The 57,671-nt window shown below is 68.8% G+C and carries 46 protein-coding genes (2 of these 46 cut by a window edge); 26 read left to right on the plus strand and 20 right to left on the minus strand.

The annotated features are described in order from the left end of the window. A protein-coding gene (locus tag ACFVS8_RS13795) for a carbohydrate ABC transporter permease (protein ID WP_387063172.1) crosses the window boundary here: on the plus strand, positions 1-213 show its 3' end. It extends 630 nt beyond the left edge of the window; the window shows 213 of its 843 coding nt (coding positions 631-843); the start codon falls outside the window, past its left edge; the stop codon is at positions 211-213. 145 nt (positions 214-358) lie between these two features. On the opposite strand, the gene ACFVS8_RS13800 is transcribed toward ACFVS8_RS13795, so the two are convergent. Next, positions 359-1,063, minus strand: coding sequence for an alpha/beta fold hydrolase (locus tag ACFVS8_RS13800; protein WP_387063174.1), 705 nt, complete (start codon positions 1,061-1,063; stop codon positions 359-361). Between the two features lie 132 nt (positions 1,064-1,195). Here ACFVS8_RS13800 and ACFVS8_RS13805 point away from each other — a divergent pair, with 132 nt between their 5' ends. From ACFVS8_RS13805 to ACFVS8_RS13815, 3 genes are all read left to right on the plus strand, one after another. Further along, positions 1,196-2,083 carry a hypothetical protein gene (locus ACFVS8_RS13805; RefSeq protein WP_387063177.1) on the plus strand — a complete coding sequence of 296 codons (888 nt, stop codon included), beginning with the start codon at positions 1,196-1,198 and terminating at the stop codon, positions 2,081-2,083. Between the two features lie 205 nt (positions 2,084-2,288). Further along, positions 2,289-2,723 (plus strand): DUF1761 domain-containing protein, encoded by a 435-nt coding sequence (locus tag ACFVS8_RS13810; RefSeq protein WP_387063180.1) that lies wholly within the window; start codon positions 2,289-2,291, stop codon positions 2,721-2,723. Between the two features lie 134 nt (positions 2,724-2,857). Continuing rightward, positions 2,858-5,494: a DEAD/DEAH box helicase gene (locus ACFVS8_RS13815; protein ID WP_387063182.1), complete on the plus strand. Its 2,637-nt coding sequence runs from the start codon at positions 2,858-2,860 to the stop codon at positions 5,492-5,494. Positions 5,495-5,521: 27 nt separating this feature from the next. Here the strand turns inward: ACFVS8_RS13815 and ACFVS8_RS13820 are convergent, their stop codons facing one another. From ACFVS8_RS13820 to ACFVS8_RS13865, 10 genes are read right to left on the minus strand one after another with little or no spacing between them, the layout of a single operon-like run. Beyond that, entirely contained in the window at positions 5,522-8,497 is a 2,976-nt protein-coding gene (locus tag ACFVS8_RS13820; RefSeq protein ID WP_387063185.1) for a DEAD/DEAH box helicase, read from the minus strand. Between the two features lie 25 nt (positions 8,498-8,522). Then, on the minus strand, positions 8,523-8,972 hold the full coding sequence (locus tag ACFVS8_RS13825; RefSeq protein ID WP_387063187.1) for a hypothetical protein: 450 nt from the start codon (positions 8,970-8,972) through the stop codon (positions 8,523-8,525). Positions 8,973-8,990: 18 nt separating this feature from the next. Continuing rightward, on the minus strand, positions 8,991-9,881 hold the full coding sequence (locus ACFVS8_RS13830) for an HNH endonuclease (RefSeq protein ID WP_387063190.1): 891 nt from the start codon (positions 9,879-9,881) through the stop codon (positions 8,991-8,993). Beyond that, positions 9,878-10,297, minus strand: a complete 420-nt coding sequence (locus ACFVS8_RS13835) for a very short patch repair endonuclease (protein WP_387063193.1) — start codon at positions 10,295-10,297, stop codon at positions 9,878-9,880. Before ACFVS8_RS13835 ends, ACFVS8_RS13830 begins: the two co-directional genes overlap by 4 nt. Then, complete coding sequence (drmC, locus tag ACFVS8_RS13840) at positions 10,290-11,009, minus strand: DISARM system phospholipase D-like protein DrmC (protein ID WP_387063196.1); 720 nt, start codon at positions 11,007-11,009, stop codon at positions 10,290-10,292. Before drmC ends, ACFVS8_RS13835 begins: the two co-directional genes overlap by 8 nt. Position 11,010: 1 nt before the next feature. Further along, positions 11,011-13,137 (minus strand): DrmB family protein, encoded by a 2,127-nt coding sequence (gene drmB, locus ACFVS8_RS13845; protein ID WP_387063199.1) that lies wholly within the window; start codon positions 13,135-13,137, stop codon positions 11,011-11,013. Continuing rightward, positions 13,134-16,832 carry a DISARM system helicase DrmA gene (gene drmA / locus ACFVS8_RS13850; RefSeq protein WP_387063202.1) on the minus strand — a complete coding sequence of 1,233 codons (3,699 nt, stop codon included), beginning with the start codon at positions 16,830-16,832 and terminating at the stop codon, positions 13,134-13,136. Before drmA ends, drmB begins: the two co-directional genes overlap by 4 nt. Then, entirely contained in the window at positions 16,832-20,863 is a 4,032-nt protein-coding gene (locus ACFVS8_RS13855) for an Eco57I restriction-modification methylase domain-containing protein (protein ID WP_387063205.1), read from the minus strand. The genes drmA and ACFVS8_RS13855 overlap by 1 nt, the downstream gene beginning before the upstream one ends. Then, positions 20,853-24,074: a DISARM system SNF2-like helicase DrmD gene (drmD, locus tag ACFVS8_RS13860; RefSeq protein WP_387063208.1), complete on the minus strand. Its 3,222-nt coding sequence runs from the start codon at positions 24,072-24,074 to the stop codon at positions 20,853-20,855. The genes ACFVS8_RS13855 and drmD overlap by 11 nt, the downstream gene beginning before the upstream one ends. A 47-nt stretch (positions 24,075-24,121) precedes the next feature. Beyond that, positions 24,122-25,315 carry a DNA cytosine methyltransferase gene (locus ACFVS8_RS13865; RefSeq protein ID WP_387063210.1) on the minus strand — a complete coding sequence of 398 codons (1,194 nt, stop codon included), beginning with the start codon at positions 25,313-25,315 and terminating at the stop codon, positions 24,122-24,124. Between ACFVS8_RS13865 and ACFVS8_RS13870 the strand changes: the two genes are divergently transcribed. After that, a complete protein-coding gene (locus ACFVS8_RS13870) occupies positions 25,302-27,632 on the plus strand; it encodes a 3'-5' exonuclease (protein WP_387063213.1) in 2,331 nt (776 codons plus the stop codon). The two genes, ACFVS8_RS13865 and ACFVS8_RS13870, sit on opposite strands and share 14 nt — an antisense overlap. 128 nt (positions 27,633-27,760) lie before the next feature. Then, a complete protein-coding gene (locus ACFVS8_RS13875; protein WP_387063216.1) occupies positions 27,761-28,255 on the plus strand; it encodes a hypothetical protein in 495 nt (164 codons plus the stop codon). Positions 28,256-28,320: 65 nt separating this feature from the next. On the opposite strand, the gene ACFVS8_RS13880 is transcribed toward ACFVS8_RS13875, so the two are convergent. Both ACFVS8_RS13880 and ACFVS8_RS13885 read right to left on the minus strand, forming a co-directional pair. Beyond that, positions 28,321-30,891 carry a DUF262 domain-containing protein gene (locus tag ACFVS8_RS13880; protein WP_387063219.1) on the minus strand — a complete coding sequence of 857 codons (2,571 nt, stop codon included), beginning with the start codon at positions 30,889-30,891 and terminating at the stop codon, positions 28,321-28,323. Positions 30,892-30,993: 102 nt separating this feature from the next. Further along, positions 30,994-32,220: an NINE protein gene (locus ACFVS8_RS13885; RefSeq protein ID WP_387063222.1), complete on the minus strand. Its 1,227-nt coding sequence runs from the start codon at positions 32,218-32,220 to the stop codon at positions 30,994-30,996. A 186-nt stretch (positions 32,221-32,406) separates the two neighbouring features. On the opposite strand from ACFVS8_RS13885, the gene ACFVS8_RS13890 reads away from it, so the two are divergent. Then, on the plus strand, positions 32,407-32,997 hold the full coding sequence (locus ACFVS8_RS13890) for a hypothetical protein (RefSeq protein WP_387063225.1): 591 nt from the start codon (positions 32,407-32,409) through the stop codon (positions 32,995-32,997). A 128-nt stretch (positions 32,998-33,125) separates the two neighbouring features. Here ACFVS8_RS13890 and ACFVS8_RS13895 read toward each other — a convergent pair whose 3' ends face one another. Together ACFVS8_RS13895 and ACFVS8_RS13900 are read right to left on the minus strand one after the other, a co-directional pair. After that, positions 33,126-33,464 carry a DUF86 domain-containing protein gene (locus ACFVS8_RS13895; RefSeq protein ID WP_387063228.1) on the minus strand — a complete coding sequence of 113 codons (339 nt, stop codon included), beginning with the start codon at positions 33,462-33,464 and terminating at the stop codon, positions 33,126-33,128. Continuing rightward, entirely contained in the window at positions 33,461-33,976 is a 516-nt protein-coding gene (locus ACFVS8_RS13900) for a nucleotidyltransferase domain-containing protein (RefSeq protein WP_387063231.1), read from the minus strand. Before ACFVS8_RS13900 ends, ACFVS8_RS13895 begins: the two co-directional genes overlap by 4 nt. 177 nt (positions 33,977-34,153) lie before the next feature. On the opposite strand from ACFVS8_RS13900, the gene ACFVS8_RS13905 reads away from it, so the two are divergent. The 10 genes from ACFVS8_RS13905 (at position 34,154) to ACFVS8_RS13950 (ending at position 44,926) form a co-directional block, all read left to right on the plus strand. Next, positions 34,154-35,188, plus strand: coding sequence for a C-terminal binding protein (locus ACFVS8_RS13905; protein WP_387063234.1), 1,035 nt, complete (start codon positions 34,154-34,156; stop codon positions 35,186-35,188). After that, positions 35,185-35,655 (plus strand): cupin domain-containing protein, encoded by a 471-nt coding sequence (locus tag ACFVS8_RS13910; protein ID WP_387063236.1) that lies wholly within the window; start codon positions 35,185-35,187, stop codon positions 35,653-35,655. The genes ACFVS8_RS13905 and ACFVS8_RS13910 overlap by 4 nt, the downstream gene beginning before the upstream one ends. A 119-nt stretch (positions 35,656-35,774) precedes the next feature. Then, the gene (locus tag ACFVS8_RS13915) at positions 35,775-37,550 is read left to right on the plus strand and encodes an ABC transporter permease (RefSeq protein WP_387063239.1); all 1,776 of its coding nucleotides are present in this window, start codon (positions 35,775-35,777) and stop codon (positions 37,548-37,550) included. After that, positions 37,547-38,755, plus strand: coding sequence for an ABC transporter ATP-binding protein (locus ACFVS8_RS13920; protein ID WP_387063242.1), 1,209 nt, complete (start codon positions 37,547-37,549; stop codon positions 38,753-38,755). Before ACFVS8_RS13915 ends, ACFVS8_RS13920 begins: the two co-directional genes overlap by 4 nt. 158 nt (positions 38,756-38,913) lie before the next feature. Next, the gene (locus ACFVS8_RS13925) at positions 38,914-40,011 is read left to right on the plus strand and encodes an extracellular solute-binding protein (RefSeq protein ID WP_387063244.1); all 1,098 of its coding nucleotides are present in this window, start codon (positions 38,914-38,916) and stop codon (positions 40,009-40,011) included. 97 nt (positions 40,012-40,108) lie between these two features. Continuing rightward, positions 40,109-41,071: a 2-hydroxyacid dehydrogenase gene (locus ACFVS8_RS13930; protein WP_387063247.1), complete on the plus strand. Its 963-nt coding sequence runs from the start codon at positions 40,109-40,111 to the stop codon at positions 41,069-41,071. 101 nt (positions 41,072-41,172) lie between these two features. Then, entirely contained in the window at positions 41,173-42,006 is an 834-nt protein-coding gene (gene kduI / locus ACFVS8_RS13935; RefSeq protein WP_387063249.1) for a 5-dehydro-4-deoxy-D-glucuronate isomerase, read from the plus strand. Positions 42,007-42,111: 105 nt separating this feature from the next. Continuing rightward, the gene (locus ACFVS8_RS13940; RefSeq protein WP_387063252.1) at positions 42,112-42,918 is read left to right on the plus strand and encodes an IclR family transcriptional regulator; all 807 of its coding nucleotides are present in this window, start codon (positions 42,112-42,114) and stop codon (positions 42,916-42,918) included. Continuing rightward, positions 42,915-43,727 (plus strand): SDR family oxidoreductase, encoded by an 813-nt coding sequence (locus tag ACFVS8_RS13945; RefSeq protein WP_387063255.1) that lies wholly within the window; start codon positions 42,915-42,917, stop codon positions 43,725-43,727. The genes ACFVS8_RS13940 and ACFVS8_RS13945 overlap by 4 nt, the downstream gene beginning before the upstream one ends. Positions 43,728-43,849: 122 nt before the next feature. Next, positions 43,850-44,926, plus strand: a complete 1,077-nt coding sequence (locus tag ACFVS8_RS13950) for a VanZ family protein (protein ID WP_387063258.1) — start codon at positions 43,850-43,852, stop codon at positions 44,924-44,926. On the opposite strand, the gene ACFVS8_RS13955 is transcribed toward ACFVS8_RS13950, so the two are convergent. Further along, positions 44,907-45,479: a hypothetical protein gene (locus ACFVS8_RS13955; RefSeq protein ID WP_387063261.1), complete on the minus strand. Its 573-nt coding sequence runs from the start codon at positions 45,477-45,479 to the stop codon at positions 44,907-44,909. The genes ACFVS8_RS13950 and ACFVS8_RS13955 overlap by 20 nt on opposite strands. A 149-nt stretch (positions 45,480-45,628) precedes the next feature. Between ACFVS8_RS13955 and ACFVS8_RS13960 the strand changes: the two genes are divergently transcribed. Both ACFVS8_RS13960 and ACFVS8_RS13965 read left to right on the plus strand, forming a co-directional pair. Continuing rightward, entirely contained in the window at positions 45,629-46,828 is a 1,200-nt protein-coding gene (locus ACFVS8_RS13960) for a sensor histidine kinase (RefSeq protein WP_387063264.1), read from the plus strand. A 71-nt stretch (positions 46,829-46,899) separates the two neighbouring features. Further along, positions 46,900-47,499: a DNA-binding response regulator gene (locus ACFVS8_RS13965; RefSeq protein ID WP_387063890.1), complete on the plus strand. Its 600-nt coding sequence runs from the start codon at positions 46,900-46,902 to the stop codon at positions 47,497-47,499. 136 nt (positions 47,500-47,635) lie between these two features. On the opposite strand, the gene ACFVS8_RS13970 is transcribed toward ACFVS8_RS13965, so the two are convergent. After that, positions 47,636-47,974 carry a YybH family protein gene (locus tag ACFVS8_RS13970; protein WP_387063267.1) on the minus strand — a complete coding sequence of 113 codons (339 nt, stop codon included), beginning with the start codon at positions 47,972-47,974 and terminating at the stop codon, positions 47,636-47,638. Between the two features lie 147 nt (positions 47,975-48,121). Between ACFVS8_RS13970 and ACFVS8_RS13975 the strand changes: the two genes are divergently transcribed. Beyond that, positions 48,122-48,706, plus strand: coding sequence for a hypothetical protein (locus tag ACFVS8_RS13975; protein ID WP_387063270.1), 585 nt, complete (start codon positions 48,122-48,124; stop codon positions 48,704-48,706). 332 nt (positions 48,707-49,038) lie between these two features. Then, the gene (locus tag ACFVS8_RS13980) at positions 49,039-49,515 is read left to right on the plus strand and encodes a hypothetical protein (protein ID WP_387063273.1); all 477 of its coding nucleotides are present in this window, start codon (positions 49,039-49,041) and stop codon (positions 49,513-49,515) included. 37 nt (positions 49,516-49,552) lie between these two features. Here the strand turns inward: ACFVS8_RS13980 and ACFVS8_RS13985 are convergent, their stop codons facing one another. After that, positions 49,553-50,335, minus strand: a complete 783-nt coding sequence (locus ACFVS8_RS13985) for a hypothetical protein (RefSeq protein ID WP_387063276.1) — start codon at positions 50,333-50,335, stop codon at positions 49,553-49,555. Between the two features lie 178 nt (positions 50,336-50,513). Here ACFVS8_RS13985 and ACFVS8_RS13990 point away from each other — a divergent pair, with 178 nt between their 5' ends. Together ACFVS8_RS13990 and ACFVS8_RS13995 are read left to right on the plus strand one after the other, a co-directional pair. After that, positions 50,514-52,511 carry a histidine kinase gene (locus tag ACFVS8_RS13990; RefSeq protein WP_387063279.1) on the plus strand — a complete coding sequence of 666 codons (1,998 nt, stop codon included), beginning with the start codon at positions 50,514-50,516 and terminating at the stop codon, positions 52,509-52,511. Further along, a complete protein-coding gene (locus ACFVS8_RS13995) occupies positions 52,499-53,137 on the plus strand; it encodes a response regulator (RefSeq protein ID WP_387063282.1) in 639 nt (212 codons plus the stop codon). The genes ACFVS8_RS13990 and ACFVS8_RS13995 overlap by 13 nt, the downstream gene beginning before the upstream one ends. Here the strand turns inward: ACFVS8_RS13995 and ACFVS8_RS14000 are convergent. Continuing rightward, a complete protein-coding gene (locus tag ACFVS8_RS14000; protein WP_387063893.1) occupies positions 53,134-53,526 on the minus strand; it encodes a hypothetical protein in 393 nt (130 codons plus the stop codon). The genes ACFVS8_RS13995 and ACFVS8_RS14000 overlap by 4 nt on opposite strands. Positions 53,527-53,767: 241 nt before the next feature. Here ACFVS8_RS14000 and ACFVS8_RS14005 point away from each other — a divergent pair, with 241 nt between their 5' ends. Next, positions 53,768-54,109, plus strand: coding sequence for a DUF2834 domain-containing protein (locus ACFVS8_RS14005; protein ID WP_387063285.1), 342 nt, complete (start codon positions 53,768-53,770; stop codon positions 54,107-54,109). 153 nt (positions 54,110-54,262) lie between these two features. Further along, positions 54,263-55,378, plus strand: coding sequence for a saccharopine dehydrogenase NADP-binding domain-containing protein (locus tag ACFVS8_RS14010; protein WP_387063288.1), 1,116 nt, complete (start codon positions 54,263-54,265; stop codon positions 55,376-55,378). Positions 55,379-55,447: 69 nt separating this feature from the next. Here ACFVS8_RS14010 and ACFVS8_RS14015 read toward each other — a convergent pair whose 3' ends face one another. Then, positions 55,448-56,497, minus strand: a complete 1,050-nt coding sequence (locus ACFVS8_RS14015) for a LacI family DNA-binding transcriptional regulator (RefSeq protein WP_387063291.1) — start codon at positions 56,495-56,497, stop codon at positions 55,448-55,450. 174 nt (positions 56,498-56,671) lie between these two features. On the opposite strand from ACFVS8_RS14015, the gene ACFVS8_RS14020 reads away from it, so the two are divergent. Then, positions 56,672-57,671: the 5' end (the start) of a discoidin domain-containing protein gene (locus tag ACFVS8_RS14020; protein ID WP_387063294.1), read on the plus strand. The gene runs 1,007 nt beyond the window's last position; only the first 1,000 of its 2,007 coding nucleotides appear in the window; its start codon is at positions 56,672-56,674; its stop codon lies beyond the right edge, outside the window.

A 57,671-nucleotide genomic window follows, 5' to 3' on the forward strand; every position in this document is an offset into this window, starting at 1 on the left:
AACGACTTCGTGAGCCCGCAGCTCATCCTCGGGCCGGGGTCGTCGGCGAAGACCATCACGACGGGCGTGTACGCGGCGGTGTCGTCGTACTCGACGAACTACGAGATCGTGTTCCCGACCCTGCTGCTCGCGGTGCTGCCCATTCTCGTGATCTTCATCCTGACGCAGAAGTTCATCATGGGCGGCCTCGCGGCGGGCGCCGTGAAGGGCTGACCTCCAGAGCGTCGAGCCGACCGGAAGGGTTCGCGTCGAACGCGACGCAGCCTGCTCAGGGGCGGGCCGGTCGAGTGCTCGGCAGAAAACGGCGTGGGCCGGACGTGACGGATGTCGCGGGCCGGCCCTCGTCGTGCGTGGCGGGTCATGCGGGGCGCGTGACGACGTCCGTGCTGAGCCACCCCTCGACGACCTCGACGAACTCAGCGGGCCGCGCGGCGTGCACGTTGTGGCCCGCGGCGATCGTCACGAGTTCGCACTCGGGAATCAGGCCCGACATCTCGACCAGCAGCTCTTGCGGCACGTGGCTGGTCGGCCCGCCGGCGACGACCAACGTCGGAGCCGTGATGTCGGCGAGCGGCGGCCACCACCGCCGGCTCGGGTCGTTCACTCGCGGGCCGATCGCCGTCACGACCTCCCAATCGAAGCCGAGCGGTCCGTCGGGGCGCGTGGGAGTCGTGCGGTCGCGCGGATACGGCGGGCATGAGTCCTCGATCACGAGCCGCGCGATCCGCCCGGGCTCGGCCTCGGCGATCAGCAGGGCGACGGTGCCGCCCATCGAGTGGCCGATGAGCGTGATGTCGGCGAGGCCGAGGGCGTCGAGCACGCCGATGACATCGTCGCGCATGAGCTCGAACGTGTACTCGCCGGGCCAGTCGCTGCGTCCGTGCCCGCGCAGGTCGATCGCCACGACGCGGTGCGACCTCGCGAAATGCTCGGCGACCACGGCCCAGTCGTCGGCACGGTCGCCGAGCGCGTGCAGCAGCACCATCGCCGGCGCATCCGTCTCTCCTGCGATCTGCACGGCGATGCGGATGCCGCTGCTCACGTCGACGACCTGGTGCTCCATCCCCTCAGGCTACGGGTGCGCCGGTCGTGATCGACCGTGGTGCCGTCAGGCGGATTCGTTGCCTCGGGCCGAGGCCTCGGCATCCTGAACCGTCCCGTAGCGACACCGGGCCGGCGAACGTAGGATCGACGCGTGGCCGGGTTCATGGTCAGGCGTCGGCGCGACGCGCACGAACTCCAAGCCCACGATGCCGAACTGGCGAAGCGGGCTGCGTCAGCCCTGCTCGCGGTCGACGAGGGCCTCCGCATGGCATGCGACGAGATCGGCTTCGCCGAGGCCGAGCTGGGCGCCGAACCGATCGAGGCCGCTGCGTCGGTGATCGTCGTCGTGCGCCGGCACCTGAGCGACGCGTTCCGCCTGAACCGGCTCAACCACGACGCGATGCCCGGCACGCTCGACGAGGTGCGGGCGCGTTACGTGCTCATCGTGCGGGAGTGCGAGTGGGCCGAGCACGTGCTGGGTGCGCTGACTGCGACGATCGCCGACCTGGTCGCTCGGGTGCGACAGACCCCCGTCGTGACCCCGCAGAGCCGAACGGATGCCGCCGGCTCCCCGCCGACGTTCGTCATCGCCGACACGCAGGCGCACCTCATTCGGCTGCACGCGGCTCGATCGGTGCTGGATGCCGCGACGACCGCGGCTCGTCAGGCCGCCTCGGGTGCGGCGGCGGCGGGGCTGGCGCGATCGATGCGATCGATGCGCTCGCGACCGTCGGCCGTGAACCCCCTGCACCGCGTGCTCGAGCGTGCGGACCGATCACTCGACGCTGCCCGCGAAGCCGTGGCCGGCCATCGCGGCCGGATCGGCGCCGAGGCGCTCACCCGCCTCGCGGAGGCCGAGCACGTGCGCATCGACCTCCGCCATTGCCTGGGTGGCGCCCAATCGGCCGGATCGTCCGTGTCGGAGCAGCACCGAACGCTGGCCGCGGCGATGGCCGGCAGCATCGTCGCCCTCGCGGGCGAAGCGCTGCTTCTCGCACGGCGAGACATCGACGCGTCGCGCCGACTCCCTGCGGGGTGAGGCGCTGACCGCGGGCGGGCAAATGCCCGGCCGTGCTTGCGAACCGTGGTTGCGGCGACGGTTGCATGCCGTGATCGCGGGCCGCGCCGGATCGCGGCGCGCTGCTGTTCGGCGGTGACGCGGCGGGAGTACGCTCACGCGCAACATCCGATGCAATGGCGCGTCGGATCGACGAGCGCGGCCCGGCCGCGGCGAGGAGGCGGAGATGGTCCCCGAGATCAACTACTGGGCGGTGCTGCTGGCGACCCTGTCGAGCATGGTCGTCGGGTCGATCTGGTACGCCCGCGGCGTGTTCGGTGCCCGCTGGGCCAAGCTCGCCAACGTCGACATGGACCGCCCCGGCGCGAGCGCCGTCGGCCCCATAATCGTCACCGTGCTCGTCAGCTTCGTGACCGCCTGGGTGCTCGCCGGCGCCACGACCATCGCCTGGCACTTCTACGGCGGCAGCTACCTCGGCTCGGCGCTGTTCACCGCTGTCATCCTCTGGGCCGGACTCACCGCCGCCCGTTTCATCACCCACGACGCCTTCGAGGGACGACCGTCGTCGCTGACGATCATGAACATCGCGCACGAGCTCGTGACGCTCGTAGTGATGGGATTGATCATCGGGGTGTGGCCGCCGGCGGGGACTGTGTCGTGACATTGTCTCGTGCCCCGTTCGGGGGTAGTCATTCGAGAATGTGACGTGCGCCGAACTGTATAGGTTCGATGGTGCCGTTCAGTGTGCGCCTGGCGGTTCGCGATGACGCTCCGAACACTGAGGAATCGAACACCATGGATCGTGAAGAACTCGCCAGATTGCGTTCCGTCATGGGCGAGCTCTCGTCGTGGACGACGCGCACGGCGGACTTGTGGAATCACCGTCGTTCTGTCATTCACTCTGCCGAACAATCAACGGATTCGATCCGGGCCGCGGCAGTACCGGTCGACCGCGATGGGCGTCGACAGTGGACGGTCATCCCCCTCCGCGCGGGCGACGCGACGTATCTCGGTCATATTGCTCGGGCGCAGGCACTTCCCGGCATGAGCCAGGATGAGATGCGGACACTCGACCAGCTGAGGACACCCGTACTCGAGGCTCTCTCGACAGTGAAAGCACTATTCGGCGTTCGGAGGATGTTCGCCGGGCAGCAGGCCAAAGCATCTGCAGAGGCCTCGGCGAAGTACCTTTCCGAGTTTTGGGCGTGGGCCCATCAAGCAGACGTTCCGCACCTGCTCGAGCGGCTCGATGACCGCGCGGTGAAGCCTTATCCAGTGGATCCATCTTCGGCTCTCCTCGAAAGCGTTGGCCTCGCCGCTCGGATCCATGGCGACAAGCAGATGCTGCCACCGACTGTTCTGGATGGCCTCGGCGAGGCGATCCAGCTCATCGACCGTACAGTCGCCACCGAGTCGGAGGCCCGGACCCAAGCGCTTCGTGCAGGAACGGCTCTTCGACAGGACGAGGCCAATCACATGGTCGCCGAAATGTCGGTGGATCGCATCAAGGAAGCGACTCGTGAGCGGATTCGGCTCACCCCGCTGACCGACGCCGGCATTCGAACGGTGCGCGATGTGCTCGCTCACGCGGCTCAACTCTCGAACCTGCCTGGAATCGGCCCGACGACCGCGCAGCGAATCGTGGGCGCGGCGAACACCATCTGGCAGGCGACGTTCGATGAGATGCCGGTTCGCATCGACGTGATTTCCCCGAGTGCCTGGACCCGAGAACTCGTCGGGCGACTCGCAGCATGGGATGCCACTCGCCGGACGATCCGAGCGACCGATGATCTGGCTTGGGCGCAATCACTCGCGCATGTGGGTCGAATCCAACAGCACAACCTCGTGAGTCTCATGCTGATCGAGGAGAACGCGGACCGCATTGCACTCGAGCGCGCCATCGACGCGGTAAGACAACGGGCGAGGTCGATCTCAGGTTCAGGAGCACCGGGGAGTCCGCCCGACCCCTGGCAGGACTTCCTGTCCCGGCCGGCGGACTACTTCGCCATGCTGCACGAACTCGGCTTCGTCGTCGAGGACGAAGATGCCGTGGCGGGCGGTCTTCCCGACGAGATCGTCGTGGCCGTCCGCGAATTCGAGCTGGTAACGGATCACCTCACGGCATCGCTGCGCGGATATCAGAACTTCGGCGCTCGATTCGCACTCGTCCAGCGCAAAGTGGTCATCGGGGACGAGATGGGCCTGGGAAAGACGGTCGAGGCCCTGGCCGTGTTCGCACATCTCCGAGCGAAGGGCGCGCATCATGGCATCGTCGTCTGCCCCGCTGCGGTCGTCACGAACTGGACGCGTGAGATCGCGACGAAATCGACCCTGCGCGGCCATCGACTTCACGGCCCGGGGCGTGATGCTGCGGTGCGCGCGTGGATCGCGCACGGCGGTGTGGCCGTGACGACGTACGAGTCGCTGGCCTGGTTGGAATCACATCTCGGTTCCGTCCAGGAGCTGGGGTGCGCCGTCTTCGACGAGGCGCACTACATCAAGAATCCGGGTGCGCTCCGTTCTCGACGGAGCCAGGAGATCATCGCGCGAGCCGAGCGCGCGATTCTGCTTACCGGTACCCCCCTGGAGAATCGGGTCGAGGAGTTCCGTAACCTGGTGAGCTACATTCGGCCGGACCTCCTGGTCGACGCGACGGATCTGCGCCCTCGGTTGTTCCGACAGCAGGTCGCTCCCGCATACCTCCGGCGCAACCAGGAGGACGTGCTGACGGAGCTCCCGGAGCTCGTCGAGGTCGACGAATGGTTGCCGATGTCGAGGAGCGACGGTGCGGCGTATCGAGATGCCGTTTTCGTCGGCAATTTCCAGGCGATGCGCCAGGCCGCGATGTCGACCGGCTCCGAATCGGAGAAGCTGAGCAGATTGGTCGAGATCGTTCAGGAAGCCGAGGACAACAACCGCAAGGTGATCGTCTTCTCCAACTTCCTCAACGTCCTGCAGACGGTCGCCGCTGCTCTTCCCGGCCGCGTCATCGGGCCGCTCACCGGCAGCGTCCCAGCAGAACAGCGTCAGCGCCTGGTCGACGACTTCTCGTCTGCGAAGCATGGTGCAGTTCTGGTCGCGCAGATCATCGCCGGCGGCGTCGGACTCAACATTCAGGCTGCCTCCGTCGTGGTGATCTGCGAACCGCAGCTCAAGCCCACGATCGAGTGGCAGGCGATCGCGCGCGCTCATCGAATGGGGCAGCTGGATTCCGTTCAGGTGCATCGGCTGTTGTCGGAGGAAGGCGTCGATGCTCGCGTGACCCAGATTCTCGCGAAGAAGAAGGAACTGTTCGCGGAATTCGCCAAGGTCAGTGAAATGGCGGATGCCGCGCCGGAGGCGTTCGACGTTTCGGAAGCGGACCTCGTCAAGGAGGTTCTGGAAGCGGAGCGGCAGCGGCTGTTCGCTGGCCAGTTCGGACCCGGTGCTTGATCGTGCCGCGCGTGCAGATGCCGTGCCTCAGCCGGGCAGTACCAGAGCCACAGCCGTGAGACGTGGCGCGATCGGCGACATGGTCAGCTGCAGATCGAGCAGTGAGAGACGGCGCACGCGTCGTTGAGCGAGCTCCTCCGCACGTCGCCGCAGCGTTTCGCCCGAGACGCGGACGTGTCGTCCGATGCTCGCGTTCGAATCGGCATCGGTCGCAGCACGTGCCAGCCGCTCGATCTCGCGGCTCAGGCGATCCACGACGCGTGTGCGGATACGTTCGTATTCGAGCCGCCGCTGGTCGACTACTCGGGCCGTGGCACGAGGGAGTTCGTGCTCGACGATCCAGGACAGTCCTTCGCGTTCTCGCTGGGCCACCCAGCTCGGCGGGGCTCCGGAACCTGATGACGCGGGCACGAGCTCGCGGAACGGCGACGGCCCGGCAGTTCTCACGTAAGACTCGCCCACGAACCAGTATCGGAACTGCTTCGCTACGGTCGCACCTGTCGCGTCTCGGACTTCATCGAGCACACCCATGAGCAGCGCCGGAGCAGACAATGCGGATGATGCGAACGTGGCTCCGCGATCGAGCAGAGGGCCGTAACGCTCGAGCGTCAGTCGCATCGTCGCGTCGAAGAGCGGATGCCCAGGTGCGACGAGATCCGATTGCAGGGCACCACCGCCGACGCTCGCCACATCGAAAGCGACGTGGCTGTAGCGCCGGGCGATCGGTGCTCCAGCGTTTCCTGCACGAATCGATGGAGGCACGTTGAGCGCGATGGGCGATTCGGTTCCGCGGGTCTCGACGGTGCCCCCGGCACGCTGGAATCCGGTGATGAACGCCTCGCGAAGGTCGTCGGGGCTGACCCGATGCTCGCTCGCCCGCTGGACTCCGTCACGGATTTCGGCGACGTCTTCGGGAACGAGCGCTTCGCTCGCGAGCGCCGCTTCATGCAACAGCTCGCGGAGGCCCGCTGAGATGCCGTCGTCGATGACTTGCTGCATTCGCGCGCGGACCGTCGGCTCCTCGCCGTATTGGATGGCTTCGCGGAGGAGTTGCGACAGCTCGAGGTTCCCCAGCGATGTACCGAGCACGTTGAAGATCTCACCGTCGTACGCTGCGCGCTGCTCGGCGATCTTCCTGAGGAGCAGGAGATAGACGTCTCCCTCGCGGGTGCCTTCGGCGACGAGGTTCCAGAGTCGGCAGACCTCGGTCTGTCCGATCCGATGGATTCGGCCGAATCGTTGTTCGATCCGGTTGGGATTCCAGGGAAGGTCGTAATTCACCATCAAGTGCGCGGCTTGCAGGTTCAGCCCTTCGCCGGCTGCATCGGTGGCGACGAGGATCTGCACACCGGGGTCGGTGGTGAACGTCTCAGTGATGCGTTTCCGCTCAGGACGCGGCAGGCCGCCGTGGATGGTCGCGACGCAGCCGGGGCGCTGGATGAGCTCGGTGATACGCCGCTCGAGGTAGTGCAACGTGTCACGATGTTCGGAGAACACGATCAGCTTCCGAGGAGGCCCCGACTCGGCAGTGAGGATCTGGCGCTCGATCACCGCTCGGAGCTCGCGCCACTTCACGTCCTTTCGAGTTTGCAGAACCCCGTGGGCGATACCTTCCAGCCGGAGGAGGTCTGCGATCTCCGTCTCCAGCTCTCTCGCTGTCTGCGCAGACGTCGCCGCATCGGCGAGCTCGCTTTCTTCGGACTCGATTCGCGAGGCGTCGAACTCGTCGGCGACCGCCGACTCATCGCTCACAAGGGCGTCGAAATGGTTCGGAGTCGCTGGCCCGACCCCGGCCAGCAGGTCCCTTCGAACTCGATCGAGTCGTTCGGCTCGCCGCTGCAACGAACGGTGGATCGCCTCGGGGCTGGAAGCGAGGCGGCGCTGCAGCACGGTCAGTGCGAAGCCGACAGTGGACCTTCTTTTGCCATCGAGTCGGTCGGCGAGATTCATGCCGTTGCGAACGTACTCGGTCACCTCGTCGTAGAGGTGCTGCTCGTCGTCGGAAAGACGGTACGAGACGGTCTCTGCGATTCGCTCGGGGAAGAGCGGTCTGCCTTCGAGCGTCAGCAGCTTCTCCTTGACCATTCGGCGCATCAGACCATCAGCGACTCCAGCGAATGCGCGCTTGTCGCCCAGCCCGGCGAAGCGATCTGCGTCGAGCAAGGAGAGGAACGTCTGGAAGTCCTCGTCCTTGCCGTTGTGAGGCGTCGCCGTCATGAGGAGGAGATGCCGCGAATGTTCGCTCAGCAACTGCCCGAGTGCGAATCGCTTCGATACCGTGAGTTCTTCGCCGAACCAGCTGGCGCTCATCCGGTGGGCTTCGTCGACGACGACGAGATCCAGGTCGGCACGCTCCACCTCGGCGAGGAGTGCGGGATTGCGGGCGACTTGATCCATGCGTGCGATGAGCAGAGGTTTGCGATCGAACACCGACCGGGCGGGCACGAGGTCCTCTGCGCCTGCGAGGATCTCGAACTCCAGGCCGAATTTCGAACCGAGCTCGTCCTGCCACTGCTCGACGAGGCCGCCTGGTGCCACGATGAGGCACGTTCGAACGTCTTCGCGCAGAATCAGTTCTTTGATGTAGAGCCCCGCCATGATGGTCTTCCCGGCGCCGGGATCGTCTGCGAGCAGGAATCGGAGGGGCGTCCGGGGGAGCATTTCGCCGTACACGGCGCGGATCTGATGCGGGAGCGGACGCACGTCGCTGGTGGCGATCGCGAGCATCGGGTCCTGCACCGGAGCCAGCACGATGCGCTGTGCCTCTGCCGCGAGGCGGAAGTCATCGGGATCCGCATCGAATGGGCGACCGGTACTCTGATGCCGAGCGACTCGTGCTTCATCCGCGCGGAAGAGCACGACCTGTCCGAGCGCTCCCGAGTCATCGCGGTATGTGACCTCGAGCGCGTTCGCGCCGTGCATCCACGCGGCGAGAATGGTGACCGGGCGCCCTGGGACGATGCCGGTCAGCCGAGCCGGCGCACTGATTTCCTCGAGTCGCATCTCAGCTCCCGTTGATTTCGATGAGTCACAACCCGCGTATGGTCGCGATGAGGGGAGAATACTTCGCCTTGAGTTCTCCATCTCGTCCGTAGCGCTTGAGCGTTTCGAAAGCGCCTTGCGGCGAGTCGTCGAGTATCTGCCCGATTGCGGGCAGCGTGAGCATCGCGTCGATGCCCGACTTCCAGATGCTCCAGGTTGCGCGAGTGATTCGACCGGCCTCGTACATGTCGGCTTCATCCTCGCAGAGCTGAACGTACGCGATCAGCGTGGCCCGATCTCGCTTCCTGAAGGTCGTCGAGTGGCTTCCGAAAGGTTCTCTGCTCCCGAGTCTGTCCATGAGCGTCCAGTACCGCTGGACGTACAAGCTCTCGAAGTCGCGATGACCTTGGCGGGTCATGAGCCAGAGCTGGAATGCGGCGAATCCTCCGCCGAGAATGACGACGACCGCGCTGATCGCGGTCAGCACATCGAGCACGCTCCCCATTCGAGAACCCTAGGCCGCGAACGCGGCGAACCTTTCAGCGAGACTGTCGCGAGAAGGCCACTCGACACGCCGCTTCGGCACCACGAGCTTCCGCCCGTGCATGTCCTGCAGCCCATGCCGCAGCATCGGCCCGTCGATCTCGTCGAGCAGGTCGCGGTCGATCCGTACCTCGTAGTCCGGTGTGATACCGAGCAGGTTGCGGTCGTACGAGGCGTGGTGGATCTTGCAGAGGGCGAGCCCGTTCGTCACCTGCGCGAGACCACCGAGTTCGGTATCGCCGATGATGTGTGCGGCGTCGAGGAGTTCCGCGTGCTTCAGGGAGCACACTGCGCAGGTCGCCTGATAGGCGCGCATGACCCTGGCCCGGAACATCGGCTGGTGCAACCGTTCGCGTACGGCGCGCTCGGCGTACCGACGCTCGTCGCCCGTCATGTTGAGCAGGTCGCCGAAGAGGCGGAATGTTTCGTCGAGCGCGAGGTGCACGCTCCGGAGTTCCGGATCGTCGTGGACGATGTACACCGGGTAGTAGGCGACGAAGTAGCCGCTTCGCACGCCGTGGAAGTACGCGAGCGGCTCGTTGTCCTCGTATGCGCGCCGGAGCTTGACGTTGTCGCCGCCGTCCTTCGATTGGTACGAGTAGCGTACGAGTCCATCCGGCCTGATCTCGTCGTCGTAGCCGTGCGACTTCGAGCTCGTCATCACGGTGAGGGTCGCGTCGAAGTCGCGCGGATTTCTGATGCCACGAGCTGTGTCGAGCAGTGGAATCCGTTCGCCCAGATACGTGTAGCCCTCGAGCTCGTCACGGCTCAGCTCGTACGCACCCGCGCCGAGCTTCTCGTCGAGCCAGCGGAACACGTCCTCCCGGATCGCACGCTGCTCCACCTCGGACCGCATCCTCATCGATTCTCCTTCCCGAGTTCTGCAGCAATCGTGTCGACGACGGTGGTCGGCGCGATGTGTTCCCAGAACCGCAGCACCCGCCACCCCGCTTCATCGAGCCGCCCGTCGGTATCCCGGTCCCGCGCGACGTTCGCCGCCAGCTTCGGCTCCCAGTAGTCCGAGTTCCGCTTCGGCTGCGTCGCGTGCTCGGGGCATCCGTGCCAGAAGCACCCATCGATGAATACCGCGATGCGCGCTCGCGTGAACACGATGTCCGCCCGCCGCCTGAGCCCCGGCACCGGTGGGAAGTCGACCCGATACCGCAGGCCGCGAGCGTGCAGCAGCTTCCGCACCGCCAACTCCGTCGTCGTGTCCCGCCGCTTGTTGGCGAGCATCGACTTCCGCGTGCCTTCCGATGTGGCCCAGGAATCAGGCATCCGGTGCCTTCGGCGGGTCGAGCGGGTACAGGTGACCCTCGGCGTACAGCGCGGCGAATCGCTGGCGGAGAGTCGACGCGAATTCAGGGTCTCGGATGACGACCCCGGTTTCGAGGTTCTTCTCGTGTGCAGCCTCGCTGAGGTTCGCGCTGGTGATGAACGCCACGCGCGAGTCGACGATGACGACCTTCGCGTGCTGGACGCCCCCATCTGGGCCGGGCCGGAATCCGAGGAAGCGGGCACCGGTGAGCTTCTCCTGAACCCAGGCCGCAGTCTTGCCGCCGTTCAGCTTCGGATCGAGGAGGACCGTCGTCTTCACCCCGCGCGCGACGGCCTTCCACAGAGCGGCCAGGTAGAGCGAGGTTGGGCTCGCTGAATAGGTCGAGGCGAAGACGTCCTCGGTCGCCTCGTCGATCAGGTGGGCGAGCGCGGCGGTCGTGTGGTCGCCATCACCGGGGAACGTCGGGCCGCTCCATACCGGCCGCAGGTCGGTCGCGTTCGCTTCGGCCGCGGCGGCGAAGCCGCGCAGAACACCCGCCAGAAGGGAGGCGCCGAGCGACGCGAAGCACTCGGCGAGAAGCGCCTGCGCCGAAGCATCCGACAGCTTCGTCGATGCCTTCAGAACGTTTCCGTCGATCTCCAGACTCGACGCCAGCTTGAGCGCCTGCGATGGCGACACGACGCGTGCCAACTGCTCCAGCGCTCCCGCCACGTCAGCTCACCGCGCCGATCTTCACATCTGCAAGCAGCGGCGCGAGCCCATGCGATCCTTCGTGCAGGTCGAGCACGAACCGTCGGTCGAGGAACCGGTTCGCGCGCTCGCACGACGTCTCCGAGAGGAAGCCGCAGAAGTGGCAAGCCGCCCCGTGCAGGAAGTCCTCCTGGTCCTTCGGCACGCGGTGGGCGCAGATCGGGTCGGACGAGCACCGTTCGGCGCGGTGCAGCGCCTCGTGCATCACTTCTTCGAGCCGCTCGGTGCGGGCTAGGTCGACGAGACCGCCGAGCGTGCCCTCGCTGTCGGGCGAGGTCGTGGTGATGAGGATGCCGGCGGCGGGTGCCCGACCGTCTTCCTCGCGCCACGCGTAGATCCGCTCCGAGAGCGACGCCGAGCCGTAGCCGCTCGACATCGCCATCTCGCGGATGAGCAGGTGCGCCAGCGTGTGCAGCGCCCAGTACCGGGGCGGCGGCATCCGATCTTCGGCGACGAGTTCGGCGGCAGTGCGACTCTGACGGCGAGCGAGGTTGCGCTCGTGTGCGGCGACGTGCGCGGCCCACACGTCGGACTCGAGCACCGATGCCTCCCACGAGGCGACGTCCGACTCGGAGAACCGGATGAACACGCCCTCGCCGCGATCCTCGGTCGCGGGCGCCCACTTGGGCTTGCCCGAGATCGCGATCGGGGCGATGCGCGCCGCGTCGTCGCCGACGCGGTCGAGCGCGTCGATCCGGGTGAAGCCGACGAACGCGTTCGCCTTCCGGATGCGGTCGACCGCGATGACCTCCTGCACGGCCGAGCCGAGCGACGGTGCCACGGGCACCGAGTGCACCTTGAACCCGTTGCGTCGGTCCTCGGCGAGGAACTCGTCGGGGTGCGTCAACGTCGCCCACTCGGGCACGAGCAGATGGTTCGGGTCGTAGCCGACCGGTCCGGCCGCGGTCGGGATCAGCGGCGGCAGGTCCCCCTTCGCGACCTGGATCGCCTCCCAGAGTTGTTCGTCGGTGACGCCGTCGAACTTCGCCACCATGTGCTCGGGTGCGAATTGCCGCCACCCGATCACAGCGGCGAGGGAGGTCAGCTTCGCCAGCTGCCCCGGGGGCAGACCCAGCACCTCATCGACAGCGTCCGCCGGCTTCGGCTCCCTCCGCGACGGCAGCAAGAGCACGCTGATCGTCGCCGGGAACCACTGGTTCGCTGCTCCCAGCAGCATGAGCCGCACCTCGCCCTGGCACGGCTTGTCGGCGGGCGCGAACGTCGGCAGGTGCGGGTGCCGGCCGCGGCACAGCGGGAGGGATGCCTCGCCGCCGGCGCGCGTGATCTCGGCGATGTTGCGCGACGACTCGCACTGCACGCACACGATCGACACCTGCGGTCCGAGGTTCGAGCGCCACTCGCGCATCCGCAACTGCGGGTTCGCGACGCACTCTTTGCGGTTGCCGTCGGCGCCGTGCACCCAGTCGTTGTACGGGAACTCGTCGAGGTGACCGTTGGTGCACGCGATCAGGTAGCGCGCGGGCACGGCGACCCGATCGCGCCCGTCGCCCTTGAAACGGCCCTTGCACTTGCGGTGCACGAACCGCGCCATGTCAGGCCGGTGCTTGCGCGTGTTCTCGAAGTCGAAGACGTTCGCCGAGACCGGCGCGAGCAGGTCGCACCCGGTGCAGCGCAGCCACTGCGGGAAGACGCGCGTCGGGATGCCGATGGGCGTCGTGTCGCCGCCGAGCTCGTCGGGCAGCCACGGCGGCTGGCGCAGCTCGCCGACCTGGCTCCCGAGCTGGCGACGCACCGCCTCGAGCAGTCGCGGCACGAGCACGAGCGGCGGCTCGCCGCCCATGCGCGCGTACGCTTTGTCCCACGCATCGATGCCCTGCGGCATGACTGCGAGGTGCGGCAGGTCGACGGTCGCGCCGATGCCCGAGGTGTAGAGCATCGCGCTCGGCCGGATCGACCCGACGCGCGCCCGGTTCTTCGGCTTCTGCGCGGTCTCGAGGAACGGGTCGGCGACATCGCCGGCCACCCCGACGGATGCCTCGACAGCGCCGTCAGCGGCAACGCCCGCGTCAGCGGCAGCCCCGGCAGCAGCATGGAGCACGGATGCCTCGGGCGTCGTCTCGTCGGTCACTTCGCGTCCTTCTTCGGGGTGAACGTCCACTTCGGCGTCGCAGTGCCGACCGGCTCGGCGAGCTTGCCGGGGAACGGCGAGACGAGCAGGTCGATCTCGGGCTGCACCTCGCGCATCGAGTTGGCGACCTGGAAGATGCGGTCGCCCTCCTCGCCGATCGTGTCCTCGGGGCTCACGAGCAGCGGCGTGACGAACTGCTTCGGCAGCGTTTTGCGCGCGTAGGTGAGCGCACCGCCCTGCGCGTCGCTGCGTTCGGTCCACTCGTCGAGCCGGAACACGAGCTTGCTCTTCGCGAGTGCAGCGGTGTGGTCGTCACCCGCCTGCGCGACACGAGCCGCGAGCTTGGAGACGAGTGCATCGAGCGCCGGCCGACGCTGCACCACTCGCCCCGCCCCGGTGGTCGTATCCGGCGAGAGCGAGGCATCCGTCGTCGCCGCGTCGATCACGCGCGCCGCCGACACGATGAGTCCGGTCAGGCCGCGCTCCATGGATGCCTCGGAGAACGGCGTCACCGACAGCGCCTCGACGTTCGCGTAGAACGTGTCGTGGTAGTGCTCGAACTGCTCGTAGTGCGCCATGTCGCGCGGGCGCGATCGGTTCGCGAGTGTGACGACGAGACCCGGTTTGGATGCCTCGCGGCCGACGCGCGACGACGCCTGGATGTACTCCGCGGTGTTCTTCGGTTGCCCGACGATGAGCATGAGTCCGAGGCGGGGCACGTCGACGCCGACCTGGAGCATGGAGGTCGCGAGGACGACGTCGAACGGCAGTTCGCGGTCGGGCAGCTTCTCGCCGGCCCGGTACTTCGCTGCGATCTCGGCGCGACCAAGTTTCGAGTCGAGCGCCGGATCGAACGGTGACGCGAGGTGCGTGAGCGTGCGGCCGATCTCCGACGACGAGATGCGCGAGGTGAGCTCGCCGAGCCGCAGCGGCGTGCGCCGACGCGGGTACCCGGTCGACTTGTCTGGATTGCTCACGCGGGTCGTGACGTCGTCTTCGAGGTACCGCCGCATGCCCGCGAGCTCGCGGGTGGCCGAGAAGTAGTCGACGAGCGTGAGGTACGGTTCGGCCGCGGCGCCGTGCGTGTCGAGCAGCTTCTGCCCGGCGAGCAGCAGGATCTCGCTGAGCCGGATCTCGGCGAGCGTGAGCCGCGCGCCGTGCAGGCACACGCCGAGGTAGAGACGCCCGGGTTCGTCGGCGAGCGGTACCTCTTTCGAGAAGAACGTGTCGCTCACGGTGAGCACCTGCGGCGGGAACACCTCGACGTCGCGCGCGTAGAGCTTCTGTACCTGGTCGCCGGCGCGGCGCACGGTCGCGGTGGACGCGATCACGAGCGGCTTCACCGGCAGAGCGGATGCCTCGTCGCCGAGCTCCCAGCTCGAGAGCACGTCGATCGCGCCCTCGAAGAGCCCGACCGCGGTGCCGAGCGCACCGGTGATGAGATGCAGCTCGTCCTGGATGACGAGGTCGGGCGGGCGGAGCCGGCCGACGGCCGTCACCTGCGTCGGCGGGTAGGCGCGCCCGTTCTTCTTCGACGCGTTGTGGTGCTCGGCGCCGCACACGCTCGCGTCGGTGTCGGCGTGCTTGTAGCCGTGCCGCGGGCAGTACTTCGAGACGTAGCCGAACAGGCTCGCGGCTTCGCCCTCGCGCGCGAGACGGGCGAACTTGTCGACAGTAGCGAGCAGGAAGGTCGGCGGATGCCGGTAGATCTCGTCGTCGACCGTGAGCACCGGCAGGCCCTCGACCGCCGAGCCGCCGGCGGCGAACGGACAGCCGGCGCGCCGGTCGCCGCAGTACACGCGGACGCGCTTCTCGACGTCGTCGGCCTCGACGTTGCTCTTGCCGTTGATCGCGGTGCCGCACCACGGGCAGTGGTCGAACTGCAGCACCGACAGCCCGTAGGCCGCGGTGCCCTCGCTCTCGCGAACGTCCTTCACCTGCTCGGCGGCCTCGGCGAACCGCTTCGGGCTGACACTCGAACCCACCCAGAGACCGATGCGGAACGGTACCGACCCCCACGTCGCGGGGTCTTCGCGGCGCACGAGCTCGGCCGCGCAGAGCAGCGTCGTCGCACGGATGAACTGCTGCGACGTGAGTAGCCGCAGCGTGTAGCGCATGAGCACCGCGACGCCGTCGCCGCCGTCGAGCAGGCCCTCGGGCGTTTGCACCTTGCCCTGCAGGCGACGGATGCCGAACGTGAACGCCGCGAGCCCGAGGTACGCCTCGGTCTTGCCACCACCGGTCGGGAAGAACAGGAGTTCTGCCCGCGGGAAGTCGGACGAGCGCCGCTTGTGCGTCGGGTCGACGACCGACGGCAGCTGCATGAGGATGAACGCGAGCTGGAACGCACGCCACGACGCGGCCTTGTCTCCCCGGGCATCGACCACGTCGACCGCCTCGGCGATCTTGAGGGACGGCTGCTCGATGCGCAGCGCGGCGACCTGCGAGCGCAGACGCTGGTCGCGCATGGTGCGGTTCATGAACCAGAAGGCCTTGCACGCCTGCTCGCTCTCGGTCAGCAGTTCGAGACCCTCGCCGAGCCGCTTCAGCGCGGCGCGACCGTCGGCGATGCCGATCTCGCCCTCGACGCGCAGGTGCTCGGGCAGCGTCGCGTTCGCGGTCTCCTGATCGTCGAGCCAGGTGGAGTACGCGTTGACGATCGGCTGTAAGCCGGCGACAAGTTCGTCGGCGGACGCCTCCATGAGCGCGCGCATGCTCAGCACCGCGCCGGGCACTTCCGGCGCGCGGGTCTGCGGCACCTCGGCGGTCGGCAGCCAGGTGGTGCGCACCGCGGTGGCGCGGCGCGGGTCGACGGCGGAGACGTCCCAGGTCGCGGAGGCCGTGCGGCCGACTGCGAATTCGAGGCGGTCGCGGTAGAGCAGGTCGAGTCGACGCACCTCGGGGTCGCGGGACTTGCGGTCGTGCTCGATCGCGTCGCGCGTCGGCAGAAATACCGCGGATGTTTCGTCGGGGGCAGTGACCTCGAGTTCGGCCTGGAACAGCCAGAGTTTCGGCGGCAGCTCGCGACCGGTGACGACCTCGTTCATCAGTGCGGCCTCGACGACGCGACGACCCTCGTGGTCGAAGACCTCGACCGAGATCGCGACGTCGTCGCCGAGGTCGGCGCGGTGCGATCCGCCGTTCGGAATGGCGGCGAGGTCGAGCTCGACCGGCACCTCGAACGGCGTGCGGTCGTAGTAGGTCTGGATCTTATTGGTGTCGGGATCCGTCTCGCGACGGGCGGCGTACCGACCCCAGCGGGCTGTGAAGCGGAGCCCAGTCGTGTCGGCCGCGACCTGGAACCGCAGCCCCATCGACGACGGCGCGATGATCTTGGACTCCGGTCCGCGATCCTCGTCGGGTTCGGTGGGGGAGGCCTCGCCGGCGGACTCGTCTTCGCCGACCGGCACGCCCTGCACCTCGTGGGCGTCGGTGAGGTCGACGACGGCGAGCGTCTCGTCGTTGCGGACGTCTTCGAGCGTGGTCGGCTTCGGCGTCGCGCTGGTGGTGCCTGACTCGGCGCCTTCGAGCAGCGAGATCGGGGCGAGCGCTCCCGAGAGGTAGCGGGCACGCGGGGTGCCGACGATCTCCTCGGTCGGGCCGTCCCACGGGCCGACGAGGTCGCGTCCGAGCAGGTCGAGCAGCTCGTCGCGCACCCGCTTGGAAGTGACGGTGGGCGCTTCTGCGTCGGCCATCAGAACATCGCTCCTTCGGGCTTCTCGGATTCCTCGAGGCTCTTGCCGGGCTTCGCCTTCTTCGGGTTCAGGTGCGCCTCGATCGCCGCCCGCCGGTGGTTCTCCTCCAGCAACCGGTCGAGGATCTCGACGCGGGCTGCCGGGCTCACCGTCCACCGCTCCATCTGCCGGTAGGTGTGGAAGCCATGATCGAGCGGAATGTCGGTCCACCCGTACGCCTCCATCACCGCCACGTCGATCTGCACGTGGATCGACCGGATGAGATCGACGTCGGCATCGCTCTCCACGTCGGGCGAGTTCACGAGGTTGTACAGCGCGGTAAGGCCAAGCTGGCGGCGCAGCATGATCCCGCGGCGGTCGCCGTCGAGCTGCTCGCCGAGCTCGCGCATGCGCTCGGTGCCATTGGGCCGTGGCAGCGTCTCGTACACATCGGACGGTGTGTAGCGGACAGTGTTGTGCCCGAGCGTCGATCCATACATGATCGCCCACAGCTGGTGGATTGACGATGACAGGAACGCGAACTCGCTCGCCGAGTCCGTTGAGAACACACCAAGGGCATGGCTGAAGACCTGATCGGCTCGAACTCGCACCGCCATGACGTGCTTGCTGTGGAGGACGATCACCGTAACGAACTGAAGACTCCGGATGGATGCGTAGAGCCGGGCACGAGGTCGCCAGTACTGCCACCACAGGTCGACCATTTGCGGGTACTTGGTTCGATCCTTTTGCATTCGCTCTGGGTGCACATGATGCTCAACATGGCGCCATGCACCTGGAAACCGCCGAGCTTCGGATTCGGTTCGCTCGCCGAAGTTGACGATCCACCGTGTTGCGGACGTATCAGGTGTCGCATTGAGGTCATCGCCGTTGAGAAACGGCTCAATGACCTCGGCGCTCGTTGGATCAGCACGGAGGACTTGCGCTCGCATGTCATCTGACATTGCGAACCCGGTACCCATTGGGAAGCTCCCGATATACGCGATATCCCGATTGTCATTGAGGCGTGCAGGGATGCCTTCGGTCCGGCCCTCTGCCTCCAGGAGCGACGAGATCTTTGGGACACGCTCGTCGTCGGCGACCGGGCGGATCGTCGCCGGCACCGCTCTGCAAGTCGCCCACACGGCGGCGTACTCAAGATTCGCGCTTGCTGATGGCCACGGTCTGCTTTGAACTGCGCGATAAGCATGCCACCCGCGTTGCAGCAGGCGTTGCAGAGCGACTTCACGCGTGTCACCCTGAGCGATTGTGTTGGTTGCTATCAGCCCGAACGATCCAGACGCCCGGGACAGCGCGGCGGCTCGAAGGACGAAATACGCCACGAGATCTGCGTGCCCCACCTGCCCATCGGCAAGCGCGCTCACGAGCCAGGAACGCATAGCCTCCCCAGTCGCAGAGCTAATCTTCTTTCCGCCGAGGAACGGTGGATTCCCGATGATCGCATCGAAGCCACCGTGGTCGTGGATGACGTCGGGCGCTTCGAGGATCCAGTGCAGCGGCTTCCAGCGCGCTTCGCCTGTGTCGACCTTCGGCTGGAGTCCCGCGGCGATGATCGTCGCGAGCCGTCGGAGGTCGCCAGCGGATCCATCCTCCGGATACGCGTCGCGGAGCGCCTCCGCGAGCTCGTCGTAGCGCTCCTCGAGCTTGCGACCGGGCTTGCCGCCTTCGAGCAGCCCTGCGGCGATGATGCCGTCGGCGACGTCGCGGAGTTTCGCCGTGACCTCCCGCGACTGGGCGAGCAGGGCGCGCTTGGCGCGGGTCGAGCGCATACGGTCGGCGTCATCGACCTGTCCGGAGGCGAGTTCGCGGCGGAGCCGCGCGGCATCCTCGAGGTCTTTGTCGACGTCGAACGCGGCGAGCTGCCGCTTCATCGACTCCTGGGGGTAGATGTGCTGGGCCTTCAGTTGCGCCTCGGTCGTGACGCCGAGCAGCGAGTTCCCGTGGAAGACGCGGTCGTCGACGAACGAGAACGGCTTGCCGGGGTCCATCGAGATGAGCCAGAGCGAGAGCTTGCACATCTCCACCGCCATGCCGTTGATGTCGGCGCCGTAGAGGCAGCGGGCGACGATCTCGCGCACGGCCCAGCGCTTCAGGTCGGACTCGGCGCTGACGTCCATGCCCTCCTTCGCGCGTGCCTCGAGGAGCCGGTCGGCGAGGTACCGGGCGGCGGCGACGAGGAAGGCGCCGGATCCGGCGGCGATGTCGGCGACCTTGAGATCGAGGATCTCGGCCGACGACTTCAGCACCCACTCGTCGGAGTTCTCGGTGTCGAGCGGCCCGGGCGAGTAGACGAGCGGCTCGAGGGCGTGCAGCACGACCTCCTCGGCGAGCGAGCGCGGTGTGTAGTGCGTGCCGGTGTTCGCGCGCTGCGACGACTCGGTCATGACGAGTCCCCCGGCGGGCACGACGTAGGGGAACCCGCGCAGGTCGTCGCGGATGAGCGCGTGGAACGGCTCGAGGCGCGCGGCGAGCTCGTCGTCGCCGAGCAGCGCGTGCCGCAGACGCGTGCGGGCGTCGGCCGAGGCATCCGCATCGATCGTGCCGTATGCCTTCGCGATCTGGCCTGCGGTGCGGGCCTTCGCGTGCTCCTGCGTCTTCTTCAGGTGGGCGACCAGCTTGTCGCCGAAGAGCTTCGGGCTCGAGGCATTCGCTGCGAGCTGTTCAAGCTGGTCCAGCGCGATCTCGGGCTCGAAGCCGGCCTTGCCGTGCAGGCCGACCGTCACCTCGGTGACGTACGCGGCCGAGTAGCCGAGCAGACCCTCGTAGACGTAGCCGATCTGCTCGACGTCGAGATCGCGGAACGAGAGCTGCATCGCGCCGTCTTCGATGGTCTGCACGGCGCGGAGCACCGCGAGCATCGCCCGGTCGGTGAGCCGCACTTGCAGTCGGCCCTGCGCATCCGTCGCCTGCAGCCACGGGAAGCGGTCGGGGTCGAAGAGCGAGCCGCCGTAGGCGGGCATGCGCGCGTCGGGGTACGAGACGCCGTTGAACACCGCGTTGCTCGCGGCGAGCAGGCGGTGCCAGGCCTCCCACGAGTGGTCGAGCACCTCGGGGGAGCCAGCCTCGGTCGCTTCGTCTTGCAGGCGCGTGCGCAGGTCGGCGATCGCGTACGACGAGCGGTAGAGGTCGTGCTCGGGGAGGAGTCCGCGCTCCTCGGCGAAAAGCAGGAAGACGATGCGCATGAGCATCGTGACCGCGCCCTCGTAGACGAGCTTCGGGTCATCCGGCAGCGGCGAGGCGTCGCCCTGGGTGAGTGAGCGCAGGTGCGTGTCGGACATCGACTGCAGCACGAGCTCGACCGCGCGGCGCACCTGGTCGCCGAGCGCCTCGGTGATCTGCTCGGCGCTTGCGACGCTTTCGGTGAAGAGCAGGGGCAGGCGCTTCTCGGGCTGACCGCCGGCGATCGAACTGAAGCTCGCAAGCGAGATGAAGGCGTCCCGGTAGGACCGCTCGACAGTCCAGAGTTCGGCGTCCCATACGCCACTCGCTGTCGTGACGTCCTTCTCAGCCGACACGAGCGCCCACCATTGGCCGTCGGTCACCAGGCCGATCGATACGCCGGTCTCACGGAGTAGGACTGCCATACGGTCGATCGCGTTCGCGGACCAGCCGTCGGTGCCGACCGCACGCAGGTTTTGGGCACGATCGACGACGGTGACGATCGCCGCTGGCGCGGCGCCGTCGCCGTCGAGGACGGCGAACGGTTCGACCGCAACCGTGCCATTCGGCGAGCTCGCCTGGAGACCGGCGGACTGGAGTCGCACATCGTCGGACCAATCGAGAAGCGACCGCAAGACGAACTCGACCCACCGGTCGCGCGCCGTGTCGAACACATCGGCCTCGGTCGACCATGCACTCGTCCACCGGGCGTATTCGTCGCGGAACGCGTCCCGCTTCTCGTCGTCGAAGACCAGCTCCAGCCCGTTGGGATAGAACGACTTCAATGCCGCTTTCGACAGGAACGGGCCATCGGCGTCGATCAGCGACAGCCACTCCCACTCGGGAGTCGTGGGCTTGCGGGTCCTAGCGGCCACCGGCGGCCTCCAGCTTCTCGACGTCTTCGGGGGTCAGGGCGAACACGAGCGCGGCCACGAACGTGTGGGCCTGCACATCGCGGTAGCGGCGCTCGATCGACTCGCGCTCGGCGCGCTGCTCGTCGTCGAGCACCGCGAGTCGGGTGCGCACGCGCTGGAGGTCCTTCTCGCGCTGTTGCTTCTCCTCGGCGAGTTGGAAGAGCATGCCTTCGCCTTCTCGCTGTGCCTTGGCAGCGCTGTCGAGGGTGCTCTGTAGCGTGCCGCGGAAGCGGTCGAAGATCTGGTCGACGGCAGCGAGGTCGGCTTGGCGCCGCGTCTGAAGGCTCTCCTCGACCTCGAGCCGGCGGCGTTCGGCGCGACGATCGATCGCGGCTGCGACGCGGGCGCGCATGCCCTCGGGGTGCGTCGCATCCGAGTTCCAGTGAGAGACGATCCGCCCGAGCGCTCCCGGGCCGGGAAGCGAGATGCGAGACCCGTCGAGAGCGGTCACGAGCAGGTCTTCGGCCTTCTCGATGCCGAGCTCCCGGCGCTGGTTGAACCGCGTACCGGCGAGGAAGATCTCCTCGTGAAGGCGAACGCCACCTTCGCCGACGAGCACGAGTCGCGCGACGCCGGCAGCGAACGACTGATCGAGGTCGTCTACGACGACCGCGCTGACGCCGCGAATCTGGTCGGTCCGCGTCCAAACTTGGCCGCGCAGCTCGCGAGCAGCGCGTTGGATCAGCGGGTGACCGAGGTGGGCGTAAACGACGTCGGACTGCTGTCGAGCGCGCTCTTCGTCGAAGGTGATCGGGCGGCGTACATCCCGGCGCAGTCGGGTCTCGAGCCCGGACTTCTGCAGTACGTGCTGCCAGCTGCGCGAGAGATTGCGTGGCACCTCGAAGACGCGGGATTCGTCGCGCGGGTCATCCACCTCGATGAGTTGCGGCTGCCCGGAGACGCGGAGACCCTCCTCGAACACGCGAAGCAAGTTGCCCTCATGAAGGTGCATGCGGTCGCGCGAACCCCCGAGGCGCTCGGCCAGACGCGTGAGGTCGGCCCGCTGCTTCTGTTCGGCGTTCAGCACGCGGTTGATGACCTGCTCACCGGCATCCGACTGCACCTTGCGAACCGGGCCACCGCCGAAGCCGAGCTCGCGCTGGAGATCGGGAGCGATGATCTCGTTGGCCGAGACGCCGTCGTGCTCGGAGTTCGCGATCTTGCTCGCCAGGCGGGCGAGCAGATCAGTGTCCTTCGCGTAGGCGCGGTCGCGCGACTTGTCGGCGCGCGGATGCCAGACGAGCGGGGTGTGCTTCTGGCCGAAGCGGTCGATGCGGCCGATGCGCTGCTCGAGCCGGTTCGGGTTGAACGGGATGTCGAAGCTCACGAGGCGATGACAGTAGTTCTGCAGGTCGATGCCCTCGCCCGCGGCATCCGTCGCCAGCAGAATGCGCACCGGCTCGTCCTTCGGCGGCGCGGTGAAGCGCGCGCGGATCTCCTCGCGGGTCTCGGCGTCGGTGGAGCCGTCGATGATCGCGAGGCGCTCGCCGCCCCATCCGCGAGACTCGATCACGTCGCGCAGCCACTCGAGCGTCGACACGTACTCGGTGAAGATGACGATGCGCTCGTCGCCCCAGCCGAGACCGGGAATCATGAGCTCGCCGTCGATGAGGCGGAGCAGTGCGTCGAGTTTCGAATCCGGGCGGCCCTCGTAGCGGTTGCCCCACGCGATGAGGCGGTCGAGGTCGTGCTTGTCGTCGTCGGTGAGGGCAACCTGTGCTCGCTTCGCGGTGCGCAGCGCCTCGAGCTCGGGCTGCTCGAGGCGACCCTCCTCCTCGTCGGCCGCTTCATCGCCGAGCACGTCGTCGTAGTCGGGGAGCTGGAGGTCGTCGTCGCCGCGGGCCGCGAGGTAGGCCTCGGCCGTGCTCGCGAACGCGACCGGCGAGGAGAAGAACCGCTTCTTGAGGATCAGCGTCGCGAGGTCGGAGGCGCGCTTGCCGCGCTCCTGCTTCACCGCCTGATTGCGGCGGCGGGTGAACGCGATCAGGCGGTCGTAGGCGTCGGCTTCGTCGTCGGTCGGCTCGAACACGAGCGACTTCACCTCGCGGAGCATGAAGTCCTGCCCGCCCTCGCCGCGCGGCAGGTCGCGCTTGAGGCGGCGCACGGCGACCTGCTTCAGCGCCTCCTCGTCGAGGTCGGCGCCGCGCGCGAACCGCTGCGGGTCGATCATCTCGAGCAGGGCGGTGAACGACTCGGAGTAGCCGTTGTGCGGGGTCGCGCTGAGGAACAGGCGGTGCTCGCAGAGCTCGGCGAGCCGGCGAACTGCGATGGTGCGCTGGCTGTCGATCGCGTAGCGGGGCGTGTCGTTGCCGCCGCTGCCTCGGCTCGGGGTCGCCGGTGCGACGTGGTGCGCCTCGTCGACCACGAGGATGTCGAACGCGCGCCGGTCGGCGGTCTTCTGGTCTTTCACGCTCGCGTAGACCTCTTCGAGCATGCGCTCGGCCCGCGGCGACGGCAGCCACGACATCGACACGATCACCCGCGGGTAGACCTTGAACGGGTTCGCGTGCACGCCGAACGTGCGGCGGAACGTCTTCATCGTCTCGGAGTTGACGATCTCGAAGTGCAGGCCGAACTTGTCGCGCAGCTCCTCCTGCCACTTGATGACGAGGCCCGCGGGGCACACGACGATGACCGATCGGGCGCGGTGGCGGAGCAGGAGCTCCTGGATGACGAGGCCCGCCTCGATCGTCTTGCCCAGGCCGACATCGTCGGCGAGCAGCATGTTCGCGCGCGGGGCGTCGATCGCCCGACGCAGCGGCTCGAGCTGGTAGGCCTCGACGGACGCGCTGCTTCGGAACGGCGCCTGCAGCGTCTTCGGGTCGGCGCTCGTGAGCGCCCCCCAACGGAGCGCGTCGACGTAGGCGGCGAAGGTCTTCGGGTCGTCGAACTGGTCGGCGCGGATCGTCTCCGGCAGGCCCTGCTCGCGCACCACGCTGCGACCGGGCTCGAGCTCCCACACGACCGTGAGCTCGCGGCCGTAGTGCTCCTCCTCGACCGACTGCAGGGTGATCGCGTGCTGGAGCTCGGCGAAGCCGTCATCGGCGCTGCTCCGCGGGAGCGACTGCGCCGAGACATCCGTCACCGACCAGCGAGCGCCGCGCACGTTGACGAGGTTGCCGACTTCAGGGACCTCGAGGGTCGCAGTCGAGGTCGTGTCGGTCGCTTCCATGCGATTCTCCTCAGCCCGTGGTGATGGTGTTGCTCGGTACCGACGGGCTACGCGAGTGCCGACGAGGGTAGAACACCTTCCATACTGCCGAATGCACCCGCCTCGAACAGAGCAGAAACGACCGCTGTGCCCAGTTGTGGGGGCACTGCATTTCCGATCATCGTCGCGAGCGCGGCGCGCGTCGAGCAGCTCGAGAAGTCGAAATAGTCGGGGAAGCCCTGGATGCGTGCCGCTTCGTGCGCCGTGAGCGCACGAGGCAGGTCGGGGTGCATGAACCGACCCTGGCCGATGCTGCCGAACCCGCTCGTGATGGTTTGTGCCGGCTGATCCCAGCGCAGGCGTCCGTACATCGACTTGTAGCTGTGCGTGCCCTGGTGGCACTTCGGCCGGTGCTCGTTCGGGAGGTCGTACTCGTCGTTGGCGAGCAACCACTGCATGCGTGCGAGGTTGTCGGCTTTCGCCTGAGGGGCGCGGTCACGAGGCTCGGCGCTGGCGATGTCGACGAGATCGCCGATCGCCCACTGCAGGTCGTGGCGGATCTGGTTGCTTTCGAGGTTTTCGAAGATGGTCGCCGGGTCGACATGGCCGGCCTTGGTCGCGAGCAGGATGTGGCGGCGGCGGGTCTGGGCGACGCCCAACGTCTCGGCCGAGACGACGCGGTGATCGACCTGGTAGCCGAGCTTCTGGAGGTGGCGCTCGGCGCGGGCCACGACTCCCTCGCCGTCGTGGCGATCGCGGAGCACTGCGGGCACGTTCTCGATCAGTACGACCTCGGGTGCGAGGATCTCAGCCGCACGAACCATGCGCAGGTAGAGCGCGTTCTTGCCGTCGACGCGACGCGTGTGGTTGTTCAGGTTGCTGTGGCCCTGGCAGGGCGGGCCGCCCACGAGGATGTCGATCCCACCGTTTTCGCCGAGCTCGTTCGCGGTCCGACGCTCCGCCAGGGTCGCCTCGGCGCCGAGGTCACCGTCGAAGAATTCCTCGACAGACGCGTGGGCGACTCGCTGCGCCGAAGCGAAATTGCGGCTGTACGCATCAGTCGCTTCCGACTCGAAATCGACGGCGAGCGCGATCTCGAGCGCGAACTCATTCGCCCGGGCCGCCTGTGCGATGCCGAGCGTGATGCCGCCGCATCCGGCGAACAGATCGACCAGCCGCAACCGGCGTTCGCCCGATTCGAAATCGGGTCGGATCGCAGCCCGCAGCGGGTGCTCGGGCTCGATGCTCGTGGCGATCCTCACGAGATTCAACGTTAGCCCTTCTGCTCTCGAGCAACGCCGAGCACGGTCGGACCTGCCCGATACGATGGCGGCACAGCCCCCGCCGAACGAAGGTGCCCGCGCGATGCCCAATGTGCTCTGGTCCGACATCAAGGGGCTGAAGGCGCCGGAACTCGATGCCGCTGTGCAGAAGCGCGAGATCGCCTTCATCAACAAGCTCCGCAAGGACGACACTGCCGACGGTTTGCGCATCAAGCCGATGACGGACGCCGCCGACCCGCGAGCCCGAACCGGGCGCGTCACGCAGGGGTGGAGGGCCGTTCTGTTCCGCTTCGACACGAGCGACGGCGTGCGCACCTACGTGTACGCGGGCACCTGGCCGCACGACGAGGGCAACATGCTCGCCAAGACCCGACGGCTCGAGGGCAATCCCGTCAACGGCATCGCGGAGTTCGTGGATGTCTCCCTGCCGGCGCTCCCGACGCAGGTGCTCTACGAGGGGCCGGCTGCGGCATCCGTTTCATATCTCGAGACCGAGCACAATTACTCATCCGCGGATCTGACCGACGTGCTCGGGTTCGACGAACGATCGGCGCGCCTGCTGCTGGCGGCGACCTCCGGCGACGAGGTTCTCGCGCTGGTGGACGACTTTCCGAACGCCTGGCAGCAGCACGCGGCGCTCGCTCTGGCAGTGGGAGACCCGCTCGAGAAGATCCGCGAAGAACTCGCGATCGGAACGCGCCCGGCAGACGATGCCGACCACGATCTCACCGAAGACGACCGGATCCTGCGTGCGCTCGCACACCCGGCCGCCAAGATGCAGTTCACCTACATCGAAAGCGACGAGTCGCTCCAGCGGATCATCGAGGAAGGCAACCTCGGGGCGTGGCGGGTGTTCCTTCATCCGGAGCAGCAGCGGTACGCGATGGGCCACTGGAACGGACCGTTCCGCCTCACCGGCGGCGCGGGCACGGGCAAGACCGTGGTTCTGCTGCACCGAGCACGGCACCTCGCCGAAGTCGATGCTGGTTCGACCGTCGTCCTGACCACGTTCACTCGCGCCCTCGCCGAGAACCTCAAGAGCGATCTGCATGCGCTCGACCCGTCTGCGCCGATCTCCGAAGCGCTCGGCAAGCCCGGAATCCTCGTTCGCGGAGTGGACCAGCTCGCGACGGCGGTTCGGTTCAAGGCGGGAGACGGTTTCGCGGCAGCTTCGGCGGCGATCTTCGGGACACGGTGCGGCAAGGTCTCGCAGGTGACGTCGAACGACGACGGGTGGGCATCCGCGCTCGCAGCGGTCGCGCCGTCGCTTCCGGACTCGATCGCTCACCCGGCGTTCTTCGAGCAGGAATACCTGCAGGTCATCCTGCCGGCCCGGGTATCCGAGGCCGACGAGTACTTCTCGGTGCGACGCCCCGGGCGCGGGGTGGCGCTCGACCGGCAGAAGCGTGTCGAAGTGTGGAAGGTCGTCGAGGCGTATCGGGCGAACGCGCGGCAGGCGGGCACGGTGAGTTGGGCCGAACAGGCCGCGATCGCCGCTGCCTGGCTCGATGAAGCCGGTTCCGCCGTCGGCGTGAAAGTCGGCCATGTGCTGGTCGATGAGGGCCAGGACCTCAGCCCGGCGCACTGGCAGTTCCTCCGAGCATTGGCCGCGCCCGGTGAAGACGATCTCTTCATCGCCGAGGACACCCACCAGCGCATCTACGGGCAGCATGTCGTGCTCGCTCGTTACGGCATCCGAATCGTCGGTCGATCACGTCGACTGACGCTCAACTACCGCACGACCGAGCAGAACCTGAAGTACGCCCTCGGAGTGCTCGATGGCGGCGAGTACTCCGACAGCGAGAACGAAGGCGAAGGCACCGGAGGCTACCGGTCCGCTCGTCGCGGACCGACGCCGTCGTCGTTCGCCGGTGCTGACGACGACGCCCAGGTGCAGCACATCGCCGAGCTCATCACCTCGTGGATCGACGAAGGGGTGGAGCCCGCCGGGATCGCCGTGCTCGCTCGAACCAACGATCGAGCCGCCGCCGCCCGCGACGGCCTCAATCGCCACGGGATCGTGCTCAACCACATAAAGTCGGCCCAGCGCGACGGCGATCGACCGGTGGCGCTCACGATGCACACTGCGAAGGGCATGGAGTTCAATCGCGTCGTGCTCTTCGACGTTTCGGATGGGGTCATGCCGGCCGCGCACGCGCTGCAGAAGCTCCCGCCCGAGGAGCACGAAGACGCGCTGCTCCGCGAGCGATCGCTGCTCTACGTCGCCGCGAGCCGTGCCCGCGATGTGCTCGTGGTGACGTGGAAGGGCGAGCCTTCGCCCCTGCTGCAACCGTAAGGGGCGGGTCCTTCGTCGACCCCGATCAGCGCGGGCGGGATGAGCCTCGATCGGGGGGTATCGGCGAACTACGCGAGTCAATGTCCGTGCCCGAAGATGGAAGTTCGGCGAATCGGAGTAGGGGCTCGATGGAGATCATCAACGAGGACGACGTCAAGCGGCGGATGGGCATCGACTCATGGAGAAACCTCTCCAAGGAGAAGGTGCTCTCCTTCGTTTCCGAGATGCCGAACATGAGCAAAGAAGTCGCACTCAAGATCATCGAGCAGTTCCCGGACTTCAAGTCTCTCGTGCTTGATTCTCTCGACCAGGTTCAGCGTCAGGCCGAGGGCGTGCTCAGCGCGAACTGGAAGAGCCAGAAGAAGGTGCACAAAGCCTTCGCCGAGTATCGGCGCGCCCTCACTACCGAGCTCGATCGGGGTGAACTCACCGGAGAGGACCGCTTCAGGATCCTCGAGATGCTGAAGTCGGCGGTCGATGACGAATCCCAGAAGGACACCGAGCACAAAGCGTTCGGATTGCACACGCTGAAGGTCGTCGGGATGGTCGTCGGCGTCGTGGTGGTTGCAGCTGCCGCAGTGCTCGGTACCAAGATGGACATCACCGATCAAGCCGCAGAGTGACCTCGGCGAAGGGCGCGGGCGGTCACTCCACCGCCCCCACGTCTCCCTCTGGTTCGACTAACTGATCAGATTGCGCCAACCGGGTCGGCGGTCGCGTACTCAGCGTCGTACCTGTCGAGCTCGCTCAGGAACCAGGTGAGCACATCGGCGACCGAGTCGCGCATCGCAGTGCTTTCCAGAGCCGAGAGCGGTGCTGACGGGTAGCGCAGCGCTGAGATGTCGCCGGTCAAGTCGACGAGCCGGGCCGCATTGAGTCGTGCCTTATAACCCTCGCGCAACTCCGGCTCGTCGAACGGCGGTCGGTTCTCGAGCGTCGCGAACGGGAACTCGATCTTGCCGATCGCGTACATGATGATCGGTTTGGTCGGCTTCTGCCTCGCGCTCGAGGCGGGGGCGATGAAGTGGCAAGAGGTACCATCCGCGTTGTACTCGACACGGCCCCCCATCGACTCCCATGAGTCGAGCAAGGCATTGACGCCGTTCGCGGTCGACGGCGTGAGTTCCAGGGTGACGGCTTCGAGGAAGGTGTACCGGCTTTCGGATTCGTCTTGGAGCGGGTCGACATCTGAGCGGACCATGAGCCCGATTGCCTCCGCGAGTTCGGAGACCGACATCCGCTGCTTCTGCGAAGCTCGCCGGCTGGAGTTGAACTCGATTCCCTCGGATTGGAGCAATTCCATCGGGTCGAGACCTGCATTAGGGCTCTGCTCCGCCCAGACGAAGCTCGGGGCGATCATCCCCCGACGCTTCAAGACCCGGTACGCATTCGGTACGACCGTGCTCGAGAGAAACGCGCCGAGCGGAACCGGATGCGTACCTGCTACGGCCGCAACATCCCCGTAGCTAGCCCAGCGGCCAGCCGGAATCGCATCTATCGCGTCGAGCGCGACCTTCCATGTCACGCCCGCGTCGCTCACGTCGGTATCGTCGAGAGGTCCTATCCAGGTTTGCGCGATGCGCTTTGCGAGGACCGCTCCGCGGCCGAGGATCTCCGCCCGGCCCCAACGATCGTGCATGGCGACCTCGGCATTCAAACGAATTCCCGAAGCTGTGAGGAGCTCGCGTTTCTGCTCGAATGGGTGGTTGCTCAACTCGGAGTTGTACCCGGTGAGTGTGAGGTTCGCCAAGGTGTGGAGGTACTCTTCCTGCACCTCGTCGGCGCTGTCGAAGTCGCCGAGGTCGACCTCCAGAGACTGGCGCCAGGCGGCGCTGATCGACTGGGGCATGATGTGCTCGATCGTCAAATTCTCGAGCTCTACCTGCTCTTTTCCTACGAGCTGGCGATCGCCGTACTGGAGCGGCGTCGCCTGCTCGAGCCAGGAGAGAAGAGTCTTCCGCTGGCTCGAGCGCCCCTGATAGTAGAAGGGCTTCGTGACGACGGCATCGGCGATCTGCGCGTCGGTCGCGAAGAATTTCCGGCCGCGCGAAAGATATGCGTGAAGCGATGCCACCGCGTCCTCTTCGCCCACCTCGCCAGGTGCGGTGTAGAGGATGCGGGAGATCGCGCTCGTCGATGCTCCGACGACCAAGCGCCGCACCATGAACGACTCGATGAGATGCAACGCGGCAGCCAGGCTCGAGTCGTCGAGACTGCCATCTGCACGCAGCCGGAGCAGGTGCAACATGAGCGGTTCCGCTGCGGCGAGGCGCCATTGCTGGAATCGCAGTAGCTGGGCGCGAACGTGTTGGTCGGCCTCGCCGTCGGGTCGTCGGATGAGGCTGAAGAGTTTCGCGAGTTCGCCGAAACGTCGAACCTCGGCGACGATCTCGTCGTCGTCGAGATCCCGCATGCGCTCGACCTGGAGGGTGTAGATGTCACCCTGCTTCGCGATGGGGTTGCGCCAGATCAAGTCGATCCAGAATAGGGTCTCGAGGTCGGAGGGCGACAAGGTTCGCTGCATCGGCAACCACCAGCTGTCGTAGATCTCCTCGCCGCGGCCACCGAGCCGCATGAACAAGTAGTTGCGAAGCAAGTCGCCCTGCGTCAGCTTCAGACCCGTGTTGTTCAGTGACTCGAAGATCCGATAGACGTTGTCGTCGCCCTTCGCAGTGATCGAGACGAAGACGAGGCCGTTCAGAACAGCGGATTCGATGCGGTCGATGTCGTGAGGGTCGTCGGGGGCATCCGCCTGGTGAATTCGAGTTCGGAAGAATCGATACGCCTCGAGGATTCCGGACTGCGGTGCGCCATCGACATTGCGGCTGATTATCGAACGGTATGCATCGCGATCGGCCTGGGTGGGCAGCAGCTTGAGGCGATCGTCGCCACTCTTGAAGCGGTCGATCAGATACGACTCTTCGAGGCGCGCCATCTTCTCGGGAGCGTCGGGCTCGACCTCCGCGTAGTGATCGCGGAGCGCGCAGATGAGCAGCGTGAGTGTCGTGAGGCGCTGCTGTCCATCGACGACCAGGAACTCGCTACCGCTCGGGCCGACCTGCCCCAACGACAGCACGAGTGAACCTGTGAAGTGCGTAGCGTGCGGTGAATCGATCCGATGCTCGGCGAGCTCGACGATGTCGCTCCACAGGCGGTCGAGCTGCTTGGTCGTCCAAGAGTACGGCCGCTGGTAGAGCGGCACGCGATACTGCTTCGATCCCTCGAGTACCTGTTGGAGGCGGGTCTCCTGCACGTCCATACGTCTGCGTTTCCTTCAGTTGATGGCCGGAACCCTGTCAGCGTACCGGCGGAAGAGTGCCGAAATGCGAGGGCCGGGACGGATCGCCCCGGCCCCGAAAGGTCACAGCCCCGCGTACGCCTCGAACGTCACCCCGCCCGGCAGGCTTTCGGCCTTCCACAGGGGCGACTCGAACTGCGCCGTGCCGCCGGCGGGCAGGCGGTCGATGAACGTGAAGTCGCTGCCGACGATGGTGCCCGCGGCATCCCGCGCGATGACCGAGACCTTCACGAGGTCCTGGTCCTCGCTGAACGCGGAGGTGACCTTGCCGGTCACCGTGAGCCATCCGTACTCCTCCGCGGTCGCGATGTCGGAGACCGCGAACGAGCCGGTCTCGGCGGCGGGCGAGGAGGTTGCCGCCGCAGCGGTCGGGCCGCGGACGTCGAGCTTCGCGATGGTGCCCGAGCCGACCGAGACGAAGTTGCCGACGATCACGCTCTTGCCCTGCAGCACGGTCGCGAACTCGTATCCCGAGTCGAGGATCACGCCGCTCGCATCGACGGCCTCGACCGTGAACGACGCCGAGGGGAACACGTAGTCGGCGTTCGGGTTCTCGAGCACGACGGCGTACCACCACATGTCGGAGTCGACGTCCTTGCCGAAGGCAGTCTCGACGACGGCGAGGTCCTGCACCGCGGCGGCGGGGTCTTCGGCCTCGGGTGTGGCTGCGGCATCCGCTTCGCTGTCTTCGTCTGCCTCGGATGCCGCACCCGCGACGGTCTCGGACCGCACCGCGTCGGCTGCGCGGTTCGCCGCGTTCACGCCGTTGGCGATGTTGGCGAAAAGCGAGATGACGAGCACGACGGCGGTGACGATCCAGGCCATCGTGCGGTGCTTCGCGTACCCGTCGAGCGGGCGGCCGGCCTTGTCGCGCTGCACGCCGGCGAGCACGAGGATCAGGTCGACGAGCACCCAGATGCCGAGGCCGCCGAGCGTGAGCAGCTTCGCGATGGCCGTGCCGATCTTGCCGAGGTAGAACCGGTCGACGCCGAGGACGCCGAGGAAGAGCGCGAACAGCCAGGTCGCGATGAAGGACTTGCCGGATGCCGCGGCGGGCGCGCCTGCGGGGTCGGGCGCGTCGGTCGTGGCGGTCGTCGTGGCGGCGGAGGCCATGGGCGCGCCATCCTGCTCGGCGGGTGCGCCGGGCTGCCCGTCGGACGCGGGCGCCGTGTGCTGGGTCCAGGCGGAGCCGTCCCAGTACCGCATGCCGCCGTTGCCGTCGGGGTACCAGTCGGCGGGGGCCAGGCCGTCGGGCGTACCGCCGCTGGGAGTGTTCGTGGTGTCGATCATGTTCGCGTCCGTTCGCTGTGGGAGGGGCGCCCTGGTGCCGGGCGCCGCCGTCGAGTCGACAGCCGACCAACGCTAGTGAGCGCGACCGACGCGGGACGAGTTGCTCGCGTTTCAGTGGCCGAAACCGGCGTCCGGAAATGCATGTTGATCGGCGACTCCGTCGGTTGCCACCCCACAAGGGGGCACATGTTCCTCGGCGACCGGAAACGTGCGAATGTCGGCGGTACCCCCTATGGTCGGAATCTTCGGCCACGGCTGGAGTCTCCGAGGAGCACCGACATGGGCTTCGACTCTCCGATCACCGCGGGCATGCACGTTCCGCTCGAACATACCGATCGCGGTCCGCGCACGACGCACAGCAACTCGGGCTTGCCCGGCGGGCCGGGTGCACGTATCGGCGCGCGTGGCATGCTCTCGGCCGCCGACCGCGAGCAGTTCTTCGCCGATGTGCAGGCGCTCGAGCTCCGCCTGGCGATCATCGACGATCGCTTCGAGCGCCTCGCAGCCCGCCCCGACGACGCGTTCCAGGCGTTCCGCCGCGACACCCTGACTCGCATGCGCTCGGTCGCAGAGCGCGCGCGGGCGCTCGAGGTCGCCGGCCATCTCGCCGTGGAGCGCCGCCGCCATGTCGCGGCCGTGCTCACCCTGGTGCGGCGCCGCGTCGCGCAGCTCGATATGCAGCACGCCTCGCACGGCGATCGCCGTGCGAGGCGCCGTGATGGGCCGAGTGTGGGTCAGCGGTCGGCCGCCAGCTACTCGATCTCCGCATCGGCATAGCGAGGGACCAACGTTCGGATTGGCCGCTGCGAGTCTTTCCAGCGGTTGAGGTCTGACGACAGCACTACCCGCTGCGTTCGCCGTCAGCTCGCTGGCGGCCGCCGCAGAGAAGAGCGGGCGCGACGCGCTTAGACCATGCCGGTCGTGGCAAGTGATGCTCGGAGTTCGGGGAAGCTCCGCGACACCGTGTTCCAGAGGGCGTCGGCATCGAGGCGGTCGTAATGGTGCACCACGAAGTCGCGGTTCCGGGCGGCCTGCGACCAGATCGGGTCGGCGAAGCGGTTCGGGTCTGCGGCGACCAAGCGCTTCGCGAGATCGCCGACTCGATTGCAGAGCGCCTCGAAGGCGAACGGCAGAGCGGGGTCGAGGTCGAACTCGTCGCGTCCGCGATCGACGAGTAGGGCCGCTGCATCGAGCGTCGACTCGAGGTCGCCGACCCAGCGGGCGACGCGGTCGGAGGGCTTCACAGGTCGACGGCTGACGCGAGCAGCTCGGCGTCGCGTGCGTCGTCGAGTGCGCGCCGGGAGACCACATCGACCTCTCGACCGAACAAGGCCTCGAGGTCGGACTCGAACTGGGCGAGGTCGAAGAGGGATGCGTCGTCGTCGGGGGCGACCAGGAAGTCGATGTCGCTGTCGGCGGTCGCCTCGCCGCGCGCGACCGACCCGAACACCTGCACACGCCCCACGCGGTTCGCGCGGGCGAGGCGTTCGATGAGTCGCTTCCGCGACCGAACCTCGTCGAGCAGGGGAGTGTCGCGCAGGATGAGATCGACGTACCCAGTCCGTCGGGTGGTGAGGGACTCGTAGGTCGAGAACGGTACGAGCACTGCCTCGGGCTTGCGGTGCGAGCCGATCACCACGGGGGAGGCTGCGTCATCGGCGCGGAACCGTCGCAGCAGGCTTGAGAGCCCAGCACGGGCTTCGGCGACCGGCATCACTTCGGGTGGCGCCGCGGTGCGATCAGCTGGGTGAGGCATGGAGTGATTCTACTCAACCTGTACATATTTCTGTACAGATATGCCCACGGGTCAGGTGAGCTGTCGCGAACCGGACCAGTTGTCCTGTCTTATCCGGTGACTCTTGTGCGCTGCGAAGAATTTGGAATACCATTCCAAAAATCGCAACGACGAGGGAGTGGTGGTCGAGTGGCCGGGATGCAGGACGTAGACAGCGGGCAGCCGCTGCTCGAGGTGCTCGACTCGTCGTACGGCAGTTTTGACGTCGAAGCGGCGGCCGCGGCATCCGTCGATGTGCGCGTTCGCGACGCCCGCGATGCGCGCGCCGAGAGCGATGAGCAGGCCAACATCACCCCCGCCGACGGCGTGCTCGTGCAGTACGCCGACATCACGGCCGAGGTCATGGACGCGAACCCGACGTGGAAGGTCATCGGCCGGTACGGCGTGGGGGTCGACACGATCGATCTGGCCGCGGCATCCGCTCGGGGGATCGCCGTGGTGAACGTGCCCGACTACTGCGAGGAGGAGGTCGCGACGCACGCGGCCGCCCTCATGCTCGACGCGAACCGGCGCATCACCGCCGCCGACGCGCTCGTGCGCCGCGGCGAGTGGGCCGACTGGGCGCAGCTGCGGCCCATCGCCCCGCTGTCGGCGGCGACGCTCTCGCTCATCGGGGTGGGGCGCATCGGGCGCGAGGTCATTCGGCTCATGCGTCCGTTCGTCGGACGCATCATCGCGCACGACCCGTACGCCGGCGCCATCGAGGGCGTCGAGCTCGTCGACCTCGGCACCGCGCTCGCCGAGGGCGACGTCGTGAGCCTGCACCTTCCGCTGACGGCCGAGACGCACCACCTCATCGGCGCCGACGCCATCGCGCGCATGAAGCCGACCGCGACGCTCGTGAACGTCTCGCGCGGCGGTCTCGTCGACGGCGCCGCGCTCGCCGCGGCCCTGCACGACGGGCGTCTCGCGTTCGCCGCCCTCGACGTGCTCGAGACCGAGCCGCCCGCGGCCGACGATCCGCTGCTCGCCGCGCCGAACACGATCATCACGAACCACCTCGCGTGGTACTCCGAGGCCTCCGAGCAGCGCCTGCGCTCGCGCCTCGCCGAACGCTGCGCGGCGGTGCTGCGCGGGCGCGACATCCCCTCGCTCGTCAATCGTCAACAGCTCGCGGATGCCGCGGGCGCGCCGTTTGAGACCACCACCCCTGACGCCCTGGAGCACGCATGAGCACCCCCAGCTTCGCCGCCGACTACTCGCCCGCCGACCTGCGGGATCTCAAGCTCGAGCCGACCGGCGCACCCGCCCGGGTGATCGCGGGCGACCCGCAGACCGCCGAGCACGTGCTCGCCGTGCGCGACGGCCTCGAGGTCGGCGTGTGGGAGGTCACGCCCGGGGAGTTCGCCTCGACGAAGCCGGCCATGGGCGAGGTCATGCAGTTCCTCTCGGGCGAGGGCTCGATCACGCACGCCGACGGGTCGGTCACGCGCATCGCGCCCGGCACGGTGCTCGCGCTCGAGCCCGGCTGGTCGGGTATCTGGCGGGTCACGGCGACCGTGCGCAAGGTCTACACGATCTACGACGCGCCCGTCGCGGCGCGCGGAACGGCCGGAACAACGGATGCCGCGGCGCCGGCTGCCGACGTCGCAGCCGCCTCCGAGGCATCCGAAACTCTGGGGAACACCGCCGACATCTGACCGAAACGCGATTTCGGTACGGTGTTTCAAGATCCAACGCTGGCCGGAAACGGCCCGAATCGGCCTGATCCGATCTTCAATCCCCAACCTGAGAACGAACCGAACCGAGAGGAGCTGACATGACCGCGACCGACGCCCCCACCCCGACGACCCCCCTGGCGATCAACGCCGACCCGGTCATCAAGCGACGCATCGCGGCCATCGCCGCCCGCGTCGCGCTGCTCGCCCCCGTCGTCGCGATCTACCTGGTCTTCTTCGTCTGGCCCATCGTCAGCGTGCTGCTGCGATCGCTGAGCCCCGACGGCAAGTTCGACGCGGCAGCGCCCGTGATCGACTTCTCGAACTACCAGAAGATCTTCGTCGACGACTTCCTGCTGCGCATCGAGTGGCGCACGGTGCTGCTCGCGATCAACTCGACGCTGCTGACCGTGCTGCTCGCCTTCCCGACCGCGTACTTCATCTCGCGGCTCTCGAAGCGCACGGCGGGCCTACTGCTGCTCCTCATCCTCGTGCCGTTCTGGGTGTCGATCGTCGTGCGCCTGTTCGCGGTCACGTCGATCCTCAGCCCCAACGGCATCGTCAACCAGCTGAGCATCGCACTCGGCTTCGGCGAGACATCCCTCCTCTATACGCAGGCGGGAACGCTCGTCGGCACCGTCATGTACCTGCTGCCCTACATGGTGCTCGTGCTCTACGCGGGCATGACCTCGGTCGACGACAACCTCGTGCTCGCGGCCCGCACCATGGGGGCGTCGTCGGTGCGCACCTTCTTCACCGTCTACCTGCCCATGGTGCGCGGATCGATCGTGAGCGGCGCGCTGCTCGTGTTCATCCTCGGGCTCAGCTTCTTCCTCGTGCCGGCGATTCTCGGCGGCCCGCAGGAGCAGACCATCTCGGTCTACATCCAGCAGCAGATCGACGTGTACCAGTGGGGCATCGCGAGCGCCATGGGCATCCTCCTGCTCGTCGCGACGATCATCTGCTACGTCGGCGTCGTGAAGGTCGCGGGCTCCTTCCAGCCCGGCGGCATCGGCTCCGCGCAGGCCAAGGGCGTCAGCACCGCGCTGCCGTTCAAGTGGTCGCCGTGGATGGTCGTGTCGGCCATCGTGAGCGTCATCACCATCGCGTTCCTCGTGATTCCGGTGCTCTTCGTGTTCCCGCTCGCGGTCGGCGAGACCGGCACCGTCGTCTTCCCGCCGCGCGGGTTCACGCTGCGCTGGTTCGGCGAGGTGTTCACGAGCCAGACCTGGCTCGGGCCCATCATGCAGAGCATCACCGTCGCGATCGGCACCGCGGTGCTCTCGGTCGGCATGGCGCTCATCCTCGCCCGCACGACGAGCCGCATGACCTCGACCACCGGCAAGGCGCTCATCGGCGGCCTCGCGTTCGCGCCCATCGTGACCCCGGCGATCCTGCTCGCGATCGGCATGTTCGACGTGCAGCTGAAGCTGGGGCTCACGGGCTCGGTGTTCGGCCTGATCCTGGCGCACACGATCATCGCGTTCCCGCTGAGCTACGCCCTGATCAGCGCGGCCATGAGCTCGGCCGACCGCGGCATCGAGGCAGCCGCCTGGACGCTCGGCGCCTCGCGCCCCCGCGCGTTCTGGACCATCGTCGTGCGCGGCATCATGCCGAGCGTCGTCGGCGCCTTCGCCATCGCGTTCGTCACCTCGTGGGACGAGGTCGTGCTCGCCCTCTTCATCCAGACCGGGCCCACCAAGACCCTGCCCGTGACCATCTACAAGTACCTCGAGAGCGGCATCGTGCCCACGGTTCCCGCTGTCGCCTCACTGCTGGTGCTCGTCGTCGTGCTCATCGTCGTCGTGCGGAGCGTGACGAACCGTGCGACGAACCGTGCGACGACCCGCCGCTCCGCCCGACAGGAGAAGCCATGACCCTCTCGACCGACCGCCGCACCCGCGGCGCCGAACGCAAGGCACCCATGACCAGCACATCCGCAACCCCGATCGCCGGCCAGCGCCGCGGCGAGGTCGTCGTCAACGACATCGGCCTCGACTACAACGGCGTGCCCGCGCTCGCCGACACCGACCTGCACGTGCACGCCGGCGAGTTCTTCACCCTGCTCGGCCCCAGCGGCTCGGGCAAGACGACCCTGCTCCGCATCATCGCGGGCCTGCTCGACCCGGCGCGCGGCAGCCTCCACATCGACGGCACGGATGTCACGCGAACGCCCACCCAGAAGCGCGACATCGGGTTCGTGTTCCAGAACTACGCGCTGTTCCCGCACCTCACAGTGGCCGAGAACATCGAGTACGGGCTCAAGGTGCGCAAGATGCCGGCCGCGAAGCGGGCGAAGCGCGTCGCCGAGATGGTCGAGCTCGTCGCACTCGGCGGGTACGCCGACCGCTACCCCTCGCAGCTCAGCGGCGGCCAGCAGCAGCGCGTCGCCCTCGGCCGTGCGCTCGCGCAGAACCCCCGGGTGCTGCTGCTCGACGAGCCGCTCGGCGCGCTCGACCGCGGACTCCGCGAGGAGCTCGGCGCCGAGGTGCGTCGCATCCAGCAGGAGTCGAACACCACCGCCGTCTACGTCACGCACGACCAGGAGGAGGCGTTCATCCTCTCCGACCGCATGGGCGTCATGCGCGACGGCCGCATCGTGCAGCTCGGCACCCCCGAGCAGCTCTACCGCGAGCCCAAGGACCTGTTCGTCGCGAAGTTCCTCGGCAAGACGAACCTCTTCCCGGGGCGACTCACCGGAGTGGATGGCGCGAAGTCGCTCGTGCGCGTCGGCGAGCACGACCTGGTCGCCCGCACGAACGCGGCGATCACCGGCGAAGACGTCGTTTGCTCGGTTCGGCCCGAGCAGTTGGTCTTCGGGGCGGCCGGCGCGGGAGCGGCCGACGCCGGCGCGGCCGGTGCGGCTGGCGCTGCCGCCGCCGTACCCGCAGGGCTCGAACGCCTCGCCGACGCGACCGTCACCGAGGTGCGCTTCCTCGGCCAGCGTCGCAGCATCCACCTCGACGCCGACGGCATCGCCTGCGCCGCCGACCTCGACCCCTCGGCCCCCGTGCCCGTCGTCGGCGAGCGCGTCTCGCTGCTCGTGCGGCCCGGCGAGGTCGCGCTCGTCGCGGCCGAATAACGCGCGGGCCGGCGCACGACGTCGGCACGCGGCATCCGACCCACCTGCATCACCTCGAGAAACACGCACCACCCGGCAAGGACCGCACCACAGCACGCACCATCCAGCACCACAGCACGCACCACCACCCAGCACCACGAGAACCCCAAGGAGCAGCAATGAGTACCATCCGACGTCACCGCCTCCTCCTCGCAGGAGCCGCGACCCTCGCCTCGGCGATCGCCCTCACCTCGTGTTCTTCCACCGGAAGCGACGCCCCCGCCGAGGACGGCACCCTCAGCGGCGACATCCTCTTCTACGACACCAGCGGAGGCCAGGTGTGGGAGGAGCTGAACTCGACCCTCTTCGCCGACTTCACCGCCGACACCGGCGTCACCGTGACCGACGACTACAACGAGGCCGCGACCAAGTTCTTCGCGTCGGCCGAAGCCGGTCAGATGCCGTGGAGCCTCGCGTTCCTGCCCACCGTCAACGACGCCGAGAAGGCCGCCGACGAGGGCTACCTCGCGAAGATCGACACCTCGGTCGTGCCCGTCGACAAGCTCGTCGAGGGCACCTACAACGACTACGGCATCGAGGTCGGCACGTTCGGCATGGTGCTCACGTGGGACGACGAGGCCTACCCCGACGAGAAGCCCTCCGAGATGGCCGACCTGTGGGACCTCGAGACGTTCCCCGGCAAGCGCTGCTTCTTCAACAACCCGCAGTACGGCTGGACCCTCGAGGCCGCCCTGCTCGCCGACGGCGTCGCACCCGACGAGCTCTACCCGCTCGACGTCGACCGCGCGCTCGGCAAGCTCGACGAGATCAAGTCCGACATCACCTGGTGGACGAGCGGCGCCCAGTCGATCGAGTCCCTCGAGAACGGCTCGTGCGACATCGGCATCCTCTGGGCGAACCGCGCGTTCGTCGCGGCATCCGAGAACGGGTTCCCGGCGTCGATCACGTGGAACCAGGCCGGCTACTCGAACTCCGTCTGGGCCATTCCCGCTGACGCCCCGAACGGCGCCGCCGCGCAGGAACTCCTGAAGAACGTCATCGAGAACACCGACGGCCAGATCGCGTTCGCGAGCAAGGTGCCGACCCCGATCCCCGCGTCGGTCGTCGGCCTCGAGCCCTCGGCCTTCCCCGCGGACGTGCAGCAGTTCTTGCCCATCGGCGACAACGTCACCAACTCGATCAAGCAGGACGTCGGCTACTACTCCGAGAACATCGACGACGTGCTCGACCAGTTCAACCGCTGGCTGGGCGAGTAACGCCCGAATCACCAGTCGAATGGATGCCGCGGCCGCACGCCCGTGGCCGCGGCATCCGATCGAACCACCGCACCACCCCGACGAAGGAGCCCCGCTGATGCGCATCGTCTGCATCGACACCGAAGACCAGTACCGCGAGATCGTCGAACGCGACGTCGTGGCGCCGCTGCGCGCCGCGGGCCACGAGTTCGCCTGGATCGACGGCGGGCGCTTCGACCGCCCCGAGGAGGCGATCGCCGCGGCCCAGGGCTTCGACGGGCTCTACATCATCGGCGACCAGGGCCCGCTGCCCACCGGCCTGCTCGAGCAGACGCCGAGCCTGAGGCTCGTGAGCTTCGTCGGCACGGGCGCGCGCCGCTTCGTCGACATGAATGAGGCCGAGCGCGCGGGCGTGACCGTGACGAACGTGCCCGACTTCGCCAGCCAGAGCGTCGCCGAGCACGCCATCGCGCTCATGTTCGCGGTCGCCCGCCGCGTGGTCGAGGGCGACGGCATCGTGCGCTCGGGCGCCTGGGCCAAGAACCAGGGCCTGAAGCTCGCGGGTTCGCGCATCGGCGTCGTGGGCGCCGGCGCGATCGGCGGCCGGGTCATCCGGCTGGCGAAGGGCCTCGGCATGGAGCCGGTCTACTGGAGCCGTACCGTCGACCCCGCACGCAGTGCCGCCCTCGGTGCCGAGCAGGTGAGCCTCGAGGAGCTCTTCGAGACCTCGCGCGTCGTCTCGGTGCACCTCACCCACTCGCCCGAGACCGACCGGCTCGTGAGCCGCGACCTGCTCGCGCGCCTCCGCGCCGACGCGATCTTCGTGAACACCGCCCGCGCCGAGGTCGTCGACGGCGAGGCCCTCGACGAGCTGCTCGACGCCGGCCGCATCTTCGGTGCCGGCATCGACGTGTTCACCGAGGAGCCGCCCGCGACCGACGGCCTGCCCGCGATCGCGAGCAACGTCGTGCTCACCCCGCACATCGGGTTCCACACCGACGAGGCCGACGACGTGTTCCGCCTCGCGGCCGAGAACATCCTCGCGTTCGCCGCCGGCGAGCCGACCAACGTCATCCACTAGCGGGTTCACCCGGCCGCCCGCACCGGCCCGCGGCATCCGCTCGCCGACATCGACCAAGACCACCTCCTGACCGCGAACCACTGAAAGCTGGAGCACCACACATGCAGATCCGACACGCCTCACACCCCGACGACGTCGCCGGGCTCGACAAGAGCGCACTGCGCGAGCGCTTCGTCGCCGACGCGCTCTTCGTGCCCGGCGAGCAGGTGCTCGTCTACACCCACGAGGACCGCATGGTCATCGGCGGCGTCGTGCCGCTCGCCGGCGCGCCTATCGAGCTCGAGGCGCCCGATGCCCTCCGCAGCGAGCGGTTCTGCGACCGCCGCGAGCTCGCAGTCGTGCAGATCGGCACCCGCGGAACTGTCACGGTCGACGGCGTCGAGTACACGCTCGAGCACCGCGACGTCCTCTACGTGGGCCAGGGTTCGCGCAGCGTGACGTTCGCCGTGGGCGCTGACGGCGAAGAGGCCGCGTTCTACCTCGCGTCGGCCCTCTCGTTCAGCGGCTACCCGACCACGCTCGTGCGCCTGCAGGACTCGCTCACCACGCAGACCGGCGATGCCGCGACGGCGAACCGCCGCACGGTGCACAAGCACATCCACACCGACGGCGTGCGCAGCGATCAGCTCGTGCTCGGCATCACCTCGCTCGAGTCGGGCAGCGTCTGGAACAGCATGCCGCCGCACACCCACGACCGCCGCACCGAGATCTACCTCTACTTCGGACTGCCCGAGGGGCACCGCATCCAGCACGTCATGGGCGAGCCCGACGACACCCGCACGCTCGTGCTGCAGGACCGCGACGCCGTGATCAGCCCCAGCTGGTCGGTGCACTTCGGCTCGGGCACCACGAACTACGCGTTCGTGTGGGTCATGGCCGGCGAGAACCAGGCCTTCACCGACATGGACCAGATCCCGGTCACCGCGCTCGCCTGACGTTCTCGACAGGCGGCGCGCGCCCGGCACGGGCTGCCGCTAGCGTAGGGGCACCACCCACCCTGCGACATCCGCTCACCACTGATTACCGAAAGGGATGCCTCGATGGTCGACACGTCGGAGGGCCGGCGCGACGCCGGCGCCACGGCCGGCACGCAGAGCGTGGACCGCGCACTCCAGGTGCTGCTGCAGGTCGCCGAGAGCCCGCCGCCCGGGCTCACGCTCGCGGCGTGCAGCGCCATTCTCGGGTACTCCAAGCCGACGACGCTGCGCATCCTGCGCACGCTCGAGGCGCGCCAGTTCCTGCGGTACGACGACGAGCTCGGCGTCTACACGCTCGGCGTCGCGAACGTGCAGCTCGGCTCCGAGTACCTGAACCGGCTCGACCTGCGCCGGGCGGCGCTGCCGTCGATGCGCGCGCTCGTCGACCAGACGCAGGAGACTGCGCACCTCGGCGTGCTGAGCGGCACCGACGTCGTCTACATCGAGCTCGTCGACAGCCCGCACCCGGTGCGCGTGTTCAGCCGCGTCGGCACGGCCGTGCCCGCGTACGCCACGGCCATCGGCAAGGCGATCCTCGCGTGGACGCCCGAGGGCGCGCGCTCGGCGCACGTCACGCACCCGCTCGAGGCGCGCACGCCGTACACGCTGCGCACCGAGGCGCAGCTCGCCGACGACCTCGCCGCCACGCGCGAGCGCGGGTTCGCGATCGACGACCAGGAGAACCGTGAGGGCATCCGCGGCTTCGCCGCCCCGGTCTTCGACTTCCAGGGCACCGCGATCGCCGCGGTCAGCATCGCCGGACCGTCGACGCGCATCATGCCCGAGGCCGCGACCGAGCTCGGCCCGCGCATCGTCGAGACGGCCGCTGAGATCTCCGCCTCGATGGGGGCGCCGCGGAGCGGGTCGTGAGCGGTTCTGCGCTCGCTGCTCCTGACGCGGCTGCCTCTGCCGGTGCTGTCGGCGCACGCGCGGCCGGCAGTGCCCGTCTCGCCGTCGTCACCGGCGCGAGCCGAGGCATCGGCCGGGCGATCGCGCTGCGGCTCGCCCGCGACGGCGCCGACATCGTCGGCGTGGGCTCGTCGATCGAGGGACTGACGGATGTCGCGGCCGAGGTCGCGGCGCTCGGCCGCCGCTTCGATCCCCTCGCCGCCGACCTCGCCGACCCCGATGCCGCGCTCGAGCTCGCGGCGCAGATCACCGAGCGGCACGGGGTGTCCGACGTGCTCGTGCAGGCCGCGGGCATCAACCGCCGGGCGCCCGCCGCGGAGCATCCGACCGCCGACTTCGACGACGTGCTGGGCGTGAACCTGCGCTCGCCGTTCATCCTCGCGCGTGAGCTCGGTCGCGGCATGGTCGCGCGCGGCTCGGGCAAGGTCGTGTTCGTCGCGTCGCTGCTGAGTTTCCAGGGCGGGCTCACCGTGCCCGGCTACGCCGCGAGCAAGGGCGGCATCGCCCAGCTCACCAAGGCCCTCGCGAACGAGTGGGCCGTTTCGGGGGTGAACGTGAACGCCGTCGCGCCGGGGTACGTGGCGACCGACATGAACGAGGCCCTGCAGGCCGACGAGGTGCGGTTCCGCCAGATCTCGGAGCGCATCCCGGCCGGCCGCTGGGCGACGCCCGACGACATCGCGGGCGCCGCGGCGTTCCTCGCCTCGCCCGACGCTGCCTACGTGCACGGCGTCGTGCTGCCGGTCGACGGGGGATGGCTGGGGCGGTAGCGGGCGCCTGCCGCCGGAGACGACGGCGCAGGCACGCGGATGCCGCGGCTCCCGCTACCCTCGACTGAGCGCACGCACTCCAGCGGCGGAACCGCGCGACCGACCACACGAGGGGGACCTCCGTGCACGACCAGCTGCTGCTGGGCATCCTGGCCGTCGGGATCGGCGTCGTCGTCGGGGTGCTCGCCTTCGTGCCGTACGTGGCGATCGCCTATCGCCGCCACGGGCGACTCACCGCCTGGCGGGTGGTCGTGCCGTTCGCAGCCCTGATCTACGGCATCGCCGTCTGGACCTACACACTCCTGCCGCTGCCCGACCCCGACGAGGTGCGCTGCAAGGGCACGAACCTCAACCCCGGCGAATTCGTGCACGACATCGCGGGCGCGGTCGGCAGGGGACATCCGCTCACCGACCCGGCCGTGCTGCAGCTCGTGCTGAACGTGCTGCTGTTCGTGCCGCTCGGCGTGTTCGTGCGGCTGCTGTGGCGGCGCGGCGTGCTCGTCTCGCTCGCCGCCGGGTTCGGCTTGTCCCTCTTGATCGAGCTCACCCAGCTCACCGGGGTCTGGGGTCTCTATCCCTGCGCGTACCGCGTGTTCGACGTCGACGACCTGCTCACCAACACGGCGGGTGCGGTGCTCGGTTCGCTGCTGTCGCTCGCACTGCCGGCGAGTTGGCGTCTCGATGCAGCGGATGCCGCGGCCGCCGCCCGACCGATCCCCGTCACCCGCGGGCGGCGGCTGCTGGCGATGGTGGTCGACGCGATGTCGGTGCTGCTCATCACGGCGAGCGTGCAGATCGCCGTCGGCGGCGTCGTGATCCTGCTGCTCGAGGCCGATCCGTCTTCGAGGCTGCTCGCGGTGCTCGGCATCGTCATGCCCGCCGTGCCGTTCGTGCTCACCGCGATTCCCGCGCTCGCGACCGGGCGCACGATCGGCGACGCGGCCGTTCGTCTGCGTTACGCGGGCTCGCCATACCCGCTGTGGCTCGCTCGAGCGCTGCGGTTCCTCGGTGGCATCGGCGGCATCCAGCTGCTCGCTGCGTTCAGCGGCGACTCGGTCTGGTACCTGCTCGCGCTGCTCGCATCGCTCGTCGCCGTGTTCGCAACCGGGGGCGGGCGGGGTCTCCCTGGCCTGCTCAGCCGGCAGCGGCTCGAAGACGCACGATCGGATGCCGCGGGCCTCAGCGCGTCGCGACGTTGATGCCGAGCGTCGCGAGCACGCCGAAGACGACGCCCCAGAGGATGATCGAGATGATCTGCCAGAAGATCACGACGTTGCGGTTCGCGCCGAATGAGACCATCGCGGCCGACGTGATCTGGCTCGGCAGGATCGTCTGGCCGAGCAGGCTCACGCCCGCGACGCCGTAGCGGTCGAACGCGCGGCGCAGCTTCTGGCGGCGGGGCGACTCGTCGAGGTCGTCGTCGGCTGCGGCATCCGTGCCGTATTCCATGCTGGTGGATGCCGCACCGCGCACGCCGGTGGTCGCGCCCACGCCGGCGAGCTCGCGCTTGCGGCGGCGACGGGCGACGGCCGTGGAGCGGGCGCCGTGCGCGGTGAACACGAAGACCAGCATCGAGATGATGTTGCCGACGACGGCCGCGGCGATGGCGACGGCGGTGGGCAGGCCGATCGCGACGCCGATGAGCGAGCCGAAGTACGACTCCACGAACGGCACGGCCGAGACGAGCATGATGCCGATCCACTGGAGCACGTCGGGGAACGAGGAGGCGAAGTCCTGCAGGGCGTCGATCATGATGGGTCCTTTCGTCGGGGCGGTCGCCGATTGCGATACCTCCATCCAACGGATCGCGGACCGACCTCCCCAGTGCCGCCGCGTCACGGGTTCGCGTGCACTCGCGCACCTCGGCCCGTGACAAATGTCACTGCTCTACGCTCGAGAGCATGCCCGCCGAACCGTCACGCAGCGTGCACTCGACGTGGTTGTACACGCTCGGGTCGATCGTGTTCTTCGTCGGCTTCTTCGAGGTCTTCGTAGCCCTGACCATGCTCGAGCCGTACTCGCTCGCGCCCGATCCGCTCGGCGCGACGCTGATCGTGCTGCAGCTCGTGGCCGGCGCGACGGCGATCCGGTACTGCTGGTTCCTGAGGGTCGGACTCGGCGGAGGGCTTCCGTCGGTGTGGTGGACCATCGCGCTTGTCGCACCGGCCGCGGCCGTGTGGGTGCTCGGACTCTTCGTCGACGGCAACGCGTACGTCGCGGCGAGCGCTCTCTGGGCGGCGGGGTCGCTCCTCGCCTGCCTGGTGCCGCGGCCGATGCGATGGCTGGTGCTCGCGGCATCCGCACTGCTCGTCATCGCCCACCTGCTGATCGCGACGCTCACGCTCGGGAGCGCGAATCCCTTCACGACGACCGGCAGCGGGTGGGCCGTCACGATCTACGCCGTCCTGCTGCCGCTCATGCTCATCACGAGCCTCTGGTGGTGGCAGATCGTCGTGCAGCTCGATCGCAGCCGCCGCATCGCGGGCGAGCTCGCGGTCACGCAGGAGCGGCTGCGGTTCGCGAGCGACCTGCACGACATCCAGGGGCATCACCTGCAGGTCATCTCGCTGAAGTCCGAACTGGCCGAGCGCCTCATGGCCATCGATCCCGACGCCGCGCGCGAGCACATCCACGAGGTGCGGCTCATCGCCAAGCAGGCGCTCGAAGAGACCCGTTCCCTCGTCGCCGGGTACCGCCAGGTCGCCCTCGATGACGAGCTCGAGAACGCGCGCGAGGTGCTCACGGCCGCCGGCGCCGCGTGCACGCTGCAGCTCGGTGCGCTGCCCGCCGACTCCGCCGTGCGCAGCGCCCTCGCCTCGGTCGTGCGCGAGGCGACCACGAACATCCTGCGGCACAGCGAGGCGATCAACGTGTCGATCGCGCTCGCCGTCGAGGGCGGGCGAGCGACGCTCGAGATCGTGAACGACGGGGTCACGGGTGCCGCGCAGCCGGACTCCGGGATGGGCAGGGGTTCCGGACTCGCCGGGCTGGGCGAGCGTCTCGCGGCCGTCGGCGGCACGTTCGAGACGTCGACGGATGCCGCCGCCAGCCGTTTCGTGCTCACGGCGTGCGCTCCCGCGGCCGCGGGGGTATCGGCGTGACCGGCGCTGGGGCGGGTGCGCGGTCGGGCAGCGACAGCGCAGCAGCGGCCGACGCAGCGGGGGAGCGCAGCATCCGCCTGCTGATCGCCGATGACGAGCACCTCATCCGCGGCGCACTGGTCGCCCTGCTCAGCCTCGAACCCGATATCGAGGTCGTCGCGTCGGCCGAGAACGGTGTCGTCGCCTACGAGCAGGCCGTGACCACGCGGCCCGACGTGTGCCTCCTCGACCTCGAGATGCCCGAAGCCGACGGCGTCGAGGCGGCAGGGCGCATCCTCGCGCAGGTGCCCACGCGGGTCGTCATCGTGACGCGGCACGCCCGCCCTGGCGTGCTGCGCCGGGCGCTCGCGTCGAAGGTCTCGGGCTTCGTGCCGAAGTCGATGCCGGCCGAAGACCTGGCGCAGGTCATCCGCGACGTCGCGGCCGGGCGCCGCTACGTCGACCCCGAGATCGCGGCGACGGCCCTCACCGCCGAACGCTGCCCGCTCACCGATCGCGAACTCGACGCCCTGCGCCACAGCCGCTCGCCCCTGAGCGTGCAGCAGATCGCCGAGCGCCTGCACCTCGCCCAAGGGACCGTGCGCAACTACCTCTCGTCGGCGATGACCAAGCTCGGTGCCTCGTCACGGCACGAGGCGGCCGAGAAGGCGTGGGAGCAGGGCTGGATCTAGGCGCCACTCGTCGGCGGTCGCGAGGGCGCGGGTATTGCCCGTGGAAACCGGTGCCGGAGTGCCGGAGTGCCGGGCGCCGTGGCAGCACACGTCCCGCCCCAGTACCGAGCCGCCTCGGCCAACTCCTGGCGCCGTCTCAATCGGTCGGCGCGATGACCACTCGGCGCAGCTTGTCGCCCGACGACGTGAACGTGATCGGTCCCGTGCCGTTGTAGCCGTCGCCGGTGACGGTGAGCGTCGCGATGACGGTGTCCGCGGCATCCGTCGCCTCGATGCCGACGAGCTCGAAGTGCGTGCGCTTGCCGATGTTGTCGGTCTCGTTCCACGAGGCGATGCCGTCGCGGCCGTGGAACACGCGGCCCCAGTCGTCGAGGCTCGCATCGTCGGTGAAGCCGTCGAGGAAGGCCTCGGTGTCGCCGCGGTTCGTGCTGTCGATGAACGCGCGGAGCGCTGCGGGCACTCGGTCGTCGGACATGGGTGGCTCCTGTCGGTCGGTGGTTCCAGTGTGCGCCGCGCGCCGTCGTCGTGCACGTGTTCGTCGGCATCGATCGCGGATGTCGCCCGGCGCGACGCCTGTGGAGAGCGGATGTCTCCCACCCCCGCATCGCCTACGGTGGACCGCATGCCCGGCGTTCCCCGAAAGTCCCCCCTCCCCCTGATGGCGGGGATCGCTGTGGTGATCGCGGTCGGGCTCGCCGGGTGCTCCGGCGGGTCCGACCCCTCCGCGAGCGAGGCGCCCGACGCGTCAGCCGCGGCGCCGACCGCTGACGCTCCCGTGTTCGCGTCGGATGAAGAGGCGTTGGCGGCGGCGGTTGAGGCGTATGAGGCGTACTTGGACGTCGATTCGATCATCTCGGCTGACCCGGGCGCAGACGTCGAAAGCATCAAGGAGGTCGTTAGCGATGGCTACGCGAAGACCATGATCGATCAGTACACAGATGTTCGCGCCGCTGGTCTTCGCTTCGAGGGGAAGGTGACGTACGGCGGCGTTCGACTCGCGCAATGGAACGGAGGATCGCTGGCCAGCGTTCAGTTCTATGTCTGTCCAGACGTTTCGGGCATTCGGATCTTCAATTCTGAGAATGCAGACGTGACTCCGACCGACCGAGATGAAGTCTTGCCGATCGTAATTTCCACTGAAGCGAATGATCAGGGGAGCTTGGTCGTGAGTGGATCGGATCTATGGTCGGGCACGGACTTCTGTTAGGAGCACTGCTCCTAGTGGGGCAGATCGGAACATTACATGCCGACGTGAAGCCTGAATGTTCCACGATCGCGCAGGCGGCTGGCCTCTGCGAGATCGAGGGCGGGGTCGGTGACGAAGGTGTGAATCTCTGGGGTGAGGCGACTCTGCCGCAGCTTCCGACAGGAACCGTGGTCGATATGAATAACGCCTCAGACGGACCGGATGGTGCCGTCCCTGAACAACCCCCGCCCCCACCTGTCCCGATCGACTGCAGCCCGACCGACCCGACCGATCCGTGCCGGGTCGATGTGGGGGAGCCGGTGCCCGAGGTTCCCGGCGAGCCGACGGTGACGATGCGCGACATCGCTTCGTTCCGTCCGGCGATCGAGGGCGACGTCATGGAGCCCGATGGGTGGGCGGTCGTGGGGCTTCCGGCGAACTTCGTGTCGAGCGTGTCCGGGACGCAGCTCGTTGCGGGCAGCCTGCTCGGGCGGCCCGCCGAGGTTCGCTTCACGCCGGTCGGGTACGCGTGGGCGTCGAGCGATGGCGGGCTCGTGACATCCGCCGGCCCCGGAGCGACCTGGACCGAGCTCGGGCTGCGCGAGTTCACGGCGACCGACACGAGTCTGGTCTTCGCCGAGCGCGGAACCTTCGAGGTGCAGCCGACCGTCACGTTCGAGGCCGAGTACCGGTTCGACGGCTCGGTGTGGCGGTCGATCGCCGGCACGCTCGACGTGCCGATCCAGCCGCGCACGGTCGTGGTCGGCGCGGTCGACACGGTGCTCGTGGTCGGCGACTGCGGCGCGCGGCCCGACGGCCCGGGCTGCTGACTCGTCGCACGCCGCCCGGCACCGTCGACCACCGCCACTACCCCCGCCGCACCCACTCCGCGTTCGACATGCGCAGCGCGGCGACCGCGATGAACGCGAGGCCGATCACCTCGAGCGTGCCGCCGGCGACCTCGAACCATTCCGATCCGACGCTCAGCCCGATGACGTGCGACACCGGCCAGGCCAGGATCAGCACCCCGGCGAACCACGGCACGGCGCCGCGGCTGAGCATCACAGCGAGGCCGAGGAGCGCTGTGCCGACGATGTTGCCGATCACGAACAGCAGGAACACGGGCACCGCCGTCGGCATCTGCTGCACCTCGTCGAGCGCGGCGGCCGCATCGACGCCGCCGGTGGCGAGCGCGACGTTGAGGAAGTTCGTCGTCACCACGCCGAAGTAGCAGACGTACCCCGCGATCATGAGCACGGCTGCCCACAACGACAGGCGCGGGCGACTCGGTCGCAGCACGCGCAGGGCGGCGAGCAGTCCGGGCACGAGCAGCAGCGAACCGATCAGCGAGGCGACCGACGCCACCTGCATCTCCGTCGCGAACGTGCGGTAGAACTCGAGCGCCTCGGCTCCGCCGCTGAGGTCGTCGAGTCCGCTCGAGGTGGTGACCACCGAGTACACCGTGTTCGTCACGACCTGCGCGGCGATGGCCAGCGGCAGGGCGATCGCCGTCGCCACGCGGCGGAATCCGACGGTCGGGTCGGGCCGCTGCGGCACGGAGCCGTCGGCAACGGGTGCGGCCTGCGCCGCGGCATCCGTCGCCCTCAGAGCCGACCGTGCGCGGTCGGAGTTCGAAACGGTGTCGGTCATGGTGGAACCTCCTCATCGGTGCCGCTCCGAGCGGAACGACCGGTGGCCGCCCGCCGAGCGGCGGGCACACCCAGACCGTCTCGCGACCCAACCCCTGCGGGCACCGTGGCGGCTACGGAACCGAACTGCGTGCAGACACGGATACCGCGGCACGCGGCGCGTCACTACTGTGAGCCTCATGCGGTGGTGGCTGAGGTGGCCGGCGGTGATCGTCTGGGTGGGCTGGGTGCTCGCGGCGGCGATCCTGCCCCTGCTGCTCGCGATCGCCTCGGTCGATCAGGTGCCGCTCATCGCGGTCGAGGCCGTCATCGCCGCCTACGTGCTGGTGCTCGCCACGATCGTCGCCCGACGGGCGCCCGGGCACCCGATCGCGGCGCTGCTGGCGGCGACGTCGGTCGTCGTCGCCGTGACCGTGACCCCGGTCGATCTCGGACCGTTCGCCGGTACGTGGATGCTGCTCTACCTGCCGCTCGCGTTCCTGCTGCTGCTCGTGCCCGACGGCCGATTCGCCTCACGGGCCTGGCGGGTGGTCGGCCTCTCGCTCCTCGCCGTCGTGGTCGTCTTCAACGCCGGAGTCGCCCTCGACTGGGTGATCGACGAACGTGCCGCGGGCAGCGCTGGCAGCACGGGCGGGGCGGATGCCGCGGCGACGAGCCCGTTCGAGATCGTCGCACTCGCCGTGCTCCCCGTCTTCTTCGGCCTGCTCGTGGCATCCCTCGTCTCAGTCGTCGCCCGGTACCGGCGGGCCGATGCGCGTCAGCGCCTGCAGCTGCGTTGGATGTTCGTGGTCGGGGCGTCGCTGCCGCTCACCCTGCTGCTCTGCTGGACGAGCTACCTGCTGATCGGCACGGCCGATCTCGTCGGGTTCGGCCTCGCGATCATGTACCTCGCGATCCCGACCGGGGTCGCGGTCGCGATCGTGCGGCCCGACTGGTTCGACGTCGACCGTGCGGCCGTCGCGACGCTGACCGCGACCGCGCTGAGCGTCGTCGTGCTGGCCGTGCTGTCGGTGGTGTGCGCCGTCACCGGCCTGACCCTGCTCGCCTGGTCGCCCGTCGTCGCGATCGTCACCACGATCGCACTGACCCTGCTCGTCGTGCCGCTCTACGGGTTCGCACGTCGCCGGTTCGGCCGCTGGCTCTACCCCGAGCGCGAACGTGCGGTCGACGCCATGCGCCGGTTGCGCGCCCGAGTCGACGCCGGCGAGGCCGAGCCCGAGACCGTGCAGGCCGAGCTGCGGGCGGCGCTGCGCGATCCGGAGCTCGTCGTCGCCTATCGGGCGCTCGCCGAGGGCGGTGCGGGTTCGCTCGTCACCGTCGACGGCGCGCCGCTCACGTCGCCGGCGCCGCTCACGTCGCTCGCGTCGCCGTTCGATCTCGCGCGCGACGCGGCGCCGGTCACCGACATACGCCTGACGACGCCGGTGCGACTTCGAGGCGAGGAGATCGGCGTGCTGGTCGCATCGCCGGCTCGACTCACGAGGCCGGCGCACGCGATCGCCGATGCCGCGGCCCCGCTCGTGGACGCCGTACGATTCCGTGCCGAGCTGCGCCGCACGATGGACGAGGTTGCCGCGTCGCGCGAACGGCTCGTGCGGGCGTCGTTCGAGGAACGGCGGCGGCTCGAGCGCGACCTGCACGACGGCGCCCAGCAGCGGCTCGTCGCCCTCGGCATGCGGTTGCGGGTGCTGCAGCGCGCCGGCGGGGCTGACACCGAGCTGGTCGAGTCGCTCGACGTCGCCGTCGCGGAGCTCGGCACCGCGGTGGCCGAGCTGCGGCAGATCGCGCACGGTGTGCGGCCGAGCGCCCTCGACGACGGCCTCGGTCCCGCGCTGGCCGACCTCGCGCGCCTGTCGCCGTCCGTCATCGAGATCGACGCGCACGGTGCCGAAGTACCCGATGCCGTCGGCACGACCGCCTACTTCGTCGCGAGCGAAGCCGTGGCCAACGCGTTGAAGCATGCCGCAGCCTCGAGTATCCGGGTGCGGGTGCGCACGGTCGACGAGACGCTGCACCTCGCGATCACCGACGACGGATGCGGCGGGGCGGTCGTGCGCCCGTCTGCAGGCCTCGCCGGACTCGAGGACCGCGTGGCGGCGCTCGGCGGGCGCCTCGAGGTGCGGTCGCCGCACGGCGGCGGCACGACGGTCGAGGCGGTGCTGCCGTGCGGATCGTGATCGGCGAGGACTCCGCACTGTTCCGCGAGGGGCTCGCGGCGCTGCTCGCGAGCGCGGGCCACGAGATCGTGGGGCGTGCGTCGACGGGACCCGCGGCGGTCGCGCAGGTGCGGGCCCATCGACCCGACGTGGTCGTGCTCGACATCCGCATGCCGTCGGCCGATGAGGGCGTCGCGGCGGCGATCGAGATCCGCGAGTGGAGCCCGCCGACGCCCGTGCTGCTGCTCTCGCAGCACATCGAGACCCGGCGAACCGTGGAGCTCGTCTCGTCGGGGGCGATCGGCTACCTGCTGAAGGACCGCGTGCTCGACGTCGACGAGTTCCTGAACGCGCTCGACCGTGTCGCAGGCGGCGGCACGGCCCTCGACCCCGAGGTCGTGCGACGCCTGCTGGTGTCGGCGAAGTCGACGGTGCTCGACGGCCTGACGCCCCGCGAACGCGAGGTGCTGGCACTCATGGCCGAGGGGCGTTCGAACACCGCGATCGGGCAGCACCTCTACCTCTCGGCCCGCACCGTCGAGACGCACATCAGCAACATCTTCGCGAAGCTCGATCTGCACGAGTCCGCCGACGATCATCGCCGGGTGCTCGCGATCCTGACCTACTTGGAAGCCGGCACGGTCTAGCGGCGCGTGTCGGGCGCCGTGCTCCACAGCGCCCACGCGACGAGCACCGGCTGCAGGAACAGGCGGATGAACCGGGCCCGATCCGTGCGCAGCATGGGCGCCTCGCGCCCGGTGCGCCACTGGTGCACGTTGCCCGGGAACACCGCCACGAAGAACGCCGCGATGATCGCGCCCATGCGGCGTCGCTCGCGCGGCAGGCCGATCACGCCTGCACCCATGAGCAGCTCGGCGGCTCCGGATGCCACGACCACCGCGTCCTTGTCGAAGGGCGTGTGGTCGACCGCCCAATCGGGCACCACGATGCGATAGCCCTTGCGCGCCCAGAACAGGTGCGAGAGTCCGGCGGCGACCAGCAGCGCCGCCAGCGCCCACCGCGCGATCGCCCGCAGCACGGCGAGCGGGCCCGAACCCTTCGGCCGTCCGGGCGATCCGGCCGTGGCTGAACGGGCGGGCTGACGGGATCGGGTGCGACGCGGCATCCGGTCAGTCTCGCATCGGATGCCGCGTCGCGGCGCCCGTTGACACCTCACCGCCGCCCGGCTACGCGCGCGGCCGCATCCGTCGCACGTGCACGCCGGCGCTCTGGCCCTCGCTCTGGCCGTCGCCGCGGCCTCGCATCAGACTGTCGTCATGAAACCGCGCTGGACGCCGCTCGCCGTGACCTACCTCGTGATCGCCGTCGCCGGGCTGGGCGCGGCCATGACCTTCAACGCGCTCGCCGTCGTGCAGATGCAGGACTTCCTCGGCGCCTGGTTCGACGGCGGGCCAGCGGTGTCGTCGCTCACGGTCGACCTGCTCGGCGTGGCGGTGGCGGGCAGCATCCTGATCATCGTCGAGGCACGGCGACTCGGCATGCGGTTCGGCTGGCTCTACGTCGTCGGCGCACTGCTGACGGCGTTCACGTTCACGTTCCCGTTGTTCCTCGCGATGCGCGAGCGCCACCTCGCCGGAGGTCCGCGGAGCGGGCAGTAGCGCGCCGAAGCGCACGCGAGCTGCGCTGCGGGAGGTCGCTTCACATGCGGATGCCGCGACACGCGCCCGCGCGTCCGTCGGCGTCGATAGTGTTCAGCGTGTCGTCGCCGTCGCACCCGATCGGCAGCGCCCCACCGATCGAAGGAGCACAGCTTGGCAACAGCATCGCAGTCCTCGGCACCGCAGTCCTCGGCACGGCAGTCCGCTCAGGTCACGGTCTACGGCGCCTACGGCCACACCGGCCGCTTCGTGGTGCGGGAGTTGCAGGATCGCGGCTTCGTTCCGGTGCTGTCGGGGCGTGACGCGGTGCAACTCGACGAGCTCGCTGCGGCCACGCGCCTCGAGTCCCGACCAGCGTCCGTCGATGACGCAGCGGCCCTCGACCGAGCACTCGCCGGAAGCGCCGCCGTGATCAACTGCGCCGGCCCGTTCGCGTCGACCGCAGGGCCGCTGATCGAGTCGGCGCTTCGCACGGGCGTCCCGTACGTCGACGTGGCCGCCGAGATCGAGGCGAACGTCGACACGTTCGCGAATTTCGCCGGGCGTGCCGATGCGGCGGGCGCCGTGGTCGTGCCGGCGATGGCCTTCTTCGGCGGGCTCGGCGACCTGCTCGCCACCGTCGCGATGGGCGACTGGAGCTCGGCCGACCTGGTGCAGGTCGGCTACGGGCTCAGCAGTTGGCGGCCCACGGCGGGCACCCGCATCGCCGGGGCGGTCTCCCGCGAGCGGCGCGGCGGCCAGTTCGTGAGGTTCGCCGACGGGCGACTGCACTACGTCGACGAGCACGACACGTCGATCATCGACTGGCCGTTCCCCGAGCCGACCGGCACGAAGCCGCTCGTCGTCGAGTTCACGATGGCCGACATCGTCACCCTGCCCAGCCACCTCGACGTGCGCGAGGTGCGCACCTCGATGGCGCAGGCCGCAGCGAACGACATGGCCTCGTCGGATACCCCCGAGCCGACCGCCGCCGATGCGAGCGGCCGCTCCGACCAGACGTTCGCCGTCGACGTGATCGTGCAGCGCGGCGACGAGCAGCGACGTGCCGTGGCCCACGGTCGCGACATCTACGCCGTGACGGCGCCGCTCGCGGTCGAGGCCGTCGCGCGCATCGTCGACGGGCGTGTCACGGGCAGCGGGGTCTCGTCGGCAGGTTCTGCGTTCGATGCGGCGGACTTCCTCGACGCGCTCGCGCCGCACATCACGTGGGAGCACCTCGGCGCCGTAGCCGAACCGCTCGCCGTGGTGCGGTCGGTCGCGACGAGGTAGCGCCGGGGGTCGCAGCGCGGAGTGCCCGGACGCGTCAGCGCGATCGCGCGGGTCTGGCCGACGCGCGGGTCAGCCCGGCGACCGCATCACGGCGGTCGACTCGCGCACCACGAGGCGCGTGCCGAGCTCGACCTGCAGGGCGTCGACGCGCTCGTGCGAGATGAGGCGCAGCAGTTGGGTGACCGCGAGCCGGCCCATGTCGGCGAGCGGCTGCCACACCGTCGTGAGACCCGGGGTGGTGGCGCGGCTCAGGTCGCTGTCGTCGAAGCCGACCACCGAGACGTCTTCGGGCACGCGGAGCCCGGCCTCCTGCACGGCGCGCATGGCGCCGACGGCCACCTTGTCGTTGAAGCACACGAGCGCGGTCGGGCGCTCGGCACGCGCGAGCAGTTCGGAGGCGGCGACACGGCCGCTCTCGACATCCGCCGAGACCGACGAGACGAGCGCCGGGTCCTGCAGCACGCCGACCTCGGCGAGGGCCGCGGTGTGCCCCGCGAGACGCTCGCGGCTGACCAGCCACTCGTCGGGGCCGGCGAGCACGCCGATGCGGCGGTGCCCGAGGTCGAGCAGGTGCGTCGTCAGCGCACGGGCGCCCTGGTGGTGCGCCGCCGAGACGACGACCGAGCCCTCGGGCGCGCGCGTGCGCGGGTCGACGATCACGAACGGGAACCCGTGCCGGCGCAGCGCGCCGAGCTCGGCGGCGTCCTCGGGCGGCAGGATCAGGATGGCCCCGGACGTCTCGGCGCGCATCGGCATCTGGCCGAGCGGATGCCGCGACTGCGACGATTCCCCTGCGTCGAGCAGCATGGGGCGGGCGTTGGCGGCGAGCTCCTCGGCGATCGACGAGACGATGAGGCCGAAGTAGTCGGTGAGCACGTACGGGCAGCGCACGAACACCGGACCGCCGGTCTGGCGACTGTGGCCTCGGGCGATCGGCGCGGCCGAGCCGAGGCCCTCGAGCGCGCCGAGCACGAGCTCGCGCGTGGCCGGCGCGACCTGCGCATTGCCGTTCAGCACACGCGAGACGGTCGCGATCGAGAGCCCGGTGGCCTCGGCGACGTCGCGCACCGAGGCGCGGGCGCGCGGGGCGAGGGGAGCGGATGCCGCAGCAGCTGCCATGCGTTCACCACCCCTTGACGTGCGTGCGGGTGGCGAGCAGGATTGCAGCGCAACGTTACACGAACGTTCCAATTGTTACATCTGAGAACGGTCGTGCGCAAGATCCCGGCGTCGCAAGACCCACCGTGCGCAGGTTCCGCGCACGATCCGAAGCACTCGACGAGGAGGCTCTCCATGAAGACGACGACCAGGCTGTGGGCGGGGGCCGCGATCGGCGCCCTGCTCGCGGCATCCGTCACCGCGGGCGCGGCCGGCGCGGCACCCGCGTCGAGCACTGCGACCGGCGCGGCGAGCGCTGCGACCACCGCGAGCGCGACGCCCGCGACGGCCGCGCGCCAGGGCGCCGACGACACCCCGCAGGCCCGAGTGTGGCTCACGACCCTCGACCGCGCGAACCTGCTCACCCCGCAGGCGCAGCTCGCGTTCGGCGACACCCGCTCGGCCGACCCGACGATCGTGATCGACCCGGAGACGACCTACCAGAGCATGGACGGCTTCGGCGCGTCGATCACCGACTCCTCGGCCGCCGTGCTCTTCGCGCTCAGCAAGTCCGAGCGCGACGCGACGATGACGAAGCTCTTCGACCCGGTCAAGGGCATCGGCGTGAGCCTGCTGCGACAGCCCATCGGGTCGAGCGACTTCACCGCGGCATCCGCCCACTACACCTACGACGACGTGGCGCCGGGCAAGAACGACTACCTGCTGCGCAAGTTCAGCATCGCGCACGACGAGGCGCAGATCCTGCCGTTGCTGCGCCAGGCGAAGAAGCTCAACCCGGCGCTCAAGATCGTGGCGACGCCGTGGAGCCCGCCCGCGTGGCTGAAGACGAACGACTCGCTCGTCGGCGGACAGCTCGAGCCCGGCACGATCAACGCCGCGGCCTATGCCGCGTACCTCGTGCGGTACGTCGTCGCGTACAAGCAGGCCGGCATTCCGATCGACTACCTGACGATCCAGAACGAGCCGCAGAACCGCACACCCGACGGCTACCCGGGCATGGACATGCCGGTCGCCGACCAGGCGCGCGTCATCACGATCCTCGGGCCGCTGCTCAAGGTCGCGAGCCCGAAGACGAAGATCCTCGGCTACGACCACAACTGGGCGACGCACCCGAACGACCTCGCGAACACCCCGTCCGGTCAGGACCCCGAACCCGACTACCCCGCGAAGCTGC

The sequence above is a fragment of the Agromyces sp. NPDC058110 genome (assembly GCF_042884735.1).
GTDB lineage: Bacteria > Actinomycetota > Actinomycetes > Actinomycetales > Microbacteriaceae > Agromyces.

Bases quoted from the DNA above. Each gene is read 5' to 3' on its own strand.
- ACFVS8_RS13800 (WP_387063174.1), bottom strand. From the start codon at position 1,063: ATGGAGCACCAGGTCGTCGACGTGAGCAGCGGCATCCGCATCGCCGTG.
- ACFVS8_RS13810 (WP_387063180.1), top strand. From the start codon at position 2,289: ATGGTCCCCGAGATCAACTACTGGGCGGTGCTGCTGGCGACCCTGTCG.
- ACFVS8_RS13815 (WP_387063182.1), top strand. From the start codon at position 2,858: ATGGATCGTGAAGAACTCGCCAGATTGCGTTCCGTCATGGGCGAGCTC.
- ACFVS8_RS13820 (WP_387063185.1), bottom strand. From the start codon at position 8,497: ATGCGACTCGAGGAAATCAGTGCGCCGGCTCGGCTGACCGGCATCGTC.
- ACFVS8_RS13830 (WP_387063190.1), bottom strand. From the start codon at position 9,881: ATGAGGATGCGGTCCGAGGTGGAGCAGCGTGCGATCCGGGAGGACGTG.
- ACFVS8_RS13835 (WP_387063193.1), bottom strand. From the start codon at position 10,297: ATGCCTGATTCCTGGGCCACATCGGAAGGCACGCGGAAGTCGATGCTC.
- drmA (WP_387063202.1), bottom strand. From the start codon at position 16,832: ATGGCCGACGCAGAAGCGCCCACCGTCACTTCCAAGCGGGTGCGCGAC.
- drmD (WP_387063208.1), bottom strand. From the start codon at position 24,074: ATGGAAGCGACCGACACGACCTCGACTGCGACCCTCGAGGTCCCTGAA.
- ACFVS8_RS13875 (WP_387063216.1), top strand. From the start codon at position 27,761: ATGGAGATCATCAACGAGGACGACGTCAAGCGGCGGATGGGCATCGAC.
- ACFVS8_RS13880 (WP_387063219.1), bottom strand. From the start codon at position 30,891: ATGGACGTGCAGGAGACCCGCCTCCAACAGGTACTCGAGGGATCGAAG.
- ACFVS8_RS13885 (WP_387063222.1), bottom strand. From the start codon at position 32,220: ATGATCGACACCACGAACACTCCCAGCGGCGGTACGCCCGACGGCCTG.
- ACFVS8_RS13890 (WP_387063225.1), top strand. From the start codon at position 32,407: ATGTTCCTCGGCGACCGGAAACGTGCGAATGTCGGCGGTACCCCCTAT.
- ACFVS8_RS13900 (WP_387063231.1), bottom strand. From the start codon at position 33,976: ATGCCTCACCCAGCTGATCGCACCGCGGCGCCACCCGAAGTGATGCCG.
- ACFVS8_RS13905 (WP_387063234.1), top strand. From the start codon at position 34,154: ATGCAGGACGTAGACAGCGGGCAGCCGCTGCTCGAGGTGCTCGACTCG.
- ACFVS8_RS13910 (WP_387063236.1), top strand. From the start codon at position 35,185: ATGAGCACCCCCAGCTTCGCCGCCGACTACTCGCCCGCCGACCTGCGG.
- ACFVS8_RS13915 (WP_387063239.1), top strand. From the start codon at position 35,775: ATGACCGCGACCGACGCCCCCACCCCGACGACCCCCCTGGCGATCAAC.
- ACFVS8_RS13920 (WP_387063242.1), top strand. From the start codon at position 37,547: ATGACCCTCTCGACCGACCGCCGCACCCGCGGCGCCGAACGCAAGGCA.
- ACFVS8_RS13925 (WP_387063244.1), top strand. From the start codon at position 38,914: ATGAGTACCATCCGACGTCACCGCCTCCTCCTCGCAGGAGCCGCGACC.
- ACFVS8_RS13930 (WP_387063247.1), top strand. From the start codon at position 40,109: ATGCGCATCGTCTGCATCGACACCGAAGACCAGTACCGCGAGATCGTC.
- kduI (WP_387063249.1), top strand. From the start codon at position 41,173: ATGCAGATCCGACACGCCTCACACCCCGACGACGTCGCCGGGCTCGAC.
- ACFVS8_RS13940 (WP_387063252.1), top strand. From the start codon at position 42,112: ATGGTCGACACGTCGGAGGGCCGGCGCGACGCCGGCGCCACGGCCGGC.
- ACFVS8_RS13955 (WP_387063261.1), bottom strand. From the start codon at position 45,479: ATGATCGACGCCCTGCAGGACTTCGCCTCCTCGTTCCCCGACGTGCTC.
- ACFVS8_RS13960 (WP_387063264.1), top strand. From the start codon at position 45,629: ATGCCCGCCGAACCGTCACGCAGCGTGCACTCGACGTGGTTGTACACG.
- ACFVS8_RS13970 (WP_387063267.1), bottom strand. From the start codon at position 47,974: ATGTCCGACGACCGAGTGCCCGCAGCGCTCCGCGCGTTCATCGACAGC.
- ACFVS8_RS13975 (WP_387063270.1), top strand. From the start codon at position 48,122: ATGCCCGGCGTTCCCCGAAAGTCCCCCCTCCCCCTGATGGCGGGGATC.
- ACFVS8_RS13980 (WP_387063273.1), top strand. From the start codon at position 49,039: ATGCGCGACATCGCTTCGTTCCGTCCGGCGATCGAGGGCGACGTCATG.
- ACFVS8_RS13985 (WP_387063276.1), bottom strand. From the start codon at position 50,335: ATGACCGACACCGTTTCGAACTCCGACCGCGCACGGTCGGCTCTGAGG.
- ACFVS8_RS13990 (WP_387063279.1), top strand. From the start codon at position 50,514: ATGCGGTGGTGGCTGAGGTGGCCGGCGGTGATCGTCTGGGTGGGCTGG.
- ACFVS8_RS14005 (WP_387063285.1), top strand. From the start codon at position 53,768: ATGAAACCGCGCTGGACGCCGCTCGCCGTGACCTACCTCGTGATCGCC.
- ACFVS8_RS14015 (WP_387063291.1), bottom strand. From the start codon at position 56,497: ATGGCAGCTGCTGCGGCATCCGCTCCCCTCGCCCCGCGCGCCCGCGCC.